Origin of the sequence: Janibacter sp. LM (genome assembly GCF_039631275.1) — a bacterium.
In the GTDB taxonomy this organism is placed as follows: domain Bacteria; phylum Actinomycetota; class Actinomycetes; order Actinomycetales; family Dermatophilaceae; genus Janibacter; species Janibacter terrae.
On record NZ_JBDIVG010000018.1, the window covers coordinates 110,617 to 157,112 of the forward strand.

The window sequence follows — 46,496 nt, forward strand, 5'->3', positions numbered from 1 at the left end:
CGGTTGCGGGTGATCGACCAGTCGCGCGCGTTCTCCAGCCACTTGCCGAACTGCCCGTGCTTGACGTGCCCGGGCACCCAGGTGATCTGCTCGTTGTTGGCGAGCATCCGGTCCTTGATCGCCGTGACCTCGACGAACCAGGACTCGACGCCCTTGTAGATCAACGGCTGGCGGCAACGCCAGCAGTGCGGGTAGGAGTGCTCGTAGGACTCCCGACGCAGCAGGATCGTGCCCGGCGTGACCGCGTCGGTGGGCTCGCCGCGGGTGGTCGCCTTGAGCGCGTCGATGATCGGGCCGTTGGCGTCGAAGACGAGCAGGCCGGCGTAGTGGCTCACGGGCGCGGTGAAGGTGCCGTCCTTGGCGACGGGCATGACCGCCTCGATGCCCTCGCGGTCGGTCACCTCCTTGTCGACCTCACCGAAGGCGCCGGCGGTGTGGACCAAGCCGGAACCGTCGGTCGTCGTCACCGCGTCGTCCGCAGCGACGACGCGGAAGGCGTTGGCGTGCCCGGAGTAGTACGAGAACGGCGGCTCGTAGGTGCGGCCGAGCAGCTGGCCGCCCGTGTACCGACCGAGCACGACCGGCTCCTCGCCGAGCTCACGGGCGTAGTGGCCCAGGCGCGCCTCGGCGAGGAGGTACTTGGCGACCTCCCCCTCGACGCCGGGGACCGGCGCCTCGACGACGACGTAGTCGATCTCGGTGCCCACCATGACGGCGAGGTGGCTCGGCAGGGTCCACGGCGTCGTCGTCCACACGAGCAGGTGGGCACCGTCGAGCACCGGGTCCTCGCCGGTCGTGTGCATCCGCAGACCGACGGTGACGGCCGGGTCCTGGCGCTGCTGGTAGACGTCGTCGTCCATGCGCAGCTCGTGGTTGGACAGCGGCGTCTCGTCCTGCCAGCAGTACGGCAGCACGCGGAAGCCCTCGTAGACCAGGCCCTTGTCGTACATCGACTTGAAGGCCCAGATGACCGACTCCATGAAGCCGGGGTTGAAGGTCTTGTAGTCGTTGTCGAAGTCGACCCAGCGCGCCTGCCGGGTCACGTAGTCGCGCCACTCCCCGGTGTACTTCAGGACCGACTCGCGGCAGGCGGCGTTGAACTTCTCGATGCCGAGCTCGCGGATCTCGTCGGTCGTCTTCAGCCCGAGCTGCCGCATCGCCTCGAGCTCGGCGGGCAGGCCGTGCGTGTCCCAGCCGAAGCGGCGCTCGACGCGCTTGCCGCGCATCGTCTGGTAGCGCGGGACGACGTCCTTGACGTAGCCGGTGAGCAGGTGCCCGTAGTGCGGCAGGCCGTTGGCGAAGGGGGGTCCGTCGTAGAAGACGAACTCGTTGGCCCCGTCCTCGCCCGGGTCGCGCGCGTCGATCGAGGCCTGGAAGGTCTGGTCCTCGTCCCAGTAGCTCAGGACGTGCTTCTCGATCTCGGGGAAGCTCGGGGAGGCGGCGACGGTGGTCGCGTCGGTGGTGGAGACCTTGGGGTAGGTCATCGCGGCGGCTCCGGGGTGCTCGGGGTGGTCGTCTCGGCTGTGCCACGAGGACGACGGCCTGGGTCTGATGCGACTGCGGCCACCGCGGTACCACCCCGCTTGTCCACCCCCTTCGCACGCGTCGGGAGCAGACCGCTCTTGGTCCTTCGGTCGTGACGTGACCACCCGTCCGGGTCTAGTGAGGAGCGCGGCCCGCGTGGGTCGTGGTCCCGTTCTTCCGGAAGGCTCGCCGGTGATGACGGCTCAGGCGCCTGCAGGGACCAGTGTAAGGGCTTGCGGCGCGCGGGTAGACTCACCCCAGCGTCCCTCGGGGGAAGCCGGTGCGAGTCCGGCGCTGTCCCGCAACCGTGAGCCTCGTGGCGAGCCGGAGCACCTGAGACGACGTGTGGCTCCGCCATCACCCGCCGTGGACAGCGGGTCGAGCCCGACGCATCGCGCCCGGGTCAACGGCATACCGTCCCAAGCCCGAAAGGCACGCTCCCATGCGTCTCCTGCGCACCCTCGCCACCACGGCCTCGGTCGGCGCCCTCGGCCTCGCCCTCGCCCCCACCGCGAGCGCGGCCGCACCCGCGGACTCCGTCGCCTACCTCGCCGACCGTCTGGCGGACGGCGGTGACCGGCTGACCGTCGAGTCCGGCGGGCAGACCTTCGACGACCTCGGCCTGACGATCGACGGGGTGCTCGGCATGAGCGCCGCGGGCTCCGGCGGGGACGCCTCCGCCGCCGCGACCGACTACGTCGTCGCCAACGCAGGCACGTACTACGGGTACGGCGACGAGGTCTACTCGGCCGCGACCGCCAAGCTGCTCACGTTCGCCAGCGCCCGTGGGCTCGACCCGCGGTCCCTCGGTGGCGTCGACCTCGTGGCCCAGCTGCAGTCCCTCGAGGACGCCGACGGCCGCTTCTCCGACCAGTCCCAGTGGGGCGACTACTCCAACACGCTCGGCCAGGCCTTCGGGGTCATCGGCCTGACGCGCGCAGGCGCCACCCCCTCCACGGCCTCGGTCGAGACCCTCCTGTCGCAGCAGTGCGACGACGGCGGCTTCAGCCTCGAGTTCGCCGACGGCTGCGTCTCCGACCCCGACGCCACCTCCCTCACCGTCCAGGCCCTCGACGTCGTCGGGGGGCAGGAGGCCGTCGTGCAGGAGGCCGCGGACTACCTCGAGTCCCGGCAGGGCTCCGACGGCGGTGTCGGCGGCGGCGCCACGACCGAGGGCGCCAACTCCAACAGCACCGGCCTCGCGGCCGTCGCCTTCCGGCTCGCCGGTCGTGACGACGCCCGGGCGAGCGCGCTCGGGTACGTCGACGCGCTGACCTTCGACTGCGCCACCCCGGCCCTCGCCGGCGGCATCGCGTACAACCGCGCCGACTTCGACGCCGCCGTGGCGAAGGGGGCCTCCGCCGCCCCCGACGGGACCATCACCCGCTCGACCGCCCAGGCCCTGCTCGGCCTGACCGACCAGTCGTACGCGACTGTGACCTCGGCCGGGCAGGCCGCCGCCACCCCGGACACCGGCTGCGACACCCCCGCTCCCGGTGGCGACGACACCGACGGTTCCGGTGACGACGGCACCGACGGCACCGGCACCGACGACACCGACACCGACACCGACGGCAGCGGCGGCAGCGGCGGCAGCGGTACGGACACCGACACCGGCGCCGCCCCGCAGCAGCCGGAGATCCCCGCGGTCGTCCAGACCGACGGCGTGACCGCCCCCTCGGCCGGCTGGCCGGCGTGGGCCCTCGGCCTCGGCGCTGCGGCCACGGCCGCCGGCGCGACCCTCGTGACCCGTCGTCGGGTCGGAGAGCGGGTGCGCTGATGCGGCGGCTGCTCGCCGCCCTCGGCACCTCCTTGGTCGTCGGCGGGGCCGGCCTCACGCTGGCCGCCCCCGCCCAGGCGGCGCCCTGCTCGGGCGGCAGCGGGGTGAACGTCGTCGTGGACTACGGGTCCTCGACCGACGTGCGGTGCGCCTCGGGTGACCCCGCCTCTGCGGGTGCGGCGCTGACCGCCGCGGGCTTCAGCGTGCAGCAGGTCCAGACCCAGCCGGGGGCCGTGTGCCAGATCAACGGCGTGCCCAGCACCTCGTGCGTGCGCATGCCTCCCGCGAGCCAGTACTGGGCCTTCTTCCACGCGCCGGCGGGGGGCTCCTGGCAGTACTCGCAGAGGGGGATCTACGAGTACGACCCGGCGCCGGGTACCTCGGTCGGCTTCCGCCTGGGCTCCAGCCAGTCGCCGAGCGTCGCGCCACCCGCCCCCGCACCCACGGCCACGGCCCCGACGACCTCCTCGCAACCGACCGCTCGTGCGACGGCCGACGCGCCCCGCACGACGGCCGCGCCCCGGCCCACGTCCGGGGGCGGTGACCCCTCGACCGCCACGGACCCGACGAGCACCAGCACCCCGGACCCGGGCGGCACGGCGGCACCGACCTCGGGCCGGACGACCGGCAGCACCGCCCTCTCGACCTCGTCGACCACCACCCGTGACAGCGGTTCGTCGGCGACGTCCTCCTCACGGGCGTCGAAGCCCTCGCGGACGTCGAAGGGCACGACGTCGTCGACCACGTCGACGTCCTCGACCCAGCCCCCGACGTCCGCCTCGTCCACGACCTCCTCGGACGCGACGGTGGCGGCCGGCGCGGACACCTCTGGCGGCGGGGGCGGCGCCCTGCTGCCGACCGTCATCGGTGGCGGCCTGCTCCTCGCCCTCGGTGGGGGCGCCGCTGCGGTGGCCGCACGTCGACGCGCGGGCTGACCCCCTTCGTGACCCCACCGATCGCACGCGCCCTCCACCCGGGAGCCTGGTGGCTCTGGGCCATCGGGCTGGCCGTGGCGGTCTCGCAGACGACCAACCCGCTCGTGCTGCTGCTCGCCGCGGCCGCCGTGACCCTCGTCGTCGTCGCGCGCCGCACCGACTCGCCGTGGGGCCGCGCCTTCCGGCTCTACGCGGTCCTCGGCGGGTTCATCATCGGGCTGCGGCTCGTGCTGCACGTGCTCGTCGGGCTCAAGTACGGCGAGATCGTCGTCCTGCCGCTGCCGACGATCGGCCTGCCGGGCTGGGCCGCGGGGATCGACCTGCTCGGTGACGTGCGGCTCGAGGGCCTGCTCGGGGCGCTCTTCGAGGGGCTGCGGCTCGCGGTGATGATCCTGTGCATCGGCGCCGCCAACGCGCTCGCCGACCCCAAGCGGCTGCTCGCCGCGCTCCCCGGCGCCCTGCAGGAGATCGGGACGGCGATCGTCGTCGCGATCAGCGTGGCGCCCCAACTGGCCGAGTCCGCGCGACGGGTCCACCGGGCCCGGCTGCTGCGCGGCGACGCCGCACGGGGGCTGCGCGCCTTCCGGCGGGTCGCGATGCCGGTCCTCGAGGACACGCTCGAGCGCTCCCTCTCGCTCGCCGCGTCGATGGACTCGCGCGGCTACGGGCGCCGCGGCGCGGTCTCCCCCGCCCGCCACCGCACGACCGGTCTGCTCACGCTCGGCGGCCTGCTGTGCACGGCCGTCGGCAGCTACGGGGTCCTCGACGCGACGAGCCCCGAGTGGGTCGGGACCCCGATGCTGCTCGTCGGCGTCGCGCTCGGCGCCCTCGGCCTGCGCAGCGGGTCGCTCGCCGTCTCCCGCACGCCCTACCGCCCCTCCCCCTGGCGGACCCCCGAGACGCTCACCGCGGCCTGCGGCGTGCTGGCCGCGGTCGCCGCGCTGGCCAGCGTCCGCTGGGAACCGGCCGCGCTCACCATGCCGCTCGCCCCCCTCGGGCCGCCGCAGCTGCCCTGGCTCCTCACCCTCGGCCTGCTCGTCGCGACGCTGCCCGCCGCGCTCACCCCGCCCCCGCCCGTGCACCGCACCCGCGCCGCCCGCGCGACCGGCACGACCACGACCACGACCGGGAGGAGCCACGCATGAGCTGGTCACCCGAGCCCGCCGTCGTCCTCGACGGCGTGACGATCACCTACGACGGCGCCGACGCCCCCGCGCTGCGCGACGTCGACCTGACGATCGACGAGGGCGAGCTGGCGCTCGTCGTCGGCCGCACCGGCTCCGGCAAGTCGACCCTGCTCGGCGCGATCAACGGGCTCGTGCCGCACTTCACCGGTGGCCACCTCGAGGGCCGGGTCCTCGTCGCCGGGCGCGACACGGCCACGCACCGTCCCCGCGACCTCGCCGACATCGTGGGCGTCGTCGGGCAGGACCCGCTCGCCGGGTTCGTCACCGAGACCGTCGAGGCCGAGCTCGCCTACGGCATGGAGCAGCTCGGCCTGCCCCCGGAGACGATGCGGCGCCGGGTCGAGGAGGCCCTCGACGTCATGGACATCGCTGACCTGCGCGATGCCCCGCTGCGCGACCTCTCCGGCGGACAGCAGCAGCGGGTCGCGATCGGTGCCGTCCTCACCCTCCACCCGCGCGTCATCGTCCTCGACGAGCCGACCTCGGCGCTCGACCCCACCGCGGCGGAGGACGTGCTCGCCGCGATCTCCCGCCTCGTGCACGACCTGTCGACGACGGTCGTCGTCGCGGAGCACCGCATCGAGCGCGTCATCCACCACGCCGACTCGGTCGTGCACGTCGTCGACGGCCGCGTCGAGCACGGCGACCCGGCACGGATCATGGTCGGCTCGACCGTCGCTCCTCCCGTCGTCGAGCTGGGGCGCTGGGCCGGGTGGACCCCACTGCCCCTGTCCGTGCGTGACGCCCGACGCGCGGCGGGCCCCCTTCGTCGCGAGCTGGGCGGGTGGCCGGCCCCCGCGCCCGCCCCCAGCCTCCCGGCCGGCATCACGGCGAAGGGGGTGACCGTGCGCCACGGCGCCCTGGTCGCCGTCGACGCGGTCGACCTGACGCTGCCCGCTGGGGCGATCACGGCCCTCATGGGGCGCAACGGTGCCGGCAAGTCCTCGCTGATGTGGGCCCTGCAGGGGTCGGGCGCGCGCGCCGCCGGCACAGTGGCGGTCGACGGGGAGGACCCGGTGACGCTCGCCCCCGCGGCCCGGCGCGGCGTCGTCGGCCTCGTCCCGCAGACGCCCGGCGACCTGCTCTACCTCGAGACCGTCGGCGGGGAGTGCGAGCGCGCCGACCTCGACGCGGACGCCCCCGTGGGGACCTGCGCCGCCCTGCTCGAGACCATCGCGCCGGGCATCCCGCCGCAGCGGCACCCGCGCGACCTGTCCGAGGGGCAGCGCCTGGCCCTCGTCCTCGCGGTGCAGCTGAGCGCCGACCCCACCGTCGTCCTGCTCGACGAGCCGACGCGCGGTCTCGACTACACGGCCAAGACCGCCCTGACGCGCGCGCTGCGCGCCGTCGCGGACCGGGGCCGCACGGTCCTGCTGTCGACGCACGACGTGGAGTTCGTCGCCGAGACCGCCGACCGGGTCGTCGTCATGGCCGACGGCGAGGTCATCGCGCAGGGCCCCACCGCCGATGTGGTCGTCTCCTCCCCCGCCTTCGCCCCGCAGGTGGCCAAGGTGCTCGCGCCGGCCCCGCTCCTCACGGTCGCGCAGGTGCGCGCCGCGGTGGGTCGACCGTGAGCTCGACCGCGGTCGTGCTGCGACCACGCGCCGTCGCGGCGATCGGGTTGACGAGCGTCGTCGGGCTCTTCGCCTTCCTCTGGCCGCTCGTCATCACGCCCGAGAGCGGGCTGTCGCACGGCGGGGACGCCCCGCTCGTCTTCGCCGCGGTCCTGATCGGGGTGCTCGCGGTCGTCCTCGCCGAGGTCGGCGACGGCGGTCTCGACACCAAGGCGATCGCGATGCTCGGCGTGCTCTCGGCGGTGGGGGCCGCCCTTCGTCCGCTCGGGGGCGGGAGCGCCGGGCTCGAGACGGTCTTCTTCCTGCTGATCCTCTCCGGCCGGGTCTTCGGCCCCGGCTTCGGCTTCGTCCTCGGCGCGACGACGCTCGCGGCGAGCGCGCTCATCACCGCCGGGGTGGGTCCGTGGCTGCCCTTCCAGATGCTCGCCGCCTCGTGGGTCGGGATGGGCGCCGGCCTGCTGCCCCGGGCGAAGGGAGGCGCCGAGATCGTGCTGCTGTCCGCGTACGGCGTGGTCACCGGGCTCCTCTACGGGGCGGCGCTCAACTTCTCATTCTGGCCCTTCACCGCCCAGGGGGAGGCTGCGCTGGCCTTCGTCGCGGGCGACCCGGTCGCGGACAACCTGCGGCGCTTCCTCGCCTTCTCGCTCGCGACGTCCCTGGCGTGGGACCTCGGTCGGGCGGTCACCAACGTCGTGCTCATCGCCCTCACCGGCCGACCGGTCCTCGGTGCCCTGCGGCGGGCCGCGCGGCGGGCCTCCTTCTCCCGGCCCTGAGGCGGTGGCGGGAATACCCCCACGAGGTATACGGTTGGTCCCACCCGATACCCCCTCGGGGTAGTTCGACCGAGCCAGGAGAGACGACGATGAGCGCCACCGAGTACACCGTGACCGGGATGACCTGCGGCCACTGCGAGATGTCCGTCCGCGAGGAGGTCGGCGAGATCCCCGGCGTCCAGGGCATCGAGGTCAGCCACGAGAGCGGCCGCCTGCTCGTCACCGCCGACGACTCCGTCGACGACGCCGCGGTCCTCGCCGCCGTCGAGGAGGCCGGCTACACGGCGGTGCGGGCCTGATGGAGGCGGGCGCCCGCCTCGCCGCCTACGGCGCGGGCCTGGTGGTGGCCTTCGGCGCGTCCTACGGGATCGCCGGCGCCGCCGTGCCCGACGAGGTCGTCGCCCGCTGGTCCGAGCCCGAGCCGAGCCACGTCGACACCCACGCCGACGCCCCGCCCCACGAGGCAGCCGACGCAGCGGACCACGCGCCGACCGGCGTCTCGCTGGAGGCCGACGGCTACCGCCTCTCCCCCGTGAGGGCGCCCACCCGCACCGGCTCGGCGGGCACGTTGTCCTTCCGCGTGCTCGACGCGCACGGCGAGCCCCTGACGCAGTACACGCGGGCGCACGAGCAGGACCTCCACCTCGTCGTCGTGCGCAGCGACGGCTCCGGCTACCGCCACGAGCACCCCCGACTCGACCGGGAGAGCGGCACGTGGTCCCTCCCGTGGACCTGGGACGAGGGCGGCACCCACCGCGTCTACGCCGACTTCACCCCCGGCGGCACGTCGGCGAAGGGGGTCACCCTGAGTCGGACCGTCGACGTCACCGGCGCGTACACGCCCGTCGCGCAACGCCCTTCGCGCACCGACGAGGTCGACGGGTACACCGTGACCATCGACGGCGAGCTCGAGGCCGGCACGGCCACCGACCTCACCGTCTCGATCGAGCGGGACGGACGCCCCGTCACCGACGTGCAGCCCTACCTCGGCGCCTTCGGCCACCTCGTCGCGCTGCGCGAGGGCGACCTCGCCTACCTCCACGTCCACGCCCGGGGCAAGGAGCCGGGTGCCGGCGCGACCGCCGGCCCCGGCATCGACTTCACCGCTGAGACCCCGACCGCCGGGCGCTACCTGCTGTACCTCGACTTCCGGGTCGACGACGAGGTCCGCACGGCCACCTTCGTGATCGATGCCGCAGAGGAGACCCGATGAGCACCGAAGCCCCCACCGCGACCGGCCCCGACCACGAGCTCCTGATCGGCGGGATGACCTGCGCCTCGTGCGCCAACCGCATCGAGCGCAAGCTCAACAAGCTCGACGGGGTCTCCGCGACCGTCAACTACGCCACGGAGAAGGCGCGGGTCAGCGCACCCGAGGGGTACGACCCCGCGCTCCTCGTCGCCGAGGTGGAGAAGGCCGGCTACACCGCCGCGCTGCCGGCACCGGACGTCCGCTCGAGCGAGGACACCGGCGCCGACGACGACCCCGAGCTGACCTCCCTTCGTCATCGTCTGGTCGGGACCGCGGTCCTGTCCGCGCCGGTCATCGCGATGGCGATGGTCCCGGCACTGCAGGTCGAGCACTGGCAGTGGGCCTCGCTCGCCCTGGCCGCCCCGGTCGTCGTCTGGGGGGCCTGGCCCTTCCACCGGGCCGCCTGGGCCAACCTGCGCCACGGCGCCGCCACGATGGACACGCTCATCTCGATGGGCACGCTCGCGGCCTTCCTCTGGTCGCTCTACGCGCTCTTCCTCGGGACCGCCGGCGAGCCGGGCATGACGCACCCGTTCGAGCTGACCGTGGAGCGCTCCGACGGCGCCGGCAACATCTACCTCGAGGTCGCGGCAGGGGTCACCCTCTTCATCCTCGCCGGGAGGTACTTCGAGAAGCGCTCGAAGCGCCGGGCAGGCGCCGCGCTGCGCGCCCTGCTCGAGCTCGGTGCCAAGGAGGTCGCCGTGCTGCGCGGCGGCACCGAGGTGATGGTCCCGGTCGACGAGCTGCGCGTCGGCGACGACTTCGTCGTGCGCCCCGGGGAGAAGATCGCCACCGACGGCGTCGTCACGAGCGGGACCTCCGCCGTCGACGCGTCGATGCTCACCGGTGAGTCCGTGCCCGTCGAGGTCACCGAGGGCGATGCCGTGACCGGCGCGACCGTCAACGCCGGCGGACGGATCATCGTGCGCGCGACCCGCGTCGGGTCGGACACGCAGCTGGCCCAGATGGCCCGGCTCGTCGAGGACGCGCAGACCGGCAAGGCCGAGGTGCAGCGCCTCGCCGACCGGATCTCCGGGGTCTTCGTGCCGGTCGTCATCGCGATCGCCGTCGTGACCCTCGGCGCCTGGCTGGGTGCCGGCCTCCCCGCCAGCGCCGCCTTCACCGCGGCCGTCGCCGTCCTCGTCGTCGCCTGCCCGTGCGCGCTCGGCCTGGCCACCCCGACGGCCCTGCTCGTCGGCACCGGCCGCGGCGCGCAGATGGGCGTGCTCATCAAGGGCCCGGAGGTCCTGGAGTCCACGCGCCGGGTCGACACGATCGTCCTCGACAAGACGGGCACCGTGACCACCGGTCGGATGGCCCTCGTCGACGTCGTCACCGCGTCGGGCGTCGAGCGCGCCGAGCTGCTGCGCCTGGCCGGCGCCCTCGAGCACGCCTCCGAGCACCCCATCGCGCGGGCGATCGCCGCGGGGGCGAGCGAGGAGGTCGGTCCGCTGCCGGCGCCCGAGGACTTCACCAACCTCGAGGGCACGGGTGTCCAGGGCGTCGTCGACGGGCGCGCGGTCGTCGTGGGCCGCGCGAGCCTGCTCGCCGATCGGTCGCAGCCGTTGACGCAGGCGCTCGCGGCGACCAAGGCGGAGCAGGAGGGTGCGGGCCGCACCGTCGTCGCCGTCGGCTGGGACGGGGCCGCCCGCGGCCTGCTCGTGGTCGCCGACACGGTCCGGGCCACGAGCACGGGAGCCGTCACCGCCCTGCGCGGGCTCGGCCTGACGCCGGTGCTGCTCACCGGCGACAACGAGGCGGTCGCCCGGCGCATCGCCGCGGAGGTGGGCATCGACGAGGTCATCGCCGAGGTCCTCCCGAGCGGCAAGGTCGACGTCGTCACCCGCCTGCAGGGCGAAGGGAGGACCGTCGCGATGGTCGGTGACGGCGTCAACGACGCGCCGGCGCTCGCGCAGGCGGACCTCGGCCTGGCAATGGGCACGGGCACCGATGTCGCCATCGAGGCCTCCGACATCACGCTCGTGCGCGGGGACCTGCTCGGGGCGGTCGACGCCATCCGCCTCTCGCGCAGGACGCTCGACACGATCAAGGGCAACCTCTTCTGGGCGTTCGCCTACAACGTCGCCGCGGTGCCGGTCGCCGCCCTCGGCCTGCTCAACCCGATGCTCGCCGGGGCGGCGATGGCCTTCTCCAGCGTCTTCGTCGTCGGCAACAGCCTGCGGCTGAGGGGGTTCCGCAGCATCGCCCGGCCCTGAGGACCTCGGGGGGTTCTGCGAGGATGGCGAGCATGCCGACCGACGTGGAGCGACAGGAAGCGTGGCTGAGCCGCGAGGAGCTGGACAACGTGCGCGGGCGCGTGCCGATCCTCTACGTGGCCGCCGTCCCGGTGCGGGTCTCCGACAACGGTGACGTCACCCGCGTCGGGCTGCTCCTGCGGGCCTCCGAGACGGGCACGATGGAGCGCGAGCTCGTCGCCGGTCGGGTCAACTACCACGAGCGGGTGCGCGACGCCCTGGTCCGCCACCTGGAGAAGGACCTCGGCCCGATGGCGCTCCCCTCGGTCCCCGCCTCGCCCGTGCCGTTCACCGTCGCCGAGTTCTTCCCGACGCCGGGCGTCACCCCCTTCCACGACCCGCGGCAGCACGCCGTGGCGCTGTGCTTCATCGTCCCGGTCCGCGGTGACTGCGCCCCCCAGCACGACTCGCTCGACCTCGCCTGGCTCACGCCGCAGGAGGCCGGGGAGACCGGTCAGCTCGCCGAGATGGCCGGCGGCCACGGCGCGCTGCTGCGCCAGGCGCTCGTCCATGTGGGCCACTCCGCCTTCTGAGGCTGCATTCCCCTAGGGCAATGCACGCGAAGGGGGGTCCTCCAGGCCCTCCTCGAGCGTCGTCAGCGCGTCGGCCAGGGCCGCGCGCTGCTGCGCGCTGAGCGCGCCCATCTGCCCGGCGACACTGCGCCGACGGGCCTCGTGGACGGCGGCCCGGGTGCGGCTGCCCCGGTCCGTCACGATGACGACGCTCGCCCGACGGTCCGCCGGGTCGGGACGTCGCTCGACCAGTCCCTTCGCCTCGAGGGCGTCGACGACGTCGGTCACCGAGCGTGGGGCGATGCGCAGGGCATCGGCCAGGTCGCGCAGGCGCGGCGCCTCGTCGCGGTCCGCGGCCACCCGCAGGGCGCGCAGCTCGTGCGGCGACAGGTCGTGCGCGGACAGATCGACCAGCCACGCGCGGCGCAGGCGGCGGGCGACACGCAGCAGCTGCTCGCCGAGGTCGTCGCCGTCCGGGGCGGGGGTGCGTGGGCTCATGCCCCAAGGGTAGCGATCTTGACCGCTCACCTCATAGTGAGGTAACCTCAGCATCACGAACTGACTGTGACGAAAGGGGCCCGCATGGACACCCCCGTGAGCTCCCCCAAGACCGGCCGCGGACCGCACCGCGTCGACCCGCGAGACCGCGCCCAGCTCGCCGAGAGCCCGGTGAGCGCCCGCCGGGTCATCTCCTGCTTCCGCCCCTACCGCTGGCAGGTCGCCGCGGTCGTGGGCCTCATCGTCGCGAGCTCGCTGATCTCGATGGCCTCCCCCTTCCTCCTGCGCGTGGTCATCGACGACGCGCTCCCCCGCCAGGACGTCCGGCTCCTCCTCCTCACCGTGGGCGGCATGCTCCTCGTGACGATCGCGACCGCCCTCATCGGCGTGCAGCAGACCTGGATCTCCACGCGCGTGGGCCAGGCGGTCATGCACCGGTTGCGCACCGACGTCTTCACCCACCTGCAGCGACAGGCGATGAGCTTCTTCACCCGCACCCGCTCCGGCGAGATCCAGTCCCGCATCACGCAGGACGTCGCCGGCATGCAGTCGATCGTCACGAGCACCGCGGTCTCGATCGCCTCCAACCTCACGACGGCGGTCGCGACCGCCGTCGCGATGGTCGCCCTGAGCTGGCGGCTCTCGCTCTTCTCCCTCCTCGTGCTGCCCCCGGCCATCTGGACCACGCGCAAGGTGGCCTTCGCACGAAGGGAGATCACCGCCCGGCGCCAGCGGCGGCTCGCCGACCTGCAGGCGCAGGTCACCGAGGAGCTGTCGGTGAGCGGTGCGCTGCTGTCGAAGACCCTGGGCGCCTCCGAGCGCGGCGCCCGGCTCTTCGCCGAGACCTCGACCGACCTCGTCGGCCTCGAGGTGCGCTCCGAGCTCGCCGGCCGTTGGCGGATGGCGACGATGTCGATCGTCTTCGCCGCGATCCCCGCGCTGATCTACCTGGCCGCGGGACTGCCCGCCACGAGCGGCGGCATGACGATCGGCACGATCATCGCCTTCACGACGCTGCAGGCAGGCATCTTCCGCCCGATCATGGGGCTGCTCAACGTCGGCGCCTCGTGGATCGCCTCGATGGCCCTCTTCAGCCGGGTCTTCGGCTATCTCGACCTCGATCCGGAGGTGGCCGCGCCCAGCGACCCGGTGGACATCGACCCCCTTCGCCTCCGCGGGGACCTGCGGATCGAGGGCGTCTCGTACGCCTACCCCGGTGGCCACGGGCGCGCCCTCGACGACGTGTCCGCCACCGTCCCGGCCGGTGCCCACCTGGCCCTCGTCGGCGCGACCGGCAGCGGCAAGTCGACGCTCGCGTCGCTGCTCGTGCGGCTCGCCGACCCGGACACCGGGCGGATCACGGTCGACGGGTACGACCTGCGCGACATCGACCCGCAGACGCTGACGCACGTCGTCGGCATCGTCACCCAGGAGACCTACCTGGCCCACGACACCATCCGGGCCAACCTCCTGCTCGCCGACCCCGACGCCACCGAGGCGCAGCTGTGGCAGGCCCTCGCGACCGCCCAGGCCGCGGACCTCGTCGCCGGCCTGCCCGACGGCCTCGACACGGTGGTGGGGGCGCGCGGCCACCGGTTCTCCGGTGGTGAGAAGCAGCGCATCGCCATCGCCCGCACGCTCCTGCGCGACCCGGCGGTCCTCGTCCTGGACGAGGCGACGAGCGCCCTCGACAACGACACCGAGCGCGAGCTGCAGGTGGCCCTGGACGCCCTGGCCCGTGGCCGCACGACGATCACCATCGCCCACCGCCTGAGCACCATCGCGTCCGCGGACGAGATCCTCGTGCTCTCCGGTGGTCGGGTGCTCGAGCGCGGCGGGCACGGCGAGCTGCTGCGCCGCGACGGCGCCTACGCCCGGCTCGCCGGCAGCGACCTGGCCCTCACCGCCTGAGGGTCAGTCCTTGGTGAACTGGTCCTTGACGCGCGTCATGTCGCGGTGGTCCTTGGCGTACGCGTCCTCGTACGAGGGGGCGGTGCCGCCGAGGCGAGCGGGCAGGAAGCGCAGGTCCTCCCCCGTGAGCGGCGGGTAGGCGGCGATCGTCTCGTCGAGCAGCTGCTTCATGACCTCGCGCAGCCGCTCGGTGACCTCGGTGACGTCCTCGTCCGGACCGACGTGGATCGGCTCGCCGATGGTGATGTGGATCGGGAACCCCGTGCGGCCCAGGCGCTTGGGCACGTCCTTGGTCCAGATGCGGTGCGCCCCCCAGACGATGGTCGGCAGGATCGGCGTGCCGGACAGCTGCGCCATCCGCGCCGTGCCGTTCTTGAGCTCCTTGATCTCGAAGGAGCGCGACATCGTCGCCTCGGGGTAGACGCCGACGACCTCCCCGTCCTTGAGCTTCTGCACGGCCTCCTTGAAGGCCGCGCCGCCCGCGTGGCGGTCGACGGGGATGTGCTTGAGCCCACGCATGAACCACCCGGCCACCTTGTGCTGCCAGATGGACTTCTTGGCCATGAAGCGCACCCACCGGCGGCTCTTGCGGGCGCCGAGACCGGCGAGGACGAAGTCGATGTAGCCGGTGTGGTTGATCGCCATGACCGCGCCCCCCTCCCTCGGGACATTGCGCTCCCCCTTGATGGTGAAGCGGTAGCCGTTCACGAGGAAGATGATCCGGGCGACGATGATGATCGCGCGGTAGAGAGGCTCAGGGCGGCGCATGCCTGCAGCCTACGGTCTCGTAGGTTGCCGCGGTGGACCTTGGCCGATTGGTCCGGTCACACCCGGCAATGGGAAGATCTGGCCCATGACCGAGCTCTCCCCTGCCCCCGACGCCGCCCGCATCCCGGACCGTCCCTCGCTGGACGGCCTCGAGGACACCTGGGGCGCCGCATGGCGCGAGCAGGGCACCTACGCGTTCGACCCCGAGGGGCCCCGCGACCAGGTCTTCTCCATCGACACGCCGCCGCCCACGGCGAGCGGCAGCCTCCACATGGGGCACGTCTTCAGCTACACGCACACCGACTGCATGGCGCGCTACAAGCGCATGCAGGGCTTCAACGTCTTCTACCCGATCGGCTGGGACGACAACGGCCTGCCGACCGAGAAGCGGGTCCAGAACTACTACGGCGTGCGCGGCGACTCCTCGCTGCCCTACGACCCGGACTTCACGCCCCCCTTCGAGGGCACGACGAAGACGATCAAGGCGGCCGACCAGGTCCCGGTCAGCCGGCAGAACTTCATCGAGCTGTGCGACGAGCTGACGGTCAAGGACGAGGAGGCCTTCGAGTCCCTCTTCCGGCGCCTGGGCTTCAGCCTCGACTGGGAGATCCAGTACCGCACGATCGACGACCGCTCCCGCGCGACCGCGCAGACCGCCTTCCTGCGCAACCTCGCCCGCGGCGAGGCGTACACGGCCGAGGCGCCGGGCCTGTGGGACGTCACCTTCCAGACCGCTGTCGCGCAGGCCGAGCTCGAGGCGCGCGACTACCCCGGCGCCTACCACCGCGTCGCCTTCCACGGCGCCGACGGGCCGGTCCACATCGAGACCACCCGCCCCGAGCTGCTCCCCGCCTGCGTCGCCCTCATCGCGCACCCCGACGACGAGCGCTACCAGGGCCTCTTCGGCTCGAGCGTGACGTCCCCGATCTTCGGCGTGGAGGTGCCCGTCGTGGCCCACCCGGCCGCCGAGATGGACAAGGGCGCGGGCATCGCGATGTGCTGCACCTTCGGTGACCTCACCGACGTCATCTGGTGGCGCGAGCTGCAGCTGCCGACCCGCTCGATCATCACCCGCGCCGGTCGCGTCCTCGGCGAGACCCCGGAGTGGGTTGCCGCTGCCGGGAGCGCGAAGGGGGCGGAGGTCTTCGCGCAGATGTCCGGCAAGACCGTGCACTCCGCCCGCGAGGTCGTCGTCGAGGCGCTGCGCGCCTCCGGTGACCTCGAGGGCGAGCCGCAGAAGACCCAGCGCAAGGCCAACTTCTACGAGCGCGGCGAGAAGCCGCTCGAGATCGTCACCTCGCGCCAGTGGTACATCCGCAACGGTGGCCGCGACGCCGAGCTGAACCTGGCGCTGCAGGCCCGCGGCGACGAGATCGACTTCCACCCCGCGTTCATGAGGTCGCGCTACAAGAACTGGGTCGCCGGCCTCAACGGCGACTGGCTCATCTCGCGCCAGCGCTTCTTCGGCATCCCGATCCCCGTCTGGTACGCCCTGGACGTCGACGGCCAGCCGCAGTACGACAGCCCGATCGTGCCCACCGAGGACCAGCTGCCGATCGACCCGATGGCCCAGGTCCCCAGCGGGTACACCGAGGACCAGCGCGACCAGCCGGGCGGGTTCACCGGCGACCCGGACGTCATGGACACCTGGGCCACGTCGTCGCTCTCGCCGCAGATCGCCGGCGACTGGCTCGCCTCCGAGCGGGGCGAGTCCGACCTCTTCGACAAGGTCTTCCCCATGGACGTGCGCCCGCAGGCCCACGACATCATCCGGACCTGGCTCTTCGCGACCGTCGTGCGCGCCCACCTCGAGCACGGCACCGCGCCGTGGAAGAACGCCGCGATCTCCGGGTGGATCCTCGACCCCGACCGCAAGAAGATGAGCAAGTCCAAGGGCAATGTCGTCACGCCCGAGGACGTCGTCGTCGAGCACAGCGCCGATGCGGTGCGGTACTGGGCGGCCTCCGGGCGCCTGGGCACCGACGCGGCGTACGACACCGGCCAGATGAAGATCGGCCGTCGCCTCGCGATCAAGCTGCTCAACGCGAGCAAGTTCGCGCTCGGCTTCGGCGAGGCCGACGGCGACCTCGCCGCAGCCGTCACCCACCCGCTCGACCAGTCGATGCTCGCCGGGCTGCGGCAGGTCGTCACCGAGGCGACCGCCGGCTTCGAGGCCTGGGACTACACCCGCAGCCTGTCGGTGACCGAGACCTTCTTCTGGACCTTCTGCGACGACTACATCGAGCTCGTCAAGGACCGCGCCCACGGCGGCGAGGGCCAGGACCCGGCCGGTACCGCCTCGGCGCGTGCCGCCCTGCGCCTCGCGCTCGACGCGCTGCTGCGTCTCCTCGCCCCCGTCCTGCCGTACGCCACCGAAGAGGTCTGGTCGTGGTGGAAGGAGGGCTCCGTGCACCGCGCCGCCTGGCCGACCGTCGACGAGCTGCCCGCCGGCGGAGACGCCGCCGTCCTCGGCGCCGTCGGCGAGGCCCTCAGCCAGGTCCGCAAGGCGAAGTCCGACGCCAAGGTCGGCATGCGCAGCGAGATCACCGCGGCGACGCTCGTCGCCCCGGCCGCGAGGGCCGAGCTCGTGCGGGCGGGCGAGAGCGACCTGCGCAGCGCCGGTCGCCTCACGGGGGCCTTCGACTACGCCGAGGGCGAGGAGGTCAGCCTCCGCGACGTCGAGCTCATCCCCTTCGTCAAGCCGCCGAAGGCCTGACGCCGAGGGCCCCTCACCCCGTGGCTTCCGTCGGGGCCGCGGGACCCAGGGCCGGGATCCGCCACGCGGCGGTGACCGGCTCACGCACCGGCAGGCGCCGGTGGCCGGTCGGCTGGACGAGCACCCAGGGCACCTTCCAGCCACCGAGGGAGAGTCGCTTGGCGACGAAGGCCTCCTCGTCGAGGACCGACACCCGGCCGCTCGCCGGGTCGTACACCTCGACGTACCGGCTGCGGTCCCCCGGCAGGACGAGGGTCACGTGGCGTGGGGTGAGCCGGTTGCCGACGTAGAGCGCGGCCGGCTCGCCGTCGACCACGAGGTCGACCAGACGCCGGTACCGGGCGCGCAGCCCCTCCTCGTTGTGGCCGCGTACGGGCACCATCGTGTAGCGGGTCCCGGCACGCGAGGCACCGTGCTCGAGCTCGTGCCGCAGGCCCCACGGCGGCGTCCCGAGAGCCCTGGGCCAGGGCAGCAGCAGTCCGCCGGCCGGGGCACGCCACCCGTTGGTACGCGCCTGGACCGTCCGCTCCCAGGCGGCGAAACGCTCGCTCTGGTCCTCCCCTTCGGCGCCGGGGACCGGATGACCGTCACCGGCCATGATCCAGCGGGCGAAGGGGGCGTCGACGAGCATCCGCGCCACCGTCGCGCACGCCGCGCCGCACGTCGTCGGACTCTGCTGGCGGGGCCCGGAGGCACCCTGCACGAGGTGGAAGGGGGGACTCACCCCACCCATCCTGTCAGGTGCGTCAGGCGGAGCGCTTGTGCTTGCGCTTGGGCGTCTCCTCGTGGCGCACGATCGTCGGCAGGACGTTGTCCCGCACGACCTCGGCGCTCACGACGATCTGCTTGATGCCCTCGTCGCTCGGGGTGTCGAACATGACGGGCAGGAGGACCTCCTCCATGATCGCGCGCAGACCACGGGCCCCCGTGCCGCGGGCCATCGCGGAGTCGGCGATGGCCTCGAGGGCGTCCTCGGTGAACTGGAGCTCGACGCCGTCGATCTCGAACATCTTGCGGTACTGCTTGACGAGGGCGTTCTTCGGCTCGCTGAGGATCTGGACCAGGGCCTCGCGGTCGAGCGGCGTGACCGTCGTGATGATCGGCAGGCGACCGATGAACTCCGGGATGAGGCCGAACTTCATCAGGTCCTCGGGCATGACGTCGGTGATCGCCTCGGCGAGGTCGCTCGCCTTGTGCAGCTCCGAGCCGAAGCCCAGACCCTTCTTGCCGACGCGCGACTCGATGATCTTCTCCAGCCCGGCGAAGGCACCGCCGACGATGAAGAGGACATTGGTCGTGTCGATCTGGATGAACTCCTGGTGCGGGTGCTTGCGCCCGCCCTGCGGCGGCACCGAGGCCGTCGTGCCCTCGAGGATCTTCAGCAGCGCCTGCTGCACGCCCTCTCCGGACACGTCACGGGTGATCGAGGGGTTCTCGGACTTGCGGGCGACCTTGTCGATCTCGTCGATGTAGATGATCCCCTGCTCGGCCTTCTTCGTGTCGTAGTCGGCCGCCTGGATGAGCTTGAGCAGGATGTTCTCGACGTCCTCGCCGACGTAGCCGGCCTCGGTCAGCGCCGTCGCGTCGGCGATGGCGAAGGGGACGTTGAGCATCCGCGCGAGGGTCTGGGCGAGGTAGGTCTTGCCGCAGCCGGTCGGGCCGATGAGCAGGATGTTGGACTTGGCGATGTCGACGTGGTCCTCGTCGCGCTTGGCGGCGGCACCGTCGTCGGCCTGGATCCGCTTGTAGTGGTTGTACACGGCGACGGCGAGCGCCTTCTTCGCCTTGTCCTGGCCGATGATGTACGTCTCGAGGAAGTCGTAGATCTCGCGCGGCTTGGGCAGCTCGTCGAGGCCGAGGTCACCGGAGTCGGTGAGCTCCTCCTCGATGATCTCGTTGCACAGGTCGATGCACTCGTCGCAGATGTAGACGCCGGGACCGGCGATGAGCTTCTTCACCTGCTTCTGGGACTTGCCGCAGAAGGAGCACTTCAGCAGGTCGCCGCTCTCTCCGACTCGTGCCACGTCAGGTGTCCTCTCCGTACCTCACCGACCGATCTGGTCGTGGGGACGACGCTACCCAAAGGCCCGTCGCTCCACCCCCAATTGGACACGATCAGGCGCGGCGCGTCGCCCCGTTTCGCTGACAGCGGAACACCTCAGCCCCTCCGCCCGCGCAGCAGCCACCAGCACCCACCGAGCAGCGCGAGCACCCCCGTGGCGAGACCTACGAGGAGCAGCCACGGCACCGGCCCCCCGCCACGGTGGCTCTCGACGTGGTCCGACGCGGGCACCGTCCCGGTGCCGTGGCGCTCCTCGATGTCGGCCCGCGTCACGACCACGTCCTTCGCCCCGACCCCGGAGGTGGCGGTGCACCAGCTCGACTGCCACCCGCCGCCGTCACGCTCGTGGGCGAAGAGGAGGTAGCGCTCCCCCTCGACGAGCCGCAGGCCGCAGGCCGTGACGTCGGCGCCAGTTGTCAGCCGGACGGACGCGGCGCCCGACCCGTGCCACTGGCGCACGACGCGCAGGTCGTAGACGCGGTCGTGCCCGACCCGCTCCTCGCCCTCCACGAGGACCTCGGCGATGACCTCGCTCTCCAGGGCGCTCGCGCGCTCCGGACGATCGCACGAGCACGCGTGCGCGGCCGGCGCGGTGAGCACCGCGACGGGCAGCGCCAGCAGGCACGCGAGGAGCGTCATCAGCAACCGTCGCACGGGGCGTCAGCGCTCCCCACGGCGTCGGCCCAGGACGGAGCGGCCCACGACGAGCAGCACGAGGAGGGCTGCACCCACGGCGATCCCGGGCCACGGCGACGGGTCGCCGACGCTGACCGCGTCGTCTCCCGCCGGCTCGGTGACGTCATCACCAGAGCGGGTCCCCCGACCGAGCTCCTCCTCCACCTGTGCAGCCGTCACGTCCCGGATCTGCGTCCCGCCGTCGAAGACCTTGCCGCGGCACAGGTCGGTCCGCCAGGTGCCGTCGGAGCCCACGGCCAGGACCACCTGCGGCCTCCCCCCGGCGTAGGTGCGCCCGCACTCCGCGCCGTCCACGCGCGTGCGGACGGTCACGACATCGCGCCGCGGCCCCTTCCACGAGCGCTGGACGTCGAAGGTGTACGCGCGCTCCCGACCCGTGGTCCGCACCGAGGTCACGGTGCCCTCGACGACGAGGTCCGAGTCGGCGAGGTGCTGCTCGAGCGAGCCCTGCGCGCACGAGCACGCCTGTGCTGCGGGTGCGGTGAGCACGAGGACCGGCACGGTCAGCAGCACCGTGAGCAGGGTGGTCAGCAGACGTCTCATGCTCATCCGACGTCGGCGCCCACCCATCGGTTCCACCTCATCGCGGGATCCGCCCCCGGGCACGACGAAGGGCCCCGGAGGTCCGGGGCCCTTCGTCACTGTGGATCAGTCCTCGAGCGAGGCCTTGCGCGGGGTGAGCACCTCATCGATGAGGCCGTACTCCTTGGCCTCCTGCGCCGAGAGGATCTTGTCGCGCTCGATGTCCTCGCGGACCTCCTCGACCGTCTTGCCGGAGTGCTTGGCCCAGGTCTCCTCGAGCCAGGTGCGCATCCGCAGCACCTCGTTGGCCTGGATCTCGATGTCCGAGGCCTGGCCGTACTCGCCACCGGCCAGCGCGGGCTGGTGGATGAGGATGCGGCTGTTGGGCAGGGCGAAGCGCTTGCCCTGGGCGCCGGCGGCGAGGAGCACCGCTGCGGCGGAGGCCGCCTGGCCGATGACGAAGGTCTGGATGTCCGGGCGGATGTACTGCATCGTGTCGTAGATCGCCGTCATGGCGGTGAAGCTGCCACCCGGGCTGTTGATGTACATCAGGATGTCGCGCTCGGGCTCCTGCGACTCCAGCACGAGCAGCTGGGCGATGATGTCGTCCGCGGAGGCGTCGTCGACCTGCACGCCGAGGAAGATGATGCGGTCCTCGAAGAGCTTGGTGTACGGGTCCATCCGCTTCATGCCGTACGAGGTGCGCTCCTCGAAGTTGGGCAGGATGTAGCGGCTGGACGGCCCGGGGCGAAGGGGGGCCGAGCCCGGCTGGTGGGTGCGCAGCTGTGCGTCGAAGTTCATGGGTTCTCCTGGGAAGGCTCGGGTCGGGGCTCAGTCGCTGATGGGGTTGTCGTCCCCGCGGCCGGCCTGGTCGGAGCGCTCGAAGACGTGGTCGACGAAGCCGTACTCCTTGGCCTCCGCCGCACCGAACCAGCGGTCGCGGTCGGAGTCCCGGTGGATCTGCTCGACGGACTGCCCGGTGTGCTCGGCGATGAGCTCGGCCATCTGCGTCTTGACGAAGAGCATCTGCTCGGCCTGGATCTTGATGTCCGAGGCCGTGCCGCCGATGCCGCCGGAGGGCTGGTGCATCATCACCCGGGCGTGCGGGGTGGCGTAGCGCTTGCCGTGCGTACCCGCGGAGAGCAGGAACTGGCCCATCGAGGCGGCCAGGCCCATGGCCACGGTGGCGACGTCGTTGGGGATCCACTTCATCGTGTCGTAGATCGCCATGCCGGCGGAGATCGACCCGCCCGGGCTGTTGATGTACAGCCAGATGTCCTTGCCGGGGTCCTCCGCGGCGAGGAGCAGCATCTGGGCGCAGATGGCGTTGGCGTTGTCGTCACGCACGTCCGAGCCCAGGAAGATGATGCGCTCCTTGAGGAGGCGCTGGTAGATGTGGTCGTCGAGACCCATCCCGCCCTGCGGGCCGGCCGCGACGATCTCGCTGCTGTTGCTCACGCTCACTCGCTTCTCCGCCGTCCGGCGGTTGCTCTCGTGGTTCACGACTTTCACTGACCCTAACGTCCGCTCCCTGCGCATGTTTCCCGGCTCCCGCACGTGTTCGCCGTGAGCGCAACGCGATCCGCTCACCGCAGGAGCAGGTTGAGCACGACGGTGAGGACCACCGAGGCGATCACCGAGAAGAGGATCATGCCGAGGCAGCCCACGGCGCCGCCGAGGGGTCGGACGCGCACCCGGGGCCGCTCGCTCACGACTGCTCCTTGGGCGGGGTGACGAGCAGCGAGAGCCCGGCGTGGCCCTCGAGCTCGACGTGGAAGCCGTGGAGCTGGTCCACCTCGCCGAAGGTCGAGCCGTCGCCCATGTCCATCAGGCACGACCCCGGCGGCAGGTGCTCGCTGATGACGGTGCCGCTCACCGGCTCCGCGGAGAAGTTGAGGACCGTGACCTGCCCCTGACCCGGCACGAGCTCGTAGTCGTGGACCATCACCAGCATCGCCGGGTGCGCGACGTCGGGGACGTCGACCTGGCGCGTCGTCGCGAGACCGAAGTAGCCCCTCAGGTGCAGCATGTCCTTGAGTCGGCTGACGAAGGAGGTCGGGTCCTCCAGCTGGGCCTCGATCGAGCCGTAGAGGGTCCGGGCGCGCGGCATCCCGGAGGCCGAGCCGGTCGCGCCGGGGTCGACGTCGAGCAGGTCGTAGGCGGGACGGTGGATCCAGCGCGTGTCCCCCCTTCGCAGCAGCGGCTCGATCTCGTCCGCGGGGACGGGCAGCGCCCCGACGAGGTCCCACCCCGACAGGGCGAAGACCCCGGGCTGGAGGGCGTTGAACATCGCGAGGAGCAGGTGCGCGCGCCGCACCCGCTCGACGTCCTCCTCGGTGAGTGCGTCGAGGTCGCGCAGCCCGAGGGCCGCGGTCGCCACCGATGCGGTCGTGGAGGCGATCCCGTTGGTCGTGAAGACGAGGTTGTACGGCGCGGCCTCGCCGGTCAGGGCGTCGGTGAGCTCCTGCCGGATCGTCGCGGCGAGCTCCTCCCCCGTCGTCGCCTCCCCGCGGAAGGTGAACTCGTCCTCGCGGTGGCGGCTGGCGAAGTGGACCAGCTCGTAGGTCATCTCGTCGTGGTTCTGCAGGGCGTGGACCAGCCCCGCCGCGTCGACGCCGAGCTCCATCGCCTGGCGCAGCGTCAGGCGCAGGAACTCGGTGTCCCCGGTCGCGAGCGCGTGGTGGTACGCGGGCCGGTTGACGAAGTCGTACGACAGGTCGGCACCCCCGGCCGCGGTGTCGCGGATGTCCTCGATCGAGAGGTTGAGCTCCTGGAAGGTGAACCCGCCGACCTTGCGCACCATCGACCCGATGAGCTGGTTGGCGGCCTCCGAGAGCGGGTGGCCCTCGGACCAGGCCGGGCCGACGTCGAGGGTGCGCTCGACCCCCAGGAAGCCGTTGGCGTCCAGCCGCAGACCCCCTGACCCGAGGTCACCGAGGCTGTGCAGGGCGTCACCGATGACCAGCCGCATCCCGGCGAAGGTGGGGTCGAGCCAGTTGATCGACGGCTGCCCCTCCTTGAAGTAGTGCAGGTAGACCCAGCGCCGCGTCACCCCGTCGGGACCGGTCACCGGGGCGGTCGCCGACCAGTTGGTGTCCTTCAGACCGGGCACGTGGAAGATCACCCGCTGCAGCTCGCCGATGATGTGGCCGGCCTCGGCGAGTGCCGCCTCGGCCGCCTCGTCGAGGTTGACCGAGTCGCGGCCCTCGGGCACGTCCGGCAGCAGGTGCCACTCCTCCTGCGGGATCGCGACCATGTGGTAGATCCCGGGGTAGTCGTCGACGCCGAGCTCGGCCAGGCGGAAGTCGGCTCCCTTCCCGGTGTGCCCCGGGACGATGTCGTCGATGACGGTCCCCTCGTGCTGGGCCGCGACCTCGCACATGCGCCGGTAGTCGTCCTCGCTGCCGAAGAGCTCGTCGATGTGCGTGCCGATGCGGTCGAAGTGCCCGTCGACGCTCGGCGTGGGGTTCCACCCCGACAGGCCGCCGGCCCGCTTGACCGGCCCGGTGTGCAGCGCCTGGATCCCGATGCGCTGGAAGGTCTCCCACAGCCGCGGGTCGGCCAGCGAGGCGAGGAAGGACCGACCGGGCCGAGTGATCATCGAGATCGGGTAGGCGGTGAACCACACCGAGGCCGTCTGCACCGCGGCGCGCGGGTCGGGGTGGGCGAAGGGGTTCTGCCACATCGCCCCGATACCGGTGAACTGACCGGCGATCTCCTTGGCGTCCTGGAGCATCGACTGGCCCCGCAGCCACTCCACGTAGACGGGGTTGGAGCCGACCGGCTCGCCCGAGCGCACCTGCGCCGCCGAGGGTGCACCCTGCGGTCGGAGCCGGGCCCTGGGCCGCAGTGCCCTGGGACGGGCGGGGTAGAAGATGTCCGCGAAGTTGGGCGCACCCGGCACCTCGACCTCGAGCGCCTCGGGCTGGTCCACGCCCGGCACGGGGTCGGGCAGGACGTCGTCGGAGTCAGTCATGACGACCACGCTACGGCGTGGTGTCCCCCTTCGCCGCGTCGACCGTGGAGGGGACGTCGATCGCGTCGCCGGTCGGGGGCGCGAGGTGCTCCCGGGCCCAGCGCGGCACGACGAAGAGCGCCTCGACCTCGGCGGTCACCCGGTCCTGGCCGTCGCGGATCTCGCCGCGGACGAAGGTCTTCCACCCGTCGACGCGATCGACCCGTGCCCGGCAGACGTGCTCGTGACCGAGGAGGGTGGGGCGCCGGTAGATCGTGCTCAGGTAGGCGGTGAGACCCGGCCTGCCCAGCCGGGCGGGCACCGAGCCGGCGACCTGGTCGAGGACGGCGGCGACGATGCCCCCGTGGACGCAACCCGGCGGCCCCTCGTAGGCCGCACCGAGGGTGAACGTGCAGGTCGTCGTGCCCTCGTCGTCACCGGTCACGAGCAGCGGCGGGGCGAGCGGGTTGCGCAGGCCGACCATGGGGTTGGCATGGTCACGCAGCCGACCGTCGCTCGAGGTCTCGATGCCGAGCGGCCCGTCCTGGGCGACCTCGAGGAGGCGCGCGGTCAGTGCGTCGACCGCCTCGGCGGTCGTGCCGAGCGTCGCGTCGTCGACGCGGGTGCGCACGCAGGCGTCGACGAGCCGGGCGATGCTGCGGGCGAGACCACCCTGGGCGCGCTCGGTCGCGGCGAGGGCCTGTGGGTCCTCGACGGCGAAGGGGGAGACGAAGGCTCCGTCGGTCATGCGTCCTCCTCGGGGGGCCGGGTTGAACACTCGTTCAACCGCATTGCCCTAGGGTAATGCGGATTCAGGTCGGCGTGCCCGGCGTCCCGGGGGGCCCGCTCGCGCACGGCCGGGACGGCGAGCAGCGCGGGCACGGCGAGGACGCCGACCAGCAGCAGCGAGCGCAGCACGCCGACGTGGTCCCCGAGCAGGCCGAGCAGCGGCGGCCCGACGATGAAGGCGAGATAGCCGATCGTCGAGACGACGGACAGCCGGGCGGCCGCGCGGGCGGGGTCGTCGGCGGCCGCGCTCATCCCCGTCGGGAAGCCGAGGCTGGCGCCGACGCCCCACAGCACGACACCGACGAAGGCCGTCACCGTGCCGCCGAGCACGACGAGCAGCGAACCGACGACGGCGAGCCCGAAGAGCACCCGCAGGACCGGGACGCGGCCGAAGCGGTCGAGCACCCGGACGCCGAGGAGCCGGCCGGCCGTCATGGCCGCGAGGAAGGTCGCGAATGCGAGGACCCCGACCTCCTCCGGCTGGTCGTGCCCCTCGGTCACCGCGAGCGCGATCCAGTCGTTGGCGGTGCCCTCGGTGAGGGCCGCGACGAGGACGACGACACCGATGACCAGGGTGCGCGGCTCGAGCCACGCGCTGCCGGGCCGCTCGGTGACGCCCGCGCCGCCCCCGACCTCGAGGTCGCGCGCGAGGAAGCCGCGCGGCACCCACAGGCCGACGACGAGGGCGACGGCGGCCGCGGCCGCGAGGTGACCCACGACGGGCAGCCCGACGCGGATCACCCCCGCCGCGACGAGGGCGCCGAGCACCGTGCCACCGGAGAAGCAGGCGTGGAAGACCGGCATCATCGTGCGCCCGAGCCGCTGCTCGACGGCGGCGCCCTCGTGGTTCATCGCGACGTCCCACAACGAGATGCCGACGGCGACGACGAAGATCGCCGCAGCGGTCAGGGCGAGGTGCCCGAGGACGTCGACCGCGGAACCGAGCGCGAGCAGGCCGACCGCCACGGTGACCACGCCGATCATCACCGTGCGTGCGGCGCCCACCCGGGTGATGACCCGCCCGGCGAAGGGCAGCGAGACCACCGACCCGAGCGCGCCCACGAGCAGCGTGCGACCGAGCTCGCCCGGCGTGAGGTCGAGCTGCCCGCGGATCGTCGGGATGCGCGCTGCCCACGAGGCGAACGCGAACCCGCTCACGGCGAAGGTCGCCAGCACGGCGTTGCGCGCCGTCGTCGCGGAGGCGGAGGTCATCGGGTGGGCTCCTGGGGGACGGACGAAGGGGGGCCACCACCGGTGATCCGGTGGTGGCCCCCCTTCGTCAGGGGTGCTGGGGCTCAGGCCTGCTCGTCGGCGCTCTCCGGCTCGGCCGCCTCGGTCTCGTCCTCGTCACCGGCCAGGTCCTCGACGTCGGAGACGCGCTCGGACTCGGGGACGATGTCGTCGAGGTTGATCTCGTTGCCGTCGGCGTCGACGATCTTGGCCTTGTCCAGGGCCGCGGCGAGCGCCTTGCGGCGGGCCACCTCGGACACCATCGACTCGACCTGACCCTGCTGGTCGAGCAGCTGGGCGAACTGGTTGGGGTCCATGCCGTACTGCTGAGACTGCATGATGAGGTACTCGATGAGCTCGGGCTGGCCGACCTCGATCTCCTCGGCCTCGGCGAGGGCGTCCAGGAGGAACTGGGTCGTGAGCGTCTTGCGCGTCGACTCGTCGACCTCGGCGCGGTGGGTGTCGTCCTCGAGACGACCCTCCTGCTCGAGGTGCTGGTGGATCTCGGCCTCCACGATGCCCTCGGGCAGCGGGATCTCGGTGTTGTCGAGGAGGTGGTCGAGGACCTTGTCGCGGGCCTGGATGCCCTGCTCGAACTTCTTGGCCTGCTCGGCCTGCTGGGCGAGGTCCGCGCGCAGCTCCTCAGCGGTGTCGAACTCGCTGGCCATCTGGGCGAAGTCGTCGTCGACCTCGGGCAGCTCGCGGACCTTGACCGACTGGACGGTCACGGTGCAGCTGGCCTCACGGCCGGCCTGGTCGCCACCGGCGAGGGGCGCGGTGAAGTCCTTGGTCTCGCCCTTGGCCATGCCGACGAGCGCGTCGTCGAGGCCCTCGAGCATGTTGCCGGAGCCGATCTCGTAGGAGACGCCCTCGACGGAGTCGATCTCCTCGCCGTCGATGTCGGCCTTGAGGTCGATGGAGACGAAGTCGCCGGTCTCGGCGGCGCGCTCGACGCCCACGAGGGTGCCGAAGCGCTCACGCAGCTCGGTGATCTTGGCCTCGACGTCGGCGTCGGTCACCTCGAGGTTGTCGACCTGGATCTCGATGCCGTCGTAGTCGGGCAGCGTGATCTCGGGCCGGACGTCGACCTCGACGGTGAACTCGAGCTGCTCGCCGTCGGCCATCGGCACCTGGGTGATGTCGACCTCGGGCTGACCGATCGGGCTGACGCCGGTCTCGTCGACGGCCTTGCCGAAGAACTCGGGGAGGGCCTCGTTGACGGCCTCCTGGAGGACGGCGCCCTTGCCGACGCGCTGCTCGATGATGCGAGCAGGCACCTTGCCCGCGCGGAACCCGGGGACCTGGATCTGGCTCCCGATCGACTTCAGGGCCGCGTCGACGTGCGGCTGGAGCTCCTCGCTCGGGACCTCGACGGTCAGCTTGACCCGGGTCGGGCTGAGGTTCTCGACGGCACTCTTCACTGCAGGCACTCCACACGTTCTGGACGACGACGGGGGTTGGGCGCAGGCCCTCGGGCCGGTCGGACCGGCCCTGCGGCGCGCACGCACCGTCCCGGTGACCCGGGACACGAGGACCCACTGTATCCGGTGCCCGGCCCCACGCCGAATGCGCGGTCGGGGTAGCCGGATTCGAACCGACGACCTTCCGCTCCCAAAGCGGACGCGCTACCAACCTGCGCCATACCCCGTGCGCGTGCCGATTGGGATCGGGACGCGAGCGGGCACTAGGCTAACCCCTGCTCATCCACCCTTGCGGCGCAGGCCTGCTGGTGGCCGAGCGCGCGGGCGTAGCTCAATGGTAGAGCCCCAGTCTTCCAAACTGGCTACGCGGGTTCGATTCCCGTCGCCCGCTCCGAGTGCCTTCCCACGTCGCGAGACGATCGTCGAGAAGTAAGGCTAGGCTCACCAAACCAGCAGTACAGTGCTCCTCGTGCTCGCCAGCCACCTCGTCAGGACCGACCGCCACCTCCTCCCCCACGTCTGGGCAGGCGGGCTGAGCACGCCCGCCTTCGACGTCTCCGACGTCATCGACGCCAGCACCTGGTACCCCACGCCACTCAGGGGCGTCCCCAGCTTCGCGCCGCGCAGCCTGACCCACCCGCCACCACCCCCTTCGTGAGGATCCCACCGATGACCCGTCGTCCCGTCGCCGCTGCACTCCTGCTCACCGCCGGCCTCGCCGCGTGCACTGCCGGCCCACCCTCCACCGATGGCGCGAAGGGGGACGAGCGCACGATCTCGGTGACCTCCACCGACAACGCGTGCGAGGTCTCCACGGCCGACGTACCCGAGGGACCGTTGACCTTCACCGTCAAGAACGCCGGGACCAGGGCCACCGAGTTCTACCTGCTCGGGGAGGACGGCCTGCGCGTCGTCGGCGAGGTGGAGAACATCGGGCCCAATCTCTCCCGCGACCTCGTCGTCACCGTGCCGGCGGGCACCTACACGACGGCCTGCAAGCCGGGGATGGTCGGCGAGGGCATCCGCGCCGACTTCACCGTCGCGAGGTCCACGGACGGTCCGGTGGCGGCCGGAGACCGGGCGAGCATCGCGCAGGCCGAGAAGAACTACACCGTGTACGTCAAGGACCAGTCCGACCAGCTGCTCACGAAGACGAAGCAGTTCGTCGCCCTCTACCGGGCCGGCAAGGACGAGGAGGCACGCGACCTGTACGCGCGCGCCCGGGTCCACTGGGAGCGCATCGAGACCGTCGCCGAGTCCTTCGGTGACCTCGACCCCAAGATGGACGCCCGCGAGGCCGACCTCGAGCCCGGCCAGCGGTGGACCGGCTGGCACCGCATCGAGAAGGACCTGTGGCCGCAGGAGGCGAAGGGCTACACCCCCCTCACGGACGCCGAGCGGACCACCTACGGCGACGACCTGCTGGAGAACACGAGGACCCTCGACGCGCGGATCCAGAAGATGTCGTTCACCATCGACCAGATCGCCAACGGCTCCCGCGGACTGCTCGAGGAGGTCGCGACGGGCAAGGTCACCGGTGAGGAGGAGGCCTGGTCGCACACCGACCTGTGGGACTTCCAGGCCAACGTCGACGGCGCCAGGGTCGGCTACGACGGCGTCCGCCCGGTCCTCGTCGCGAACGGCGACACCGAGCTGGCCACCCAGCTCGACAGCCGTTTCGAGGAGCTGCAGCAGCTGCTCGACCAGCACGCGGAGGGCGACGGCTTCGTCCTCTACACCGACCTGAGCACGGCCGAGGTCAAGGAGCTCTCCGACGCGGTCAACGCCCTGTCCGAGCCCCTCTCCAAGCTCACTGCGGCGGTCGTCTGAGGATGGGCGAGGAGCAGCAGCACCGCCCGCCCTCCCGCCGCGCGATGCTCGGCACCGGCGCGGTCGCGGCCGCCGCGGGTGTCGTCGGGGGCTTCGGCGCGGGCCGGGCCACGGCCGCGGAGCCGACGAAGGGGGCGAGCGAGTCCCCCTTCGCCCTGCGGGGGAGGCACCAGCCCGGCATCACGACACCGGTGCAGGACCGTCTGCACTTCGCCGCCTTCGACATCACGACGACCTCGCGCGCACGCCTGGTCTCGCTCCTCAAGGAGTGGACCGAGGCCGCCGAGCGGATGATGGCCGGTGGCCCCGCGGGACCGGTCGGGCCCGTCGAGGGTGACTACCGGCTCCCGCCGGACGACACGGGCGAGGCGATCGGGCTGCCGCCCGCACGCCTGAGCATCACCTTCGGGTTCGGGCCGGGGCTCTTCGTCGACGAGGACGGCGCGGACCGCTTCGGCCTGGCCGACCGGCGACCCGCGTCGCTCGAGCCCCTGCCCCACTTCCCCGGCGACGTCCTCGACCCGGCGCGCAGCAACGGCGACCTGTGCATCCAGGCCTGCGCCGACGACCCGCAGGTCGCGGTCCACGCGATCCGCAACCTGGCCCGCGTCGGGTTCGGCACGGTGGCAGTCCGTTGGTCGCAGCTGGGCTTCGGCCGCACGTCGAGCACGACGAGCGGGCAGGAGACCCCGCGCAACCTCTTCGGCTTCAAGGACGGGACCAAGAACGTCCTCGCCGACGAGGGCGCCGCCCTCCAGGAGCACGTGTGGGTCCAGCCCGAGGACGACGGCGGGGACTGGCTCGCCGGTGGCTCCTACCTCGTCGTGCGTCGGATCAACATGACGATCGAGACGTGGGACCGTCAGGGCCTCGGCGACCAGGAGGGGATCATCGGGCGCACCAAGGCCAGCGGGGCGCCGCTCTCCGGCGGCACCGAGCACGACGACCCCGACTTCACCCTGCCCGGTCGCGGCGGGCCGCTCGTGCCGAAGGACTCCCACGTCGCCGTCGTCCACCCGAGCCACAACGACGGGGCTCGCCTGCTGCGGCGCGGTTACAACTTCGTCGACGGGTCCACCGACCTCGGCTCGCTCGACGCCGGGCTGTTCTTCCTCGCCTACGTGCGTGACCCCGCGACGCAGTTCGTCCCCATGCAGACCGCCATGGCCAAGCACGACGCGATGATGGAGTACCTGAGGTTCACCGGCTCCGCGCTCTTCGCCGTCCCGCCCGGCGCCGGCCCCGGCCAGTACGTCGGACAAGATCTCCTCGACTGAGCGCAACCGCACGCCCCCTCCGCGCGTCTGGCCCCACGTGAGGTGATCCACGTCGCATCGAGCGGGTGCGAGCCCGCCTACCGGAGGAGAAGGCGTCATGCACGTGCGCAAGATCATCGGACGGGCCGGCATCGGGTCCGTCGCCGCGGCGGGAGCCCTCTTGCTCGCGGCCCCCGCCGCGACCCCCGCGGCCAGTTCCCCCTACTGCGGCATCCGGTGGGGATCCACGGCGAAGGTCAGCGGCTGGGGCCACAGCCTCGGCACGCTCGACGACGTGCGCTCCGGTCGGCACACCTGCTACGACCGGCTCGTCATCGACATCGACCGCCCGCGGCACGACCTGGCCTACGACGTGCGCTACGTCAGCGCCGTCCGCGAGGACGGCAGCGGCCGGCTCGTCCCGCTCCGCGGCGGCGCGGACCTGCAGATCGTCGTGCGGACCCCCGCCTACGACGAGGACGGCCGGAGCACCTACCGCCCGGCCAACCGCCGGGAGCTGGTCGACACCTCGGGGTACCGGACCTTCCGCCAGGTGGCCTGGGCCGGCAGCTTCGAGGGTCAGTCGACGATCGGTCTGGGGACCCGGGCCAGGCTGCCCGTACGCGCCTTCGCGCTCGACGGGCCGGGCGCCGACGCCCGTCTGGTGATCGACGTCGCGCACCGGTGGTGACGCGGAGCGCCGGTCGGGAGGTGGGCGGGCTGCGGGTCAGGCGCTCGCCGTGACCCGGAACTCGTGGATCTCCCGGCCGGCCGCCGTGCCCTTGTCCTCGAAGCCGGCGGTCGGGCGCCAGGCCGGGCGCTCCCCTTCGACCACCGAGACGCCCGGGTGCCGCGCGAGCTGGTCGCGCACGTGCTCGGCGTAGCCGGCGTGGTCGGTCGCGACGAGCAGGTGGCCGCCGGGTCGCAGCCGCTCCAGGACCATGTCGATCGTGTCCTGCTGCACGAAGCGCCGCTTCGCGTGGCGGGCCTTCGGCCAGGGGTCGGGGAAGAAGAGGTGCACGGCCTCGAGCTGGTCGGGGCCGACGCACTGCAGGAGGTACTCGATCGCGTCCCCGCGGAAGGTGCGCAGGTTGCCCAGGCCCTCGCGCTCGGCCTTGTCCATCATCGCTGCGACGCCGGGCACGTGGACCTCGGCCGCGATGACCCCGTGTTCGGGGTGCTCCCGCGCGTACGCGACGGCGGACTCGCCGTAGCCGGAGCCGATCTCGAGGACGACCGGGACGTCACGGCCGAAGACCGCCACCGGGTCGAGCGGCATCGTGGGGACGGCGTAGCGCGGCAGGAGCCGCTCCATCAGCCCTTCGACGCGCGGCGACATCCGCCACCGGGGGGTGAAGGTGCGCACCGTCGCCCGGTGACGGCCGTCCGCGGCGAGCGGGGTGTCGGTCAGGGGCTGCTTGTGCGGGTCGGGCTCGGAGGAGGTCACGGCCGCAAGGATACGAGCCGTCGGGCCACGCCCAGGTGGCGCAGGCCCGCCCCGGCAGTCAGTCCCGCCAGATGAGCACGGCCGCGCGGTCGTCCTCGAGACCCGCCCGGCCCTGCTTGACGAGTCGCTGCGCCAGGCCGGAGAAGCCCTGCGAGAGATGGGCCTCGGCCTGGCCGAGCATCCAGTCGATGCCGTCGTCGAGGTCGCGGGCACGGGACTCGATGATCCCGTCGGTGTACACGAGCAAGGCGTCGCCGCGCTGGAGGACCGTGCGCGAGGACGGGTACTCGGCGCCGGGCTGGAGGCCGAGGGCCGGGCCGCGCGCCTCGTCGAGGGGGCGCCAGCGACCGCACCCGGCGTCGTAGTGCATGGCCGGCGGGTGGCCGGCGGACGCGACGTTCGCTTCGCCGGTGACCATGTCGAGGTGGACGTGCACCGCGGTGGCGAAGCCCTCGTCCCAGTCCTCGCGCTCGAGGAAGTCGTTGGCCATGGGCAGCACCCGCTGGGGCGCGGCCGAGCCGAGCACGCCGCCGAGGGCGCCGGCGAGCACGAGCGCCCGGGTACCCGCGCCCTGCCCCTTGCCGCTGACGTCGACGAGGACCATCTCGAGGCTCTCGCCGCAACGGCTGACCGAGGAGACGTTGAAGTCGCCCGCGAAGGCGTGGTCGTGCGCCGTCGCGAAGGAGCGCTCGGCGTGCCAGCCGCAGGGCAGCTCACGGATCTCCCCCATGCCGTGCAGGCGGCTGCGCAGGTCGCCGAGCATGCGGTCACCAGCGAAGGTCGCCGCCCCGTGGTGGGACCGGGAGGCGGCGAGCACGTACATCAGGGCGAGCGAGACGAGGAAGGGCAGCTGCCGGGCCAGGCCCTCGCCCGCGATCACGGTCGCCCACAGGGCGTACGCCAGGACGACGACGAAGACGAGCTGGACCTCGCGGATCGTGCACAGGGCCGTCGCGAGGAGCACGGGTGGCAGCAGCGTGACGAGCGGGATCGCCCACAGCTCGTGCGCCACGACGATCGCGAAGACGCTGCACAGGATGACGGTGAGCAGGTGCGCACGGTCGAGGGAGGGCGCGACCCGCGGCAACCAGTGACGCTCGGTCCACGCGGGGAACCGGTTGGGCAGGATGGCTGACAAGCTGTGCTTCTCCCCCGGTCGGGCTGCACGGCCACCTCATGAGGCCGTGTCCGCACCATAAGCACCAAGTTACCCGCGTGTGAAGTGTTGTGACCGATCGGATACCAACCACGCGCCCCGCGAGGAGCGTTGTGGTGCTAGGTGATCGGTCCCGGCAGGGGCGGCAGGGTCCCGTCGGCCTCGAAGGCGCTCACCATGTCGATGCGGCGCTGGTGGCGCTCCTCACCGGTGAACTCGGTGGCCAGGAAGACGCGCACCATCTCCTTGGACTCCTCGACGGACTGCATGCGCCCGCCCATCGAGATGACCTGGGCGTCGTTGTGCTCGCGGGCGAGCCGGGCCAGCTCCGCGTCGTAGCACAGGGCCGCCCGGATGCCGGCGACCTTGTTGGCCGCCATCTGCTCCCCGTTGCCGGAGCCGCCGAGGACGATCCCGCGGCTGCCCGGGTCGGCCGCCACGGCCTGCGCGGTGCGGATGACGAAGACCGGGTAGTCGTCGACGGCGTCGTACTCGAAGGGCCCGTGGTCGGTGACCTCGTGGCCCTCGTCCGCGAGGAAGGTCAGCAGCTCCTGGTGGAGCTCGAAGGCGGCATGGTCACCGCCGATGTGGACGCGCACGTCAGTGCCTCTCAGTCGAAGATGGGGTCGCGGGTACGGGAACGCTTGAGCTCGAAGAAGCCGTCCGTGCCGGCGACGAGCACGCAGCCGTCGAAGAGGCGGCCGGCGGCCTCGCCCTTCGGGGCCGGGGAGACGACGGGGCCGAAGAAGGCGACGCCCTCGACCGAGATCACCGGGGTACCCACGTCGTCGCCGACGAGGTCGATGGCGCGGTCGTGGCTCTCACGAAGGAAGGCGTCGTGCTCGTCGGTGTCGGCGGCCTCGATGAGCTCGGCGGGCAGCCCGACCTCGGCGAGACCGGCGGCGGTGGCGACGCGGTAGTCCTGCTCACCACCGAGGTGGATCGCGGTGCCGATCGCGTCGTAGAGCGGCTTGGTCACCTCGTCACCGTGCGCCTTGCGCGCCGCGGCGATGACCCGGACCGGCGCCCAGCCCCGGTCCATCATCTCCCGGTACTCCTCGGGCAGGTCACGGCCCTCGTTGAGGACCGACAGGCTCATCTGCGACCAGGTGACCTCGATGTCGCGCACCTGCTCGACCTCCATGAGCCACCGGCTCGTCATCCAGGCCCAGGGGCACAGCGGGTCGAACCACATCTCAACGGGCGTCGTCGTCATGCGCCCATCGTCTCAGACCCGTCCGGGTGCTGTGACAGCATGAGGAAAACGTCCGATGCGAAGGAGCCACACGTGCCCGGCAAGAACCTCACCCGTGAGGAGGCCGCCGAGAGGGCGGCCGTCGTCACCGTCGACAGCCACGAGATCACGCTGGACCTGACGACGTCGGAGACGACCTTCGCCACGACGAGCACCATCCGCTTCAGCGCGAAGGGGGGCGCCTCCACCTTCGTCGACTTCATCGGTGAGTCGGTGGAGTCCGTGGAGCTCAACGGCGTGCAGCTGGACGCCACCGACCTCTTCGCGGACCACCGCATCCGCCTCGACGACCTCGCCGAGGACAACGTCGTGACGATCCGTGCGACGGGTCGGTACATGCACACCGGCGAGGGCCTGCACCGCTTCGTCGACCCGGTCGACGGCGAGGTCTACCTGTACACGCAGTTCGAGGTCCCGGACAGCCGCCGGATGTACCCCGTCTTCGAGCAGCCCGACCTCAAGGCGAGCTTCACCCTGACCGTCACCGCCCCCGCGCACTGGCAGGTCATCGGCAACTCCCCCACCCCCGAGCCGACGCCGGTCCGTGACGGCGTGGCGACGTGGGCCTTCGCCCCGACCGAGCGGATGAGCAGCTACATCACCGCCCTCGTCGCCGGCCCCTACGACGTCGTGCGGGACTCCCTGACGTCGCGGGACAAGGAGGTGCCGCTGGGCATCTTCTGCCGCAAGTCCCTCACGCAGTACCTCGACGCCGACAACCTCTTCGCGCTGACCAAGGCGGGCTTCGCCTTCTTCGAGGAGGAGTTCGACCGCGCGTACCCCTTCACCAAGTACGACCAGGTCTTCACGCCGGAGTACAACATGGGCGCGATGGAGAACGCGGGCTGCGTGACCTTCCACGAGATGTACGTCTTCCGCTCCAAGGTGCCCGACGCGCTCGTCGAGCGCCGCGCCCTCACCGTCCTCCACGAGCTGGCCCACATGTGGTTCGGCAACCTCGTGACGATGAAGTGGTGGAACGACCTGTGGCTCAACGAGTCCTTCGCCGAGTGGGCCTCGACGACCTGCCAGGCCGAGGCCACCGGGTGGACCGACGCGTGGACGACCTTCTGCACCCACGAGAAGGCCTGGGCCTACCGCCAGGACCAGCTGAGCTCGACCCACCCGATCGTCGCGCCGATCCGCGACCTCGCCGACGTCGAGGTCAACTTCGACGGCATCACGTACGCGAAGGGGGCCTCCGTCCTCAAGCAGCTCGTCGCCTACGTCGGCCGCGAGCCCTTCCGCGACGGCCTGCGCGCGTACTTCGCCAAGCACGCGTGGGGCAACACCACGCTCGACGACCTGCTCGACGAGCTCGAGGCGACGTCGGGCCGTGACCTGCGCGCCTGGTCGAGGCTCTGGCTGGAGACCGCCGGGGTCAACACCCTGCGGCCGCTCGTCGAGGTCGACGACCGCGGGCACTACGTCGACGCCGTCATCGAGCAGACCTTCGCCGAGGGCTTCGAGACCCTGCGCCCGCACCGTCTCGCCGTGGGTGTCTACGACCTCGTCGACGGCACGCTGCAGCGCCGCGAGCGCATCGAGGTCGACGTCGAGGGCGAGCGCACCCCGCTGCCCCAGCTCGTCGGCCAGCGCCAGCCCGACCTGCTGCTCGTCAACGACGACGACCTGGCCTACGCCAAGCTGCGCCTCGACGAGCGTTCCCTCGCCACGCTGCTCGCGCACCCGACGGCCTTCACCGAGTCGCTCCCGGCGTCGCTGGCCCTGGCCTCGGCATGGGACATGACCCGCGACGGCGAGATGGCGGCGCGCTCCTACGTCGAGCTCGTCCTGCCGGTCCTCGACGGGCTCACCGACTCGGTCCTGCTGCGTGCGCTCATCGGCCAGGTCACGACGGCGGTCCTCACGTACAGCGCACCGGAGCACCGCGAGCAGGTGCGCGCGCAGGTCGTCGCCCACCTCGCCGAGCTGGCGCGCCGGGCCGCGCCCGGCAGCGACGCCCAGCTGCAGCTCGTCACGGGGCACTGCGGCCTGCTCGCACCCGGTGACGACACCGCCTTCGTCGCAGGGCTGCTCGACGGCAGCACGACCCTCGAGGGCCTGGCCGTCGACACGGACATGCGGTGGACCCTGCTCACCGGCCTCGCCGCGGCCGGTGCCGCCGACGCCGACGCGATCGCCACGGAGGCGAAGGGGGACAACACGGCCACCGGTCGTGAGCGCGCCGCCCGCGCCGCCGCGAGCATCCCCACGGCGCAGGCCAAGGAGGCCGCGTGGCAGGCGGGCGTCGTCGCGACCGACACCCCCAACTCGGTCGTCGACGCGCACGCGCTCGGGTTCGGCCGGACCACCGACCCGGCGCTGCTCACCCCCTTCGTCCAGCGCTACCACGACGTCCTCGAGGACGTGTGGTCCACGCGCACGCACGCCATCGCCGAGGGCATCGTCATCGGCTTCTACCCGATGGCGCTGGCCGGGCCGGAGCTGCTCGCGACGACCCAGGCCTGGCTCGACGAGCACGCGTCGGCACCGGCGGGCCTGCGGCGCACCGTCGCCGAGAGCCGCGACGCCGTGGCGCGTGCAGTCGCTGCCCAGGAGCGTGACGCAGACTCGGCCCGATGATCGACCTCACCCAGATCCTCGCGCTCGACCTGACGTGGGAGTCCACGCTGGACTGGCTCCTCGGCGCCCCGCTGAAGATCGTCGTCACCCTCGTGGTGGCCGTCCTCGCGCGCTGGCTCGCCCACCGGGCCATCACCCGGGCCGTCGCCGCCTCGATCGCGCGCAGCGAGGCGACCCGCGCCAGGCGCGAGCGGCGCGGCACCGGCCGCGAGGCGACGACCGCCCGCGAGCGCTACCGCCAGCGGACGCTGACGATGGGCTCGCTGCTGAGGTCCATCGCGACCTTCGCCATCGGCGTCATCACGGTGCTCACGGTCCTGTCGCTGTGCGGGATCCCGCTCGCCCCGCTGCTCGCCTCCGCCGGCGTCGGCGGGGTCGCGCTCGGGTTCGGCGCGCAGGCCCTCGTCAAGGACTTCCTCTCCGGCATCTTCATGATCCTCGAGGACCAGTACGGCGTCGGCGACCTCATCGACACCGGTGAGGCCGTCGGCACCGTCGAGGAAGTCACGCTGCGGGTCACCCGGCTGCGCGACCACGACGGGGTCGTCTGGTACGTGCGCAACGGCGAGATCATCCGGATCGGCAACCGCAGCCAGGGCTGGTCGACGGTGCTCGTCGACATCCCCTTCAGCTACCGGGAGGACGTCGAGCGCGTCATCGGGATCATCCGCGACGAGGTCGGCCGCATCGACGACGAGCCGCACTGGCGCGAGGTGCTGCGCGAGGAGCTGCAGGTGCTCGGGGTCGAGTCGATCACCGGCGGCACCGTGACCGTCCGCATCCTCGCCCGCTGCGCGCCCGACGAGAACTGGGGCATCCAGCGCGAGATCCGCCGCAGGGTCAAGGAGGCCTTCGACCGCGAGGGCATCGCCGGGCCGCCGATCCCCACCGTGGGTGGGCAGCACCAGATCTGAGAGGCTGGACCCCATGTTCGCCCAGCCCGGAGACAGCTTCTACGAGCAGGTCGGGGGGCACGAGACCTTCGTGCGCCTCGTGCACGCCTTCTACCAGGGGGTGGCCGGGGACGAGACGCTCCGCGCCCTCTACCCCGAGGAGGACCTCGGTCCGGCGGAGGTGCGGCTGCGGATGTTCCTCGAGCAGTACTTCGGCGGCCCGGGCACCTACAGCCAGGAGCGAGGCCACCCGCGTCTGCGGATGCGTCACGTCAACTACGCGGTGACCCCGGACCAGCGCGAGCGGTGGATGCGCCACATGATGGCGGCCATGGACACCCTCGACCTGCCCGAGGCCCACGACGCCGCGATGCGTGACTACTTCGTGCGTGCGGCGGACATGCTCGTCAACGCCGACGACGACGGGAACCGCCTGTGAACGACCCCTCCACGAAGGCCGGGGGCACCCCCTTCGCCCTGCACGAGATCCACGCCGCCGACCCCGCGGGCTCCCCGTGGTGGCGCGACGCCGTGATCTACCAGATCTACCCGCGGTCCTGGGCCGACGGCGACGGGGACGGCGTCGGCGACCTGCCCGGCATCGCCTCGCGCCTGGAGCACCTGCGCGACCTCGGCGTCGACGCGGTGTGGCTCTCCCCCTTCTACCGCTCCCCGCAGCGCGACGCCGGCTACGACGTCGCCGACCACCGGGACGTCGACCCGCTCTTCGGCACCCTCGACGACGCGGACGCCATGATCGCGCGCGCCCACGAGCTCGGGCTGCGCGTCGTCGTCGACCTCGTGCCCAACCACACCTCCAGCGACCACGCGTGGTTCCGGGAGGCGCTGGCCGCCGGCCCGGGCAGCCCCGAGCGCGCACGCTACGTCTTCCGTGACGGGCTCGGCGAGGACGGGTCGCTCCCGCCGACGAACTGGCTGGCCAACTTCGGCGGTGGGGCCTGGACGCGGGTGCTCGAGGCCGACGGCACGCCCGGCCAGTGGTACCTGCACCTCTTCGACCCGAGCCAACCGGACCTGGACTGGACCAACCCGCAGGTGCGCGCCGACTTCGAGACGACGCTGCGCTTCTGGCTCGACCGCGGCGTCGACGGGTTCCGCGTCGACGTCGCCCACGGGCTCGTCAAGGACCCGACCTTCCCGCCCTTCGGCAAGCACCCGGGCGGGCTCATGGAGGTCACCCACGAGGCGCCGTACTGGGACCAGGACGGCGTCCACGAGATCTACCGCTCCTGGCGCGCGCACCTCGACTCCTACGGCGCACCCGAGCGGATCCTGTGCGCCGAGGCGTGGGTCGCGCCCGCCGACAGGCTGGCGCGGTACGTGCGCCCCGACGAGATGCACCAGGCCTTCAACTTCGACTTCCTCGAGACGCAGTGGCATGCGGGGGCGCTGCGTGACGCGGTGCGGCGCTCGCTCGCGGCCAACGACTCGGTCGGCGCGCCGTCGACGTGGGTCCTCAGCAACCACGACGTGCTGCGGCACGCGAGCCGGTTCGGCCTGGCGGTCGGGCAGCCGCGACCCAACGGCATCGGCGCGGCCGACCCGCAACCCGACGCTGAGCTGGGCGTGCGCCGCGCCCGAGCCGCGACGGCCCTCATGCTCGCGCTGCCCGGGGGCGCCTACGTCTACCAGGGCGAGGAGCTCGGCCTGCCGGAGCACACGAGCCTGCCCGACGAGGTCCGCCAGGACCCGACCTTCGCCCGTACGGGCGGGGTCGAGCTCGGACGGGACGGCTGCCGCGTCCCGATGCCGTGGACGAAGGGGGCCCCGGCCCTCGGGTTCAACGACACCGGCGCGTCGTGGCTGCCCCAGCCCGCCTCGTACTCCGAGCTCGCCGTGGACGCCCAGACCGGGGTCGCCGGGTCCACCCTCGAGCTCTACCGCACCCTGCTGGCGCTGCGCCGCGACCGCCGCCTCGGGCTCGGCGGGCTGGCCGAGGTCGAGGGCCTGCCAGAGGAGGTCCTCGGCTACGTCTCGACCGCGCCCGACGGGACCCGCACGCTCGTGCTCGTGAACCTCTCGGGTGCGCCCGTGGACCTGCCCGACGGCGCCGAGGTGCTGGTCTCCTCCGCCGACCTGGGCGACACCCGGGTGCCGGGTGACGTCACGGTGTGGGCCTCCCTTCGCTGAGATGGCCACGATCCTGCTGATGCACTCGGCGCTCGGGCTGCGCCCGGGGGTCCACGCCTTCGCCGACCTGCTGCGCGAGCGGGGTCACGAGGTGGAGGTGCCGGACTACTACGAGGGTCACGTCTTCGACGGCGAGCGCGAGGGCATCGCGCACCGCGACGCCCACCCCGAGTACTTCGAGACGGTGCGCGAGCTCGTCGCGTCCCTGCCGCCCGAGACGGTGCTCGCCGGGTTCTCGCTCGGTGCGTGGTTCGCGCAGCGGCTGGCCGCGCGACGACCGCTGGCCCGCGCGGCGGTGCTCCTCCACTCCGTCGCCGCCCCGCGGCACGCGTGGTCGGGCGTGCCCGTCCAGGTGCACCGGTACGCCGACGACCCGTGGATCGCGCCGACCGACGTGACCGCCCTCGGCGCGGCGGTCGAGGCGAGCGGGGCCCCCTTCGAGGACCACGTGGCACCCGGCCGCGGCCACCTCTTCACCGACCCGGACCTGCCGGGGTACGACGCGGCGCTCACCGCGGCGACGGTCGAGAGGGTCGACGGCTTCATCCGCTGAACGCAGGGTGACGGCGCTAGCGTGGTCGGGTGAGACCCGCCTCGGACTTCGCCTACTTCGGCGACGCGCCCCCCATCGCCCTCGCCCACCGCGGCGGGTCGACCTACGGCCCCAACGTCGGCCGGGAGAACACGGTCACCGCCTTCCGTCACGCCGTCGACATCGGGTACCGCTACCTCGAGACCGACGTGCACGCGACGTCCGACGGCCAGCTCGTGGCCTTCCACGACGACGTCCTCGACCGGGTGACCGATGCGCAGGGCGCCATCGCGCAGCTGCCGTGGTCGGAGGTCTCGACGGCGCGCATCCGCGGTGTCGACGCCGTCCCGACGATGGACGAGCTCTTCGAGACCTTCCCGGGCACCCGGTTCAACATCGACATCAAGTCGCACGAGGCGATCGAGCCCCTCGTCGAGGTGATCCGCCGTCACGACGCCATCGAGCGGGTGTGCATCGGTTCCTTCAGCGACGAGCGGCTGCGGGCGGTGCGCCGGGCGCTCGGCCCGGACCTCGCGACCTCGGCCGGGCCCCGTGACGTGGCCGCCACCCGGCTCCTCCCCCGCGTGCTGCGGCGCCTGCTGCGCTCGCCCTCCCAGGCCCTGCAGATCCCGCTCAGCCAGCGGGTCGGGCCGGTCCCCGTCGCCCTGGCCACCCGACGGCTCGTCGCCGCGGCCCACGCCCTCGGCAAGCACGTGCACGTGTGGACCATCGACGACGCCGACGAGATGCACCGCCTGCTCGACCTCGGCGTCGACGGCATCGTCACCGACCGGATCGACACCCTGCGCGACGTGCTCGCGGAGCGGGGCCACCCCCTGCTGTGAGGTCCCGTCAGTTGACGAGCCCCGTCTCGCGGGCCAGCAGGGCGAGCTGCACCCGGTCGGCGGCCCCGGTCCTGGACAGGACGGACGAGACCTGGTTGCGCACCGTCTTGTCCGCCAACGACATCCGCCGCGCGATCTCGGCGTTGGAGCGGCCGGCGGCGACGAGCCGGACGAGCTGCAGCTCCCGCGGGGACAACCGGGCGAAGGGGGCGGGCACTCCCCCCTTCGTCCCCTCGCCGAGCAGCTCGCCGCTCCCGACGTCCGGCCCCAGGACGAGTCCGCCGTCGGCCACGGTCCGCAGGGCGCCGAGAAGGACGTCGGGCGCGGTCTCCTTGAGTACATAGCCGGACGCACCGGCACCCAGTGCGGCGCGGGCGCTGTCCCCCGAGGAGGTCATCGTCAGGACGAGGACCCGCAGGTCGGGCAGGAGCGCACGCAGGCGTCGCGTCAGGTCGATGCCGTCGCCGTCGGGGAGGCCGAGGTCGACGACGGCGAGGCTGGGAGCGTGCTGGCCGGCGACGTCGAGCGCCGAGACGACGCTCTCGGCCTCGACCGTGCGCGCCACCCAGGGCAGCCCGGCGAGGAGCGCGGTCAAGCCGTTGCGGACGACCGGGTGGTCGTCGACGACGAGCACGACGTGCCCCGCCGTCGTCCCCTCGCCCGGACTGGTCATGGAGGCAGCCTAGGACCCGGGAGCTCTACCCAGCAGCGGGATTCGGGGCCATACTGACCAGACCGGGGGGACCATTCTTCGTCCACCCCATCGCTTCCCAGCCGGAGACGATCACGATGGCCGTTCACGCGCTTGCCCCGGACTCGCTGGTCCTCGCGATCTCCACCGACGACAGCTGGCTGTACGTCGGCACGGTGACCGAGGTCATCGACCACGGGGGGAGGCACCGCACGACCGGTCACGCGCTCGGCGACGCGCCCCGCGACGACCCTCGGGCCCTCGACTTCTACGACGCAGCCGGCCACCAGCTCCAGCCGCTCCTCGACGAGACGCTCGAGGTCCACGGGTTCGCCACCGCCGACGGACAGGCCTCGCCCGTGGAGGTGCGGCACCGCATCGACCGGGTCCTCGCGTCGGCCAGCGCCCACCTGGCCGCGCACCCCCCGAGCAGCAGCACCCACTACCCGGTCGGCACCGTCGTCCCCGAGGTCGGCGGCGAGCTGCCAGAGGTCCTGGCCCAGCTGCACCGGCTGGAGCACCCGCCCGCCAACGCTCACAGCCGGGGGTGGTTCCACAACCTCCTGCACGCGATGGGATGACGCCCGGGGCCGGCACGGTGACCGTCCGCCGGCGCGCCGGTGAGGCTGCGCTCGGCGGGACCGTGGCGGCCGTCCTCGTCCTGCTCGCTCTCGCGGGGCTGCTCACCTCGGACGGGGCCGACACACCGTCGTCGGTGGCCACGCTCACCCTGGCGGCCGGCTTCCTCCCCCTCGGCATCTTCGTCCTCGGTGCCCGGCCCGGCCACCTCGTCGGCCGGGTCGTCCTGGCCATCGGCCTCGTCGCACTCGCCGCCGTCGCGGCCGCGGGGTGGGCCCACCACGTGGTCGCGAGCTGGGCCACCCAGTGGCTGTGGTGGCCACCTCTGGCGCTCATCCCGCTCGCCCTCCTGGCCTTCCCCGGAGGACACCTCCCCACCGGGTCGCGACGGTGGGTGGCGTGGCTGCTGGTGCTCACCACGGCCGTGAGCACGACGACGCTCGCGACGGCCGCCCTCGGCGCCCCTCGCACGCTCCTCACCTCGGCCCAGGCCGCCCCCGTGGCGGCCCGCCCCTGGGTGGTCGCCACCGTCGCCGGCGCCGTGGTCGTCATCCTGCTGACGGTGCTCGTCGTCATCGACATGGTCGCTCGCGCCCGGGCCGACGACGCCGAAGGGTCCGTGCGCAGCCAGATCCTGTGCCTGCTACCTGCCGGGCTGCTGCTCGTCGCTGGCACCGCCCTCGACGCCGGCGGCATGAGCTACTCGCTCGTGCCGGCTGCCCTGGCACTGCCCCTCGGCATGGGTCTGGCGATCCTGCGGTACGGGGTCGACGACCTCGACCTCGTGGTCAACCGCACCCTCGTCTGGCTGGTCATGAGCGGTGCGGTCCTCGTGGCCTTCGCGCTCACGATCGCGGTGACGAGCAGCACCGTCCTGGGTGAGCGGCCCTTCCTCGCCTCCGCGATCGGCACCGGCATCATCGCCGCCGGGTTCGACCCGTTGCGACGCGTGGTGCAGCGGGCTCTGGACCGCTTGCTCTTCGGCGACCGCGACCGACCGCACCAGGTCGTGGGCAACCTGGGCCGGCGGATGCACCAGGCCAGCGACCCGGGAGGCATGCTCACGGAGTTCGTCGAGACCCTGACCGACGCGCTGCGCGTCCCGTACGCGCGCATCCTCGTCACGACCCGCGGTGCCGAGCCGCTCGTCGTGGCGGAGTCCGGCCGTCCGCAGCCCGGGACGCAGGCCTTCCCGCTGGTCGCCCACGGTGACCACGTCGGCACGCTCGAGGTCGCGCCCCGCCGCGCGGGCGGGGCCTTCACCCCGGCCGAGGAGGCCCTGCTGACGCAGGTCGCCACCCAGGCCGCCATCGCTGCCGAGGCGCACCGTCTGACGCTGCAGCTCCAGCGGGCCCGGACCGTCCTCGTGCGCGCCAGGGAAGAGGAGCGGCTGCGGCTGCGTCACGACCTGCACGACGGTCTCGGGCCCGCGCTCGCGGGGACCCGCATGCAGCTGACGGCCGCCCGGGGACGACTCGCGGGCAGCGCCGCACCGGAGGACCCTGCCGTCGGCCTGCTGCTCGCGAACGCCCTCGAGGTCCTCGCCGACTGCACGGCAGAGGTGCGTCGCGTCGTCGACGGCCTGCGACCGCCCGCGCTCGACCGGGGCCTGGGGACGGCCCTCGCGCAACGCGTCGACGTCCTGCTCCCGGATCACCGCACGACGGTGCAGGTCCCCACGGACCTGCCGGACCTGCCACCGGCCGTCGAGGTGGCCGCGTACCGGATCGCCACCGAGGCGATGACCAACGTCGTCCGGCACGCCCACGCCCGCAGCTGCCGCGTGGACGTGTGCGCGCAGGACGACTGGTTGCACGTCACCGTGACCGACGACGGGGTCGGCGGCGTGCGTCCCAGGGACGGTGGGGTCGGGCTCCAGTCGATGGCCAACCGGGCCGAGGAGCTCGGAGGTACCTGCCGAGTGCTCGACGCGGACCCGGGGACGCGGGTCGAGGTGCGGATCCCACTCGCACCGAGCTGACCCCCTTCGCGCGTCCCGGGACATCGTCCCGTCGGCGGCAGGCGCCTGTCCCTTACCGGCGGGACGCCCGCGGACCCACTCTCGTCATGCAGGCCCCGCCACCCAGAGGGCCACGACGAAGGAGATCACGATGACCACCACGACCCGCACCTCGACCACCCCCCGCCTCGGCACGCGCATGGTCGCCGCTCTCGGCACCGCCGCCAGCGTCGTCGCGCTCGGCGCCGCCACCGCCGCCCCGGTCTCGGCCCGACCGGCCGGGACCAGCTCCGCCGGCTCGTCCGCGTCCACGACGAGCGACTGGTGCAACCGCGACCTCGGGGCCGGCAGCGTGTCCTTCAGCAAGCGCAGCTGGCCGCTCACCGGAGGGCTGCACATGGACACCTACAACGGCACGGTGAGCCGCAGCCAGGGCCTGGTGTCGGGCACGACCCACCTCTACAACAGCTACTGGGGCATGGGGTACACCGGCTCGACGATGGTCGTGCTCCGCAACTCCTGCGGCGAGGTCATCGGGGTCACCCCGCCCGCGCGCTGGGGGGTCGACGCCAAGACGTGGTTCTGGAACGGCAACGAGCGCTACGAGTACCACGGGCAGCCCATCAGCAGCACGATCACCAGAAGGGTCGCGTCGGCCGAGGTGATCCACAACCGGGTCACCGGCACGGACTACAAGGCGCGGTACAACACCATCCGCGACCTCGCGTGCCAGGTCTTCGAACCGGCCTGCATCCTCCCCCGCCTCTGACGACCAGGACCAGGCCGCCCGAGGGCGCGTGACAGGTCACGTCGTGCAGCAAGATCGCGATCTTGCTGCACGACGTGACCTGTCACGCGCCCTCGGGCGGCCTGGTCCTGGTCGTCAGAGGCGGGGGAGGATGCAGGCCGGTTCGAAGACCTGGCACGCGAGGTCGCGGATGGTGTTGTACCGCGC

The 46,496-nt window shown here is 72.5% G+C and carries 43 protein-coding genes, 2 tRNA genes and 1 riboswitch (1 of these 46 running past the window's edge); of the genes, 25 read left to right on the plus strand and 20 right to left on the minus strand.

Features of this window, described 5'->3' with window-relative positions; all coding sequences use genetic code 11:
- Positions 1 to 1,484: the 5' portion of an isoleucine--tRNA ligase gene (gene ileS, locus ABC138_RS11135; protein WP_068322751.1), read on the minus strand. Its footprint begins 1,834 nt before the window's first position; 1,484 of the gene's 3,318 nt are visible here — the first part of the coding sequence; it begins with the start codon at positions 1,482 to 1,484; the stop codon falls past the left edge of the window.
- A gap of 311 nt (positions 1,485 to 1,795) precedes the next feature.
- A riboswitch (cobalamin riboswitch) is annotated at positions 1,796 to 1,858 on the plus strand.
- Positions 1,859 to 1,966: 108 nt separating this feature from the next.
- Here ileS and ABC138_RS11140 point away from each other — a divergent pair.
- The 9 genes from ABC138_RS11140 (at position 1,967) to ABC138_RS11180 (ending at position 11,813) form a co-directional block, all read left to right on the plus strand.
- Positions 1,967 to 3,304 (plus strand): hypothetical protein, encoded by a 1,338-nt coding sequence (locus ABC138_RS11140; protein WP_345913713.1) that lies wholly within the window; start codon positions 1,967 to 1,969, stop codon positions 3,302 to 3,304.
- Positions 3,304 to 4,239 carry a hypothetical protein gene (locus tag ABC138_RS11145; RefSeq protein ID WP_345913714.1) on the plus strand — a complete coding sequence of 312 codons (936 nt, stop codon included), beginning with the start codon at positions 3,304 to 3,306 and terminating at the stop codon, positions 4,237 to 4,239. Before ABC138_RS11140 ends, ABC138_RS11145 begins: the two co-directional genes overlap by 1 nt.
- Before the next feature lie 8 nt (positions 4,240 to 4,247).
- Entirely contained in the window at positions 4,248 to 5,384 is a 1,137-nt protein-coding gene (locus tag ABC138_RS11150; protein WP_345913715.1) for an energy-coupling factor transporter transmembrane component T, read from the plus strand.
- On the plus strand, positions 5,381 to 7,000 hold the full coding sequence (locus ABC138_RS11155) for an ATP-binding cassette domain-containing protein (protein WP_345913716.1): 1,620 nt from the start codon (positions 5,381 to 5,383) through the stop codon (positions 6,998 to 7,000). The genes ABC138_RS11150 and ABC138_RS11155 overlap by 4 nt, the downstream gene beginning before the upstream one ends.
- A complete protein-coding gene (locus ABC138_RS11160) occupies positions 6,997 to 7,773 on the plus strand; it encodes an ECF transporter S component (RefSeq protein WP_345913717.1) in 777 nt (258 codons plus the stop codon). The genes ABC138_RS11155 and ABC138_RS11160 overlap by 4 nt, the downstream gene beginning before the upstream one ends.
- Before the next feature lie 89 nt (positions 7,774 to 7,862).
- Positions 7,863 to 8,072 carry a heavy-metal-associated domain-containing protein gene (locus ABC138_RS11165; protein ID WP_068322734.1) on the plus strand — a complete coding sequence of 70 codons (210 nt, stop codon included), beginning with the start codon at positions 7,863 to 7,865 and terminating at the stop codon, positions 8,070 to 8,072.
- Positions 8,072 to 8,986 carry a hypothetical protein gene (locus tag ABC138_RS11170; protein WP_345913718.1) on the plus strand — a complete coding sequence of 305 codons (915 nt, stop codon included), beginning with the start codon at positions 8,072 to 8,074 and terminating at the stop codon, positions 8,984 to 8,986. Before ABC138_RS11165 ends, ABC138_RS11170 begins: the two co-directional genes overlap by 1 nt.
- Positions 8,983 to 11,241, plus strand: coding sequence for a heavy metal translocating P-type ATPase (locus ABC138_RS11175; RefSeq protein ID WP_345913719.1), 2,259 nt, complete (start codon positions 8,983 to 8,985; stop codon positions 11,239 to 11,241). The genes ABC138_RS11170 and ABC138_RS11175 overlap by 4 nt, the downstream gene beginning before the upstream one ends.
- Positions 11,242 to 11,273: 32 nt before the next feature.
- Positions 11,274 to 11,813, plus strand: coding sequence for an NUDIX hydrolase family protein (locus ABC138_RS11180; protein WP_068322725.1), 540 nt, complete (start codon positions 11,274 to 11,276; stop codon positions 11,811 to 11,813).
- A gap of 12 nt (positions 11,814 to 11,825) precedes the next feature.
- On the opposite strand, the gene ABC138_RS11185 is transcribed toward ABC138_RS11180, so the two are convergent.
- The gene (locus tag ABC138_RS11185) at positions 11,826 to 12,290 is read right to left on the minus strand and encodes a MarR family winged helix-turn-helix transcriptional regulator (RefSeq protein ID WP_345913720.1); all 465 of its coding nucleotides are present in this window, start codon (positions 12,288 to 12,290) and stop codon (positions 11,826 to 11,828) included.
- An 84-nt stretch (positions 12,291 to 12,374) separates the two neighbouring features.
- On the opposite strand from ABC138_RS11185, the gene ABC138_RS11190 reads away from it, so the two are divergent.
- Positions 12,375 to 14,201, plus strand: coding sequence for an ABC transporter ATP-binding protein (locus ABC138_RS11190; protein ID WP_345913721.1), 1,827 nt, complete (start codon positions 12,375 to 12,377; stop codon positions 14,199 to 14,201).
- A 3-nt stretch (positions 14,202 to 14,204) separates the two neighbouring features.
- On the opposite strand, the gene ABC138_RS11195 is transcribed toward ABC138_RS11190, so the two are convergent.
- A complete protein-coding gene (locus ABC138_RS11195; RefSeq protein WP_068423312.1) occupies positions 14,205 to 14,969 on the minus strand; it encodes a lysophospholipid acyltransferase family protein in 765 nt (254 codons plus the stop codon).
- Between the two features lie 85 nt (positions 14,970 to 15,054).
- Here ABC138_RS11195 and valS point away from each other — a divergent pair, with 85 nt between their 5' ends.
- Positions 15,055 to 17,685 (plus strand): valine--tRNA ligase, encoded by a 2,631-nt coding sequence (gene valS / locus ABC138_RS11200; RefSeq protein ID WP_345913722.1) that lies wholly within the window; start codon positions 15,055 to 15,057, stop codon positions 17,683 to 17,685.
- Between the two features lie 13 nt (positions 17,686 to 17,698).
- On the opposite strand, the gene ABC138_RS11205 is transcribed toward valS, so the two are convergent.
- The 12 genes from ABC138_RS11205 to ABC138_RS11260 all read right to left on the minus strand — a co-directional run bounded on the left by ABC138_RS11205 (position 17,699) and on the right by ABC138_RS11260 (position 28,587).
- Positions 17,699 to 18,418, minus strand: a complete 720-nt coding sequence (locus ABC138_RS11205; RefSeq protein WP_345913723.1) for a hypothetical protein — start codon at positions 18,416 to 18,418, stop codon at positions 17,699 to 17,701.
- A 13-nt stretch (positions 18,419 to 18,431) separates the two neighbouring features.
- Entirely contained in the window at positions 18,432 to 19,709 is a 1,278-nt protein-coding gene (gene clpX, locus ABC138_RS11210) for an ATP-dependent Clp protease ATP-binding subunit ClpX (protein ID WP_068322710.1), read from the minus strand.
- Positions 19,710 to 19,843: 134 nt separating this feature from the next.
- Positions 19,844 to 20,386, minus strand: a complete 543-nt coding sequence (locus tag ABC138_RS11215) for a hypothetical protein (RefSeq protein ID WP_338537847.1) — start codon at positions 20,384 to 20,386, stop codon at positions 19,844 to 19,846.
- Between the two features lie 21 nt (positions 20,387 to 20,407).
- Positions 20,408 to 20,986 (minus strand): hypothetical protein, encoded by a 579-nt coding sequence (locus tag ABC138_RS11220; RefSeq protein ID WP_169701819.1) that lies wholly within the window; start codon positions 20,984 to 20,986, stop codon positions 20,408 to 20,410.
- Between the two features lie 105 nt (positions 20,987 to 21,091).
- Entirely contained in the window at positions 21,092 to 21,766 is a 675-nt protein-coding gene (locus ABC138_RS11225) for an ATP-dependent Clp protease proteolytic subunit (protein WP_068322703.1), read from the minus strand.
- A gap of 30 nt (positions 21,767 to 21,796) precedes the next feature.
- Positions 21,797 to 22,378: an ATP-dependent Clp protease proteolytic subunit gene (locus tag ABC138_RS11230; RefSeq protein ID WP_068323429.1), complete on the minus strand. Its 582-nt coding sequence runs from the start codon at positions 22,376 to 22,378 to the stop codon at positions 21,797 to 21,799.
- Positions 22,379 to 22,551: 173 nt separating this feature from the next.
- Positions 22,552 to 22,677, minus strand: a complete 126-nt coding sequence (locus tag ABC138_RS11235; protein WP_255218237.1) for a hypothetical protein — start codon at positions 22,675 to 22,677, stop codon at positions 22,552 to 22,554.
- Positions 22,674 to 24,941 (minus strand): maltose alpha-D-glucosyltransferase, encoded by a 2,268-nt coding sequence (treS, locus tag ABC138_RS11240; RefSeq protein ID WP_082807450.1) that lies wholly within the window; start codon positions 24,939 to 24,941, stop codon positions 22,674 to 22,676. The genes ABC138_RS11235 and treS overlap by 4 nt, the downstream gene beginning before the upstream one ends.
- 10 nt (positions 24,942 to 24,951) lie before the next feature.
- Complete coding sequence (locus ABC138_RS11245; RefSeq protein ID WP_345913724.1) at positions 24,952 to 25,668, minus strand: PaaI family thioesterase; 717 nt, start codon at positions 25,666 to 25,668, stop codon at positions 24,952 to 24,954.
- Positions 25,665 to 26,921: an MFS transporter gene (locus ABC138_RS11250; protein ID WP_345913725.1), complete on the minus strand. Its 1,257-nt coding sequence runs from the start codon at positions 26,919 to 26,921 to the stop codon at positions 25,665 to 25,667. Before ABC138_RS11250 ends, ABC138_RS11245 begins: the two co-directional genes overlap by 4 nt.
- A gap of 83 nt (positions 26,922 to 27,004) precedes the next feature.
- Positions 27,005 to 28,360 (minus strand): trigger factor, encoded by a 1,356-nt coding sequence (tig, locus tag ABC138_RS11255; protein ID WP_345913726.1) that lies wholly within the window; start codon positions 28,358 to 28,360, stop codon positions 27,005 to 27,007.
- Between the two features lie 153 nt (positions 28,361 to 28,513).
- Positions 28,514 to 28,587, minus strand: a tRNA-Pro gene (locus ABC138_RS11260).
- 93 nt (positions 28,588 to 28,680) lie between these two features.
- On the opposite strand from ABC138_RS11260, the gene ABC138_RS11265 reads away from it, so the two are divergent.
- From ABC138_RS11265 to ABC138_RS11285, 5 genes are all read left to right on the plus strand, one after another.
- Positions 28,681 to 28,751 (plus strand) — tRNA-Gly (locus ABC138_RS11265).
- Positions 28,752 to 28,829: 78 nt separating this feature from the next.
- A complete protein-coding gene (locus ABC138_RS11270) occupies positions 28,830 to 29,018 on the plus strand; it encodes a hypothetical protein (RefSeq protein ID WP_345913727.1) in 189 nt (62 codons plus the stop codon).
- A gap of 11 nt (positions 29,019 to 29,029) precedes the next feature.
- Positions 29,030 to 30,190, plus strand: a complete 1,161-nt coding sequence (efeO, locus tag ABC138_RS11275; RefSeq protein WP_345913728.1) for an iron uptake system protein EfeO — start codon at positions 29,030 to 29,032, stop codon at positions 30,188 to 30,190.
- A 2-nt stretch (positions 30,191 to 30,192) separates the two neighbouring features.
- On the plus strand, positions 30,193 to 31,467 hold the full coding sequence (gene efeB / locus ABC138_RS11280) for an iron uptake transporter deferrochelatase/peroxidase subunit (RefSeq protein ID WP_345913729.1): 1,275 nt from the start codon (positions 30,193 to 30,195) through the stop codon (positions 31,465 to 31,467).
- Between the two features lie 97 nt (positions 31,468 to 31,564).
- Entirely contained in the window at positions 31,565 to 32,137 is a 573-nt protein-coding gene (locus tag ABC138_RS11285) for a hypothetical protein (RefSeq protein WP_345913730.1), read from the plus strand.
- Between the two features lie 36 nt (positions 32,138 to 32,173).
- Here ABC138_RS11285 and trmB read toward each other — a convergent pair whose 3' ends face one another.
- The 4 genes from trmB to ABC138_RS11305 form a co-directional block, all read right to left on the minus strand.
- Positions 32,174 to 32,893: a tRNA (guanosine(46)-N7)-methyltransferase TrmB gene (gene trmB / locus ABC138_RS11290; RefSeq protein WP_345913731.1), complete on the minus strand. Its 720-nt coding sequence runs from the start codon at positions 32,891 to 32,893 to the stop codon at positions 32,174 to 32,176.
- Positions 32,894 to 32,951: 58 nt separating this feature from the next.
- Entirely contained in the window at positions 32,952 to 34,031 is a 1,080-nt protein-coding gene (locus ABC138_RS11295; RefSeq protein WP_345913732.1) for a PP2C family protein-serine/threonine phosphatase, read from the minus strand.
- 137 nt (positions 34,032 to 34,168) lie between these two features.
- Entirely contained in the window at positions 34,169 to 34,648 is a 480-nt protein-coding gene (locus tag ABC138_RS11300; RefSeq protein ID WP_345913733.1) for a ribose-5-phosphate isomerase, read from the minus strand.
- A gap of 11 nt (positions 34,649 to 34,659) precedes the next feature.
- Positions 34,660 to 35,265 carry a DsbA family protein gene (locus ABC138_RS11305; protein ID WP_068322676.1) on the minus strand — a complete coding sequence of 202 codons (606 nt, stop codon included), beginning with the start codon at positions 35,263 to 35,265 and terminating at the stop codon, positions 34,660 to 34,662.
- A gap of 72 nt (positions 35,266 to 35,337) precedes the next feature.
- On the opposite strand from ABC138_RS11305, the gene pepN reads away from it, so the two are divergent.
- The 6 genes from pepN to ABC138_RS11335 are packed head-to-tail and all read left to right on the plus strand — an operon-like array spanning position 35,338 to position 42,311.
- Positions 35,338 to 37,890, plus strand: a complete 2,553-nt coding sequence (gene pepN / locus ABC138_RS11310; protein WP_345913734.1) for an aminopeptidase N — start codon at positions 35,338 to 35,340, stop codon at positions 37,888 to 37,890.
- Complete coding sequence (locus tag ABC138_RS11315) at positions 37,887 to 38,804, plus strand: mechanosensitive ion channel family protein (RefSeq protein ID WP_068322671.1); 918 nt, start codon at positions 37,887 to 37,889, stop codon at positions 38,802 to 38,804. Before pepN ends, ABC138_RS11315 begins: the two co-directional genes overlap by 4 nt.
- A gap of 13 nt (positions 38,805 to 38,817) precedes the next feature.
- A complete protein-coding gene (locus tag ABC138_RS11320; RefSeq protein ID WP_068423285.1) occupies positions 38,818 to 39,222 on the plus strand; it encodes a globin in 405 nt (134 codons plus the stop codon).
- A 38-nt stretch (positions 39,223 to 39,260) separates the two neighbouring features.
- The gene (locus tag ABC138_RS11325; RefSeq protein WP_345913740.1) at positions 39,261 to 40,934 is read left to right on the plus strand and encodes a glycoside hydrolase family 13 protein; all 1,674 of its coding nucleotides are present in this window, start codon (positions 39,261 to 39,263) and stop codon (positions 40,932 to 40,934) included.
- A gap of 1 nt (position 40,935) precedes the next feature.
- Positions 40,936 to 41,487, plus strand: a complete 552-nt coding sequence (locus tag ABC138_RS11330) for a dienelactone hydrolase family protein (protein WP_068423283.1) — start codon at positions 40,936 to 40,938, stop codon at positions 41,485 to 41,487.
- Positions 41,488 to 41,516: 29 nt separating this feature from the next.
- Complete coding sequence (locus tag ABC138_RS11335) at positions 41,517 to 42,311, plus strand: glycerophosphodiester phosphodiesterase (RefSeq protein ID WP_345913735.1); 795 nt, start codon at positions 41,517 to 41,519, stop codon at positions 42,309 to 42,311.
- Between the two features lie 7 nt (positions 42,312 to 42,318).
- On the opposite strand, the gene ABC138_RS11340 is transcribed toward ABC138_RS11335, so the two are convergent.
- Positions 42,319 to 42,984 carry a response regulator transcription factor gene (locus tag ABC138_RS11340; protein ID WP_345913736.1) on the minus strand — a complete coding sequence of 222 codons (666 nt, stop codon included), beginning with the start codon at positions 42,982 to 42,984 and terminating at the stop codon, positions 42,319 to 42,321.
- 116 nt (positions 42,985 to 43,100) lie between these two features.
- On the opposite strand from ABC138_RS11340, the gene ABC138_RS11345 reads away from it, so the two are divergent.
- The 3 genes from ABC138_RS11345 (at position 43,101) to ABC138_RS11355 (ending at position 46,310) form a co-directional block, all read left to right on the plus strand.
- On the plus strand, positions 43,101 to 43,583 hold the full coding sequence (locus tag ABC138_RS11345; RefSeq protein WP_068322657.1) for a hypothetical protein: 483 nt from the start codon (positions 43,101 to 43,103) through the stop codon (positions 43,581 to 43,583).
- Positions 43,580 to 45,562: a sensor histidine kinase gene (locus tag ABC138_RS11350; RefSeq protein WP_345913737.1), complete on the plus strand. Its 1,983-nt coding sequence runs from the start codon at positions 43,580 to 43,582 to the stop codon at positions 45,560 to 45,562. Before ABC138_RS11345 ends, ABC138_RS11350 begins: the two co-directional genes overlap by 4 nt.
- Positions 45,563 to 45,692: 130 nt before the next feature.
- Positions 45,693 to 46,310 carry a hypothetical protein gene (locus ABC138_RS11355; protein ID WP_338537835.1) on the plus strand — a complete coding sequence of 206 codons (618 nt, stop codon included), beginning with the start codon at positions 45,693 to 45,695 and terminating at the stop codon, positions 46,308 to 46,310.
- The last annotated feature ends 186 nt before the right edge of the window (positions 46,311 to 46,496 follow it).

What these genes read in the sequence shown, in the direction of transcription:
- ABC138_RS11175 (WP_345913719.1), top strand. Translation starts at nt 8,983, where the DNA reads ATGAGCACCGAAGCCCCCACCGCGACCGGCCCCGACCACGAGCTCCTG.
- ABC138_RS11285 (WP_345913730.1), top strand. Translation starts at nt 31,565, where the DNA reads ATGCACGTGCGCAAGATCATCGGACGGGCCGGCATCGGGTCCGTCGCC.
- ABC138_RS11155 (WP_345913716.1), top strand. Translation starts at nt 5,381, where the DNA reads ATGAGCTGGTCACCCGAGCCCGCCGTCGTCCTCGACGGCGTGACGATC.
- ABC138_RS11355 (WP_338537835.1), top strand. Translation starts at nt 45,693, where the DNA reads ATGACCACCACGACCCGCACCTCGACCACCCCCCGCCTCGGCACGCGC.
- ABC138_RS11320 (WP_068423285.1), top strand. Translation starts at nt 38,818, where the DNA reads ATGTTCGCCCAGCCCGGAGACAGCTTCTACGAGCAGGTCGGGGGGCAC.
- ABC138_RS11305 (WP_068322676.1), bottom strand. Translation starts at nt 35,265, where the DNA reads ATGACGACGACGCCCGTTGAGATGTGGTTCGACCCGCTGTGCCCCTGG.
- ABC138_RS11215 (WP_338537847.1), bottom strand. Translation starts at nt 20,386, where the DNA reads ATGACGCTCCTCGCGTGCCTGCTGGCGCTGCCCGTCGCGGTGCTCACC.
- ABC138_RS11345 (WP_068322657.1), top strand. Translation starts at nt 43,101, where the DNA reads ATGGCCGTTCACGCGCTTGCCCCGGACTCGCTGGTCCTCGCGATCTCC.
- treS (WP_082807450.1), bottom strand. Translation starts at nt 24,941, where the DNA reads ATGACTGACTCCGACGACGTCCTGCCCGACCCCGTGCCGGGCGTGGAC.
- ABC138_RS11185 (WP_345913720.1), bottom strand. Translation starts at nt 12,290, where the DNA reads ATGAGCCCACGCACCCCCGCCCCGGACGGCGACGACCTCGGCGAGCAG.
- ABC138_RS11245 (WP_345913724.1), bottom strand. Translation starts at nt 25,668, where the DNA reads ATGACCGACGGAGCCTTCGTCTCCCCCTTCGCCGTCGAGGACCCACAG.
- efeO (WP_345913728.1), top strand. Translation starts at nt 29,030, where the DNA reads ATGACCCGTCGTCCCGTCGCCGCTGCACTCCTGCTCACCGCCGGCCTC.
- ABC138_RS11145 (WP_345913714.1), top strand. Translation starts at nt 3,304, where the DNA reads ATGCGGCGGCTGCTCGCCGCCCTCGGCACCTCCTTGGTCGTCGGCGGG.
- ABC138_RS11330 (WP_068423283.1), top strand. Translation starts at nt 40,936, where the DNA reads ATGGCCACGATCCTGCTGATGCACTCGGCGCTCGGGCTGCGCCCGGGG.
- ABC138_RS11205 (WP_345913723.1), bottom strand. Translation starts at nt 18,418, where the DNA reads ATGGGTGGGGTGAGTCCCCCCTTCCACCTCGTGCAGGGTGCCTCCGGG.
- ABC138_RS11250 (WP_345913725.1), bottom strand. Translation starts at nt 26,921, where the DNA reads ATGACCTCCGCCTCCGCGACGACGGCGCGCAACGCCGTGCTGGCGACC.
- ABC138_RS11350 (WP_345913737.1), top strand. Translation starts at nt 43,580, where the DNA reads ATGACGCCCGGGGCCGGCACGGTGACCGTCCGCCGGCGCGCCGGTGAG.
- ABC138_RS11225 (WP_068322703.1), bottom strand. Translation starts at nt 21,766, where the DNA reads ATGAACTTCGACGCACAGCTGCGCACCCACCAGCCGGGCTCGGCCCCC.
- valS (WP_345913722.1), top strand. Translation starts at nt 15,055, where the DNA reads ATGACCGAGCTCTCCCCTGCCCCCGACGCCGCCCGCATCCCGGACCGT.
- ABC138_RS11230 (WP_068323429.1), bottom strand. Translation starts at nt 22,378, where the DNA reads ATGGGTCTCGACGACCACATCTACCAGCGCCTCCTCAAGGAGCGCATC.
- efeB (WP_345913729.1), top strand. Translation starts at nt 30,193, where the DNA reads ATGGGCGAGGAGCAGCAGCACCGCCCGCCCTCCCGCCGCGCGATGCTC.
- ABC138_RS11195 (WP_068423312.1), bottom strand. Translation starts at nt 14,969, where the DNA reads ATGCGCCGCCCTGAGCCTCTCTACCGCGCGATCATCATCGTCGCCCGG.
- ABC138_RS11170 (WP_345913718.1), top strand. Translation starts at nt 8,072, where the DNA reads ATGGAGGCGGGCGCCCGCCTCGCCGCCTACGGCGCGGGCCTGGTGGTG.
- ABC138_RS11315 (WP_068322671.1), top strand. Translation starts at nt 37,887, where the DNA reads ATGATCGACCTCACCCAGATCCTCGCGCTCGACCTGACGTGGGAGTCC.
- ABC138_RS11165 (WP_068322734.1), top strand. Translation starts at nt 7,863, where the DNA reads ATGAGCGCCACCGAGTACACCGTGACCGGGATGACCTGCGGCCACTGC.
- ABC138_RS11340 (WP_345913736.1), bottom strand. Translation starts at nt 42,984, where the DNA reads ATGACCAGTCCGGGCGAGGGGACGACGGCGGGGCACGTCGTGCTCGTC.
- ABC138_RS11190 (WP_345913721.1), top strand. Translation starts at nt 12,375, where the DNA reads ATGGACACCCCCGTGAGCTCCCCCAAGACCGGCCGCGGACCGCACCGC.
- ABC138_RS11180 (WP_068322725.1), top strand. Translation starts at nt 11,274, where the DNA reads ATGCCGACCGACGTGGAGCGACAGGAAGCGTGGCTGAGCCGCGAGGAG.
- ABC138_RS11220 (WP_169701819.1), bottom strand. Translation starts at nt 20,986, where the DNA reads ATGAGACGTCTGCTGACCACCCTGCTCACGGTGCTGCTGACCGTGCCG.
- ABC138_RS11140 (WP_345913713.1), top strand. Translation starts at nt 1,967, where the DNA reads ATGCGTCTCCTGCGCACCCTCGCCACCACGGCCTCGGTCGGCGCCCTC.